A 55005-nucleotide genomic window follows, 5' to 3' on the forward strand; every position below is an offset into this window, starting at 1 on the left:
GCCAGGAACGCCGGCACGACCATGATGACCGGCGCCAGCAGGTAGAGCACCTTGTCCACGGTCCGCGGGAAGATGTCCTCCTTCAGGCCCATCTTGATCGCATCCGCCACGGACTGCAGCAGACCGAACTTGCCGGCCTGGTTGGGGCCGTAGCGGTGCTGCATCCGCGAGATCAGCTTGCGCTCGAACCAGACGCCGAAGACCACGCTCAGGGCCAGGAAGACGAACAGCATCACGGCCTTGACGATCGTGATCCACAAAGGGTCCTTGCCGAAGTCGGCCAGGGTGGGGCCAGCCTGCACGGTGAACATCATGAGCGGCCATGCTAGGCGGAGAGACGATCCACGTCTTGAACAAGTGCGAACAGCTGTTTCGGCGTCAGCGCCGTCATCGCCCGCACCTCGCGGCTGAGATGCGACTGGTCGGCGTACCCGCACGCGACCGCCGCGCTCAGCGTGGCCCCGGGCCGCCGCAGGACCTCCATGGCCCGCTGGAACCGGGAGACGCGCGCGACGGTCTTGGGAGACAACCCCACCACCCGGCGGAACCCCAGCTCCAGATAGCGCCGGCTGACACCCAGCTCAGCGGCCAGGGACGTGACGGTGAGCCCTTCGGCCGGCGCCTGCAGCCGCCGCCAGGCGTACATGATCAGCGCGTCTTCGTCGGACGGACGTGCCCACGCCGTCAGCACCTCTTCCAGCACCGCGAAGCGCCCCTGCCAGGACGGGGCGGCGGCCAGCCGCTCGGCCAGCTCCTTCGCCCGCGCCCCGTCCAGGCGCACGGCCGTGTCGGCGAGCTCACGCATAGGGGCGCCCAGCAAGGCCGACATGCCGGCCGGCGTGAGCCCGACGGCCACCCCGTCGTACCAGCCCACCTCGCCCGCGGGGGACGCCACGCTGCGCGGGCCGGTGAGGACCGCGGGCAGGCCGGTGCAGTCGATGATCAGCGTGGCCGCGTTGAGCGGCAACATCCTGCTGGGTGGCGGCGCCGTCGCCGAGACGCGGTGGCTCGCCCAGCCCAGCACGTACGGCCGCAGGTGCGGCGGCGCCGTACGAGCGACCATCCGCCATCGCTTCGCCCCCGCACCCGCCCCCGCACCCACCCCCGCACCCGCCTCCGCCGGCAGCGAATGGACCGCCATCGAACCCCCGATCGCGAGAGGTTGACCTGTCGCGATCACTCTAAGCCGCGCGCCCACCTCCGGCACCTGGCAGGACCGGTACGGCGGAGGCGCCCGCGCATGTCGTCCCCCGTCCATGCGCCGGCGCCTCGTTCATGACCGGATGAGCCGGACCTGTCGCTAGTCGAAGCAGTCCTGCTTGTGGAGCGCGATGCCGTACTCGGTGACCTTGCCGCGCGAGACGGTGAAGCTGTAGTACGCCTTCTTGTTGCCCGGGACCGTGGCCACGTGGTAGCCGTGGAAGTTCTTCTTGATCCGCGGGTAGGCCGCCTTCAACTGCTCGGCCGTCGAGCCGATCGTGATGCCCTGCGGCGTCTTCATGCCCTTCGCGGCGAAAATGGCCGCCAGCCCCACGCGCGGCGAGATGTAGACGCCCACCGAGTTCTTCGGCGTCCTGAACCGCTTGAGATCCCAGCCGGAGCAGCCGGAGCCGCCCGACAGCTTCTTGACCACGCCCCCCGTCGCCTGAGCCTGCTTGGCCGTCATCCCCAGCTTGACGGCACCGTACCCGTGCGGGCCCAGCGTCGGCGCCTTCACCTCCGCCACCGCCGCGGTGGCGCCGGAGACCAGCAGCGAACCGGCGAGGAGCGAAGCCCCGATCATCATCTTCGTCATGTCTGCTTTGATGCCGCCACATCAGCGAAGGTTCTCCGCGCGATCAACTTTCTGAAAGTCAGCTTTCACGGGCGGGCGGCCTTGAGGAAGAGGTCCACGAGGGCGTCGGCGTAGTCGGGGGTCAGGGGGCCTGAGCGGTGGATCCAGCGCTGGAAGAGGGGGGCGTACAGGAGTTCGAGCGCCACATCCAGGTCGAGGTCGGCGGCGAGCTGGCCGGCCTGCTGGGCGCTGCGCAGCCGGGCCTTCTTGGCTTCGTCCACCGGGGCGGCCAGGCGTTCGCGGTACTGCGCCGCGAGGCCCGGGTCGTTGATGACCTCCGTGGTGAGGGCCCTGATCGGGCCTTCGAACGCCGGGTCGGCGAACTCCGCCGCCGTGGCCCGCATCACCGTCTTCAAGTCGGCCTCGATGTCGCCGGTGTCGGGCAGCGCCATGTCGCCCTCGTCCGCCTCGCTCAGAGCAAGGAACGCGTCGAAGATCACCGCGCCCTTGGAGCGCCACCAGCGGTAGATCGTCTGCTTGCCGACGCCGGCCCGGGCTGCGATGGCCTCGATGGAGACCTTGGCGTAACCCACCTCGGAGACCAGCTCGCGGGCGGCGTCGAGGATCGCCTGGCGGGAGCGCTCGCTGCGGCGTCCAGGGTCGGGGTGCTTCGGCATGCGAGGCAGCATAGCACTCGAACGAGACGAGACGGTCCGTCTTGACAGCGATGCGTACGCGCCCCATAGTGGAGGCATCTCGAAGCGAGACGGGCCGTCTCGTCTCGCCTTATAAGTGCTGATCAAGGAGTGTATCTTGACCCGAGTATGGTTCATCACCGGTGCGTCGCGGGGCCTCGGACGGGCGTTCACCGAGGCGGCGCTGGCCGCCGGAGACCGTGTCGTCGCCGCCGCACGGAACCTGGAGCCGCTGGCGGAGCTGGCCGACAAGCACCCCGGCGCTCTCGTCCGGCTGCCGCTCGACGTGACCGACCGCGCGGCCGTGTTCAAGGGCGTGGAACAAGCCGTGGCCGCCTTCGGCCGGCTCGACGTCGTGCTCAACAACGCGGGCGGGCTGCTGCTCGGAATGGTGGAGGAGGCCACGGAAGAGCAGCTCAGAGCCCATTTCGATGTCAACTTCTTCGGCGCCGTCTGGGTCGCCCAGGCCGTCGTGCCGCACCTGCGCGCCCAGGGGTCCGGCCACCTGCTCCAGGTCACCTCGATGGGCGCGAGCGGCGGCTTCGCCTCGACCGGCATGTACGCGGCGGGCAAGGCCGCGCTCAACTCGGTGAGCGAGGCGCTCGCCATGGAGGTCGAGCCGTTCGGCATCAAGGTCACCATCCTGCAGATGGGCGGCTACGACACCGGCCTGTTCACGGTGGGCACCACCATGACCGAGCCCGACCCGCTCTATGCGGAGCTGCGCGCCAAGCTCGCCGAGATGTGGGGCGACGACGCCGGCCCCGACCCGAGCACCGCCGTGCCCGCCGTCATGGAGCTGCTCGACCTGCCCGAGCCGCCGGTGCGGCTCATCGTCGGCGGCGCCTCCTACGACATGGTGCTGCAAATGGAGCAGGCGCGGACCGAGCAATACCGGGCCTGGGAACGACTCAGCCGCCTCGCGCCCGGATGAAACCATTCGGCGGGCCCGTACGTCCGAATAAATAAGTGGCACGGCCATCGGGCCCGCCGTTAGTGTCATTCACAACGCAAGAGGGGTCGCCCCCTCCGTCGATCAGCGACAAGGAAAGGCCAGCCATGCTTCTCGCAGCCGCCGCACTCGGGCAGGAACGGCGCCGTTGTCGCCGGCTTGCCGCGCTGGGCTGCGCCCTGCTGCGCGAGGCTTCCGGATAAACCTCGAAGAGGAGCATTCCGGAGGCCGCCAGGTGACCACCAGGCGGCCTTTCCTTTTGCCGATTGACAATTCCACAGTGGAGCACCATGGGCTGATGGTGAAAAGGCATCACACCTGCCTTGCAAGCAGGAGTTCGGGTTTCGAGATCCCGTCGGTCCACGTCGCCGCAGAGGCCGAACAGGTAAGGCAGCTGGCTTCCAACCAGCAGGACGGGGTTCGAGTCCCCGCTGCGGCTCCACGCGTCCGTGGCCCAACGGGAGAGGCGCCGGTTTCAGGAACCGGATGGTGCGGGTTCGAATCCCGCCGGACGTACGAGGCCCCGTTCGTCCAGTGGTCAGGACACCCGGCTTTCACCCGGGAGATCGCCGGTTCGAATCCGGTACGGGGTACGGCCCCATAGCTCAATGGATCAGAGCGCCGGCCTACGAAGCCGGGTCCGTTGCGGGTTCGAGTCCTGCTGGGGCCACAGTCATGCGCGAGCTGGGCACGTGGTGAGCCCACCCGGCTGTAAACCGGACGCTTCGGCTGTGGCGGTTCGACTCCGTCCTCGCGCACCGCCTCTTGAAGAGGCTTGGCGCAGTTCGCCGGTGCGGAGGTCGGCCTGCAAAGCCGACTCGTGCGAGTTCGACTCTCGCCTGCGTCTCGAAGAGCACCTCCCCAGAAATGCCTCTCGGCGATATCGTAAGTCCCACTATCGCGACGGCGGCACCGGATACTCGGGCGGCTCGCGTGAGGGAGGCTTCGGCGGTGGAGATGGCGGAGGCGGCGGAGACTGAGGGTCCTTCCTCGCAGGGGCGCAAGCCCGTATCGACGGTGGTGCGCGTGGTTCTGGCGGTCGGCCTCTACGCGCTTTTCATCCTGGTGCCGTTCGCCTTGTACAAGGCTGTGGCGCAGGCCAGGGGAGATGCGGAGATGACGGTGCTCTCCGATGTGGTCGGATTCTCTCTGTGCCCGGGCTTGAGCATGCTCGCCCTGGCTTTCGTGGTCGAGCGCGTCTCCTATCGGCTCCGTGATGTCTTCATGCTGCTCATTCCCGGATACGGCCTGATCTGGGTCGGGGTCATCATGTGGCGGCTCGCCTATCTGCCGCATCGCGACTGGCCGGAGAGGCCGCCTCAGCCGAGGCGGTCCGCCCGCGCGAGCAGATAGCGCTGCTCCACCTGGTTTCCGGTCAAGGCGGCGGCCTCGCGATACAGCCGCGCCGCGCCCGCCGGATCGCCGGTCAGCTGGAGCAGGTGCGCGCGCACCGCGCGTTCGCGCTGCCGGGTCAGCGGGTCCTCGTCCAGCCGGTGCCGGCGGTTGAGGTCGTCGAGCAGCGCCAGCCCGCGCACCGGCCCGTACGCCTGCGCCACCGACACCACCCGGCTCAGCCGCACCGGCGCGGTCGGGCTGAGCCGTTCGAGCCACAGGTACAGCGCCGCGATCTGCGGCCAGTCCGTCTGCTCCGGCGTCGCGGCAGCGGCGTGCACGGCCGCGATGGCGGCCTGCAACTGGTACGGGCCCACCTCCCGCCGAGACCAGACGGCGTCGATCAGCTCGGTGCCCTCGCGGATCAACCCCGGATCCCACCGCGCCCTGTCCTGCTCCTCCAGCGGCACCAGCTCGCCATCAGAGCCTGTACGCGCGGCCCGCCGCGACTCGGTCAGCAGCATCAACGCGAGCAGCCCGGTCACCTCGGCATCATCCGGCAGGGAGTCACGGAGCATGCGAGCCAGCCGGATCGCCTCGCCCGTGAGATCGACCCGGGCGAGCCGATCACCCGCGGAGACCGTGTAGCCCTCGTTGAAGATCAGATAGAGCACCTGCATCACGGCGGCCACCCGACCGGCGCGGTCGGCGCCGCTCGGCGGGGTGAACCGGGCGCCGGCGCGCGCCAGCTGCTGCTTGGCGCGGCTGATCCGCGTACCCATCGTGGCCTCCGTCATGCCGAAGGCGTGCGCGATCTCGGCGGTGCTCAACCCGCCCACCGCCCGCAGCGTGAGCGCCACCTGGGAGGTGGCGCTCAGCGCGGGATGGCAGCAGAGCAGCAGCAACGCGAGGCTGTCGTCCGCCGCCTGCGGCGGGTCGGAGCGCCGGGACGGCTCCTGCATGGCCAGCTCGGCGACGCCCGCCTCGTGCTCGCGGCGGCGCCTGGCCTGCTCCGAGCGGAGCAGGTCGACCATCCGCCGGTAGCCGATGCGGATGAGCCAGCTCCGCGGATTCTCCGGTACGCCGTCGGCCGCCCAGGTACGGCTCGCGACCAGAAGCGCCTCCTGCACCGCGTCCTCGGCGACGTCGAAGTGACCGAAACGGCGTACCAGCGCACCCAGGACCTGCGGCGCCTCCGTACGCAGCAGCTGCTCCACCTCGGTCATGCCGCGAAGTCGTCGCCCATGATCGGGCGGATCTCGATCGGCTCGCCCAGCACCTCGACGATCCGCGAGGCGATCTCGACGGCACGCTCCCGGCCCGCGACGTCGATCACGGCGAAGCTCGCGAGCACCTCCTTGAGCTCGGCGAACGGCCCGTCGGTCGCCACCACGCCGTCCGCGCCCTTCCGCACGGTGGTGCTGACCACCGGATGGCCGAGCCCCTCGCTGGTCACGAACTCGCCGGTCGCGATCAGCTCCTCCTCGAACTTCTGGTACGCGGCGAACGCGGCCAGCGCCTCCTCCGATGGCGTGCCGGCGGTCGCGGCGTCCCAGGCGGCGGCCGGGGTGTAGCTGAGCAGCAGATATTTCACGATGGTCCTCTGATCGACGGTTCTTTTCGCTACCTCGTCACCGTTACCAGGATTTCGACGTGCTCCCGATGTGATCCACATCACAGCGGCAAGACGTCGAAGACCGGCGACCGCCTCCGAGGTACCGGCAAGCACTCACCAAGGAGGACAAGATGACCAACCAGCCGACCCCCGCGATGAAGGCCCTGGACCGCCTCGTCGGCACCTGGACCATCACCGGCGGCGCCGAGGGGACCGTACGGTACGAGTGGATGCCCGGCGGCTTCTTCCTGCTCCAGCACGTCGAGCTCACCCAGTACGGCCGGCAGGTCACCGGCATGGAGGTGATCGGCCACCTGCGCCCGTTCGGCGAGCCCGCCGGCGAGGACCTCGTGTCGCGCTTCTACGACGCGGAAGGCAACACCCTCGACTACGTGTACGAGCTGACCGGCGACAAGCTGACCATCTGGGGCGGCGCGAAGGGCAGCCCGGCGTACTTCGAGGGCACGTTCAGCGCCGACGGCACCTCCCTCACCGGCGAATGGGTCTACCCGGGCGGAGGCGGCTACGCCTCGACCATGACCAGACAGTAGCCGGACGGGTGCGGAGTTCCGCGCGAGGGCGCGGAACTCCGGCCGAGCCCGGCCCGGCCCGGCCCGGCTCAGTTCAGTTCAGTTCAGCTCAACCGGGCGGCGGCGTAGGCGGTCATGGCGTCGCGCACGTACGCGGCCAGCCCCTCGGCGATCTGTTCATAGTTCGCCGCGAACCGCTCGTCGTCGGCCTGCATCCGCCCCAGATGCGCGTACTGCTCGGCGGTGGGCGTCCAGAACCGGCTCATCAGCCGGAAGGGGACGTCCAGCTCGGCGAGCACCGCGGGGTCGTCGGCCGGGGTGCCGGCGGACATGAGCGTTGTCGCCGACACGGGCCGGGATCAGCAGCCCGATCGCGTGGTAGTGACGCAACGTCCTGGACGTCACGCCCGACATCCGCGCCACCTGTGCGATCGACCACGCCATGGCCCGCCCACCGTCCCGTCCCGTTCACCAAGCCGGATCTTCCGGCTCCCGCACGACGCTAGACATTGACGTAACGGCAGAGTCAAGCACGCCGCCGGCTTGCGGCTCCATCAGAGGGAGCTGGCAGGGTGGCGGCATGGAGCGGTACTTCACGATCGGCGGCCTGGCGCGCCGTACGGGGCTGACGGTCAAGACCATCCGGTTCTACGCCGACCGCGGCATCGTGCCGCCCACCTGCCGCAACGCGGTCGGCCACCGCCTGTACGACGACGTCGCCCTGGCCCGCCTGGAGCTCGTGCGCACGCTGCGCGAGCTCGGCATCGACCTGCCCGCGATCCGCAAGGTCGTGACCCGGGAGGTGCCGCTGCCCGAGGTGGCCGCGGCGCACGCCGAGGCGGTGGCGGTGCAGATCCGGATCCTGCGGCTGCGTGTTGCCGCAGTGCACGGCGGTCAGGTCGTACGGTGTTCGTCCGGGTCTGAGTCGTCGTGGCCGTGGAGCAAGGTCCAGCTCTCGTCGAACTTGCCCTGCAACTCCAGCACGTCCGCGAGCCGCCCCCGCTGCGCGCGGGTCTCGGGGTGACCAGGGCCGAGGGACAGCTCGTAGCCGTCGAACGCCTCGCGGTGCTCGGCCTCGGCCTCCTCCAGCAGCCCGAGCATCTGGAGGCTTTCGGCGAGGCTGACGCGGATCTCCGAAGCCGCCGTGTAGTCGGAGGCGGCGGCGAGGGCCGCGCGGTACTCGCGCACGGCCTCTTCGAGGTCGCCGTTCATGTGCAGGGCGTGCGCGTAGTTCCGGCGGTCGGCCAAGGACGGTTGATCGACTGCCAGGCGGGTCCGGTAGTAGGCGATGGCGGCGGGGAAGTCGCCGGACTCCAGCAGGGCGCTCCCGCGGTCGAGCGTCGAGGTGATCTCGACGGCCAGGCCGTCGTGCAGTTTGTCGCCCGCCAGCCGGTACGCCTTCTCGCTGCAGGCCAGCGTCACGGGCAGGGCCGGGTAGGCGCTGCGGAACTCGTTCAGGTACGCCTTGAAGCGGCGCCGGCGTTTGGCCGGCAGGTCGTCGAACCCCCGCAGCAGGAGGGACAGCCGTCCGGAGGCGAGCCGGCGCAGCGTCGCGATCGGGTCGTCGCCGTGGGCGTCGCGGAGGCTGCACAGGACCCACCGGGTGATGGGCCGGTGGGGGCGGGCGGCGTCGAGGCCGAGGCGGATCTCGTAGCCGGGCTGCCAGGTCGAGGCGTCGAGGATGACGGGCAGACGCTCGTCGTCCCGTTCGGCGGCGGCCAGTTCGCTGAGGACGTCGGCCGCCTGGTCCGTCCCCGCGCCATCGACGATCACCAGCCGGCCGTGGGCCGAGCGGGAAAGCTCGGCCAGGTCACGGGCGTTCCGCAGGGTGCGCTCGCCGTCTTTGAGCGGGTGTTGCAGCAGGTCCGCGCGCAGGCGGAGGAAGGTGTGGGGCACCCGGTGCCTGCCCGATCGGGGCGGCGCCGCACGCAACGCCTCCATCGGCGGCTCCTCGAGCGGGGCGGGCGTGTGGACGCTGTCGTATGGGTCCAGCCCGGCGAGGTGGTCGAGCATCAGCACGTGCATGAACTGCCAGCGTCCTTGGACCCGGTTGACCAGGCCGTTGTGCTCCAGTTCGCGCAGGAAGGGGCGCAGGCGTACGGGGAGGATGCCGAGCCAGGCCAGGAGGAGCCGGTTCAGTGACGGGCGCAGGAGGTAGCGGAGGCCGAGGCCGGCGAGAGCGGCGGGGACGCACACGAGGACCGCTGCCCCGAACGCCCCCAGCAGGAAGGACGGCAACGTCCGCAGCACGGGCGCGCCCGAAAGCGCGGCCGTGACCAGGACGGCGAGGAAACCGCCCGCGTAGATCCAGACCGCGGGTTTGACGGCGAGGTTGTCGGCCGCGTTGTTCGTGCCACTCGCCGACTCCGAGAGGGGAGGGGCCAGGCAATAGAGCACCACCAGCACGGCGACGACCAGTCCGGTGTGGGCGGAGGCGGCGGCGAACTCGGCGCGCGGCACCGGGAAGAGCAGGACGCCGCCCGCGCCGGCGGCGCCGAGCAGGCCGAAGGCCGCGCAGCGCATGGACCGGGTCCTGGCCGCGTAGTAGGCGACGGGGCAGATCACCACGAGAACGGACAGGACGATGTAGAGCCGATTCCAGCCGGCCAGTTCCGCGGCCAGTGCCGCGCCCGCGCGCGTGAGCACCACGCCGAGCAGCACGCCGACCGCGACGGCGGCCGTCAGGGAGAGCATCCTGCGTGCCGGCCTGGCGCCGAGAACCTGCGGCGGCAGGCCGATCGAAGCTCCGGCGAGCATGCCGGGCATCACGGCGAGGAGCGCCGTGGCGCCGAACAGCACCGCGAGCACCCCGGTGGGCAGCAGGCCGAGCGGGCGCGCCAGCGGCAGCACGAGGCCGGTGACGAGCACGGCCGCCACCAGCGGCCCCATCACCAGGGACATCAAGGGAAAAACCACCGCGGGGTCGTTCGCCGCCGTCCGGTGCATGCGGCCGAGATCCCCGACGAACGTGCCGTCGGCACCTTTGGAGAAACGGGCCAGGTGGATGATCGCCCGCAAGGTGGCCGTCGGGTCGCGCCGGGCGCTGGACCGCCGTCGCTCCAGCACGTCGCAGACGTAGGCGTCCAGCAGCAGCCCTCTTCTCCGTGCCGGGCTGCCGACCAGCGCCGGGCCGGCTCCCGGCGCGTCCCGGTACACGCGGTACGCGATCTGCAGCCACAGTGGAGAGTCGAGGAGGTCCCACAGACCAGGGTCGTTCTCCAGCGCCGTGCGCAGGCCGGGCGCCTGTGTGCCGAGGCCCTCGTGGACTTGTTCCCGGGTCAGCGGGGCGATGGTCACGGCGGCGCGCAGGCGTACCGGCTCGGGGAGGTCGCCGTAGTGCTCCTGGCGGCAGGTGACGACCATCGGTGCGCGTTCGCCGTGACGCGCCACGGCGTCGAGGTGCTTGGCGCACTTGGCCCTGATGTCGGGACGCACCTCGTCCAGCCCGTCGAACAGCAGGGCGAGCCGGCCCAGGGCGATCCAGGCGCGCAGCCGGGAAGGGGGGAGGCCGTACTGTTTGTGCAGGTACCACACCAGCCAGGAGCCGAGGTGGACGGGCTCGTCCTCGCGCTTGGAGCGGCGCCGGCGCAGCGCGTCCCGCCAGCGCCGGCGGCGGCCCCACTCCGCCAGAGGCACCAGGACCGGGATGGGTTTGTCCTCTCCGCCGGTTCTGGCGCGATGCAGGAGGTCTTCGGCCAGTTCGCCGAGCAGGGTCGACTTGCCCGCGCCGGGAGCGCCCAGCACCAGCAGCGACCGCCTGCCGTCGTCGTAGGCCCGCAACGCCGTGCGCGGGCCTGACGCGTCCGCCGCGTCGCCGCCGACCGACTCGGGCGAATCTCGCAAGGTGAACGGCAGCGCGGGCAGGCCGCTGAGCCGCCGTACGTGCTCCTCGCGCAGCGCCTCCTCGACCTGGGCGATCAGGGCGGCGCGGTCGGCGGTGTAGGGGTTGGCGCGGAGTTCGTCCGCGTCCATGATGTCGACGAGGTCGCGGTACGAGCGCCCGCCCCAGTCGTACGTGAGGGCCGTGCAGCCGGCCGAGAGCAGGACGCAGAGCACCAGGATCGGCCACAACCACGGCGTCAGCGGCTCCAGGGCGCCCGGCAGGGGGTCCCCTGTGACGAGGTTGACCACGATGCTGAGAGCCGCACTCGCCGCCGCCCCGGCCACGATGACGAGAAGCCTCTTCCGAGCGGGCATGCCCTCATCGTAAAGTTCGGGCCTCAGGATGTTCTTGGAACGCTGCAGAAGCGCTCGGTCACTCCAGATCCGCCCAGCTCCAGACGGCGGCAGGGCTGCCGTCGGGTTCCCGCCCGAACGCGAACCGCCGCCCATGATCATCGATGGTCAGGAACGCGTCGAATCGCCCGCCGGCGGGAAGCCGCGCCGCCAGCGTGATGATCTGGTCGTGCGCCCCGGCTTCCCGTAATTGCTCCAGCAAGAAGCTGATCGCGCTCGGGTCGTGCAGGGGCATGTACGCGGTGGCGCGTCCGGCCAGGGTCATGGCCTGGGTGGCGAGGTCCCCCGCCCACAGGTGGCTCAGGAGGTTGGCCACCGTGGTGGGGTCGTCGAGAGGCGCGGACGCGGCGACGCGGTCGGCCAGGGCGGCGATCTGGGCGTCGGCTCCCAGCCGCCGCAGCGCGCCCAGGAGCTGGGTGACGAAGATGAAGAGCCGGTGATCCCGATAGTCGAGGAGGGCGTGCGTGGCGGCGCGTTCCGCCAGGGTGATGGCCTGGGAGTCGAGATGGGCCTCCCGCAGACCGTCGAGGAGGCCGGCCACCCTGATGAGGTCGTCCAGGGGAGCGGTCGCGGCGATGCGGTCGGCCATAGCGGCGACCCGGGCTTCGGCCCCTGGTCGCCGCAGGCTGTCGAGCAGGGTGAGCACCGTTGACGAGCGGAGGGACGTTCGTACGGCGACGCGCTCAGCCAGCGCGGTCACCTGTTCAGCGCTGCTCAGCCGCCGCAGGCTGTCCAGGAGACTCGCCGGGTTGTCGAGATCTGCGTGCGCCTCCATCCGCACCTGCTGGAGTGCGTGCAGCAGGACGATCACCGCGTCCGGGTCGTCGCGGGCGGCAGGATCTCGGGTCAGCAGCGCGGCGATGTGATCGTACGTCCCTGCCGATCGCGGCATGATCCACTGCTCCGCCGGCACGTCGGGGGCGTCGGGAGGGAGATGGGTGGTGCGTGCGGCCAGGACGGTCGCTTGCGTGTCACGCCCGATCCGGCGGAGGCAGTGCAGCAGGCCGGTCACCGCTTTCGGGTCGTCCAGGGACACGTGGGCGGCGGCGCGTTCTGCCAGAACGGTCGTCTCGGCCTCGTGGCCCGCTCGCCGCAGGCGGCTCAGCAGGCGGGCCACCGCCTTCGGGCTCTCCAGCGAGACATGGGCCGCGGCGCGCGCGGCCAGGACGCCGACCTGAGCGCCCGCCCGCACCCCCAGCAACATGTCCAGCAGATACGCCGCCGCGTTCGGGTTGTCGAGCACGGCGTGGGTGGCGGGGTCCCGGGCCAGTAGCGCGGTGACCGAGTCCTTGGCCTTCAACCGGCGCAGGGTGCTCAGAAGGCGGGCCACCGCGTTCGGGTTGTGGAGGGGAGCGTGGGCGGCGGCGCGTCCGGCCAGGACGGCGGTCTGGGTGTCGGCCCCCGCCTGCTGCATGGCGTCCAGCAGCTCGGCCACCGCGTTCGGATCATGGACGGAGACGTGAGCGGCGGCGCGGCTGGCCAGGACGACACTTTCGTCGTCGGCCCTCACCCCGCGCAGATCGCCCAGCAGTGCGGTCACCGCCTTCGGGTCGTCGAGGGCGGCGTGAGCGACGGCCCAGCTCGCCGGACGGTGGTCCCCAGGATGCAGCGCGTGCATGCGCCTGATCAACAAGGCTGCGGCGTCGCGGGCGCTGTGGGCGGTGGCGTGCTTGAACAGCTGGGCGGCGTCGCGGTAGAGGCCCCTGGCTTGGGCGGCGTAGCCGAGTCTGGTCAGATCCTCGGGGCGGGCGTGGTGGGCGGCGGCCGACCAGAAGTCGATGGGCGGGATCTCCGTGGCGCGGTGTTGCCGGCCGTGCTGGTCCAGGTAGTCGGCGAGCCGGTAGAGCGGTGGACCTGACACACGGGTGGCGGGGGTGCGCTGGTTACGCGGGGGGCCGGTTCTGACGGGGGTGAGGATGCCGGGGATGCCGTTGCACGGGGTGGCGGCGTACTCGAGGGCCTGGCGCAGCCAGTCGTCGTCGGTCTGATCCCATTGGGTGTCGGTGAGATAGCCGGGGGCGGCGTCGGCGAGCCACGGCAGGGGCAGGTGCGAGCCGGCGCCGAGGCGGGCTGCGTCCATCGCGGCCCAGATCAGCGCCTTCGTGGCGGGCGGGGCCTGCTCGTAGCGGTCCAGCAGGACGGGCACTCCCGCCAGGTACTGGGTGATCTGGCGGTCCGTGGCCCGCTCGGCGGCCTCGCCCAGGCGGGGGTCGTCGCCGGCGTGGCCGGCCAGTGCCTGAAGGTCCGCGTCGGTGAACGCGTCGGGCACGTGGATGTTGCGGCCCTTCAGCAGTTCTCTGGCCTGCGCGTGCGGGTCCTGCCCGGCGGCCGGGCGGGTGGTCAGGGCGTTCCAGTGCTCCGGCCACAAGGTGGCGAACACCAGCAGCGGGGCCCGCCCCGGGTCGCGCAGCAGCTCGCGCAGTCCGGCGGCGACCTCCTCGCCGGCACCCGCGGGTGAGAGGTAGAACTGGGCCTCGTTGAGCCACACCACCGTGTACGGCGCCAGGTCGTGCAGCTCGGCCAGGGCGGCGTCGGGGCGGGTCGGGTCGATGGGATGCCACAGCCTCCATGGCCGATCCCCGTCCCTGAGCGGGGCGAGGGCCTCCCAGCAGGCCCGGGTCTTGCCGGTCGACGACCCGCCCACCAGCACCGCGACGCGACTCTCCCCGCCGGCGGCCCGCGCGACCACCTCGCGCAGCCGCCGGTCGTGGTCGCGCGGCACGTACGCCGGCAGCGGCGGCGCGCCGGGCACCGGCGAGTCGATCGCGTGGTGGACTTCGAGCCCGAACCTGAACGGGTCGGTCACCTCACCGAGCGGCCAGCCAGGCCGCATCGCCTCCAGCGCCGCCCTGCCCTGGCCGGCGCGCACCGCCTCGCTGATCCCGTCAGCGCGGCGACGGGCCTCTTCCTGGTAGGCGCGCCGCCACCGCTGCTCGTCCAGCAGAACGGCGGGAGCCGGGTCGCCGGCGAGAGCGGCCTGGTTCCGTACGGCGTGGACCAGGCGCAAGAGCGGATCGAGCTGCTGGGGGAACTGCTCGCCGCGCAGCCAGTTGCCGATCGTGGTCGGCTGCACGCCCGCGGCCCTGGCCAGCGCACGATCCGACGGCAGGCGGCCCAGCCGGTGGACGCGATAGTCGGCCAGCTCGGCGATCAGCTCGCCGAAGTCGCCGGTCGCACCCGTCATGTGTCCCGTCCTCGCCCATCGACGACCGCGTGTCCAACGGACCCTTGGACACCCGGCCGGAACGGCCGATCCCCTTGCCTCAACTGTAGGCCGGTGAGCAGCGCGTCCCGGCCGGGCGTGACCAATCTGCGACGTGACAGGTGCTGGACGGCCGGTTGGACGGCCAGCCTCGGTGGCAGTCACCGAGGGGAGCCTTCCGATGAACCTGGCGCAGCTTCTGTCCCTGCTGCTGGCGCTGTCCGTCTCGATCAACGTCGCCGTCACCGCGTACCTGGTCGCTCGCGCGGCCGGCCTGAGCAGCGCGCAGGCGGTCCTCACCGGCGCGGGCGCCGCGGCCACCGGCCTGGGGCTCTACTTCGCGGCCCTCGCGGCGTACGGCTGAAACTTTCGGACAAGTTGTTAAAGTTTCCCTCTGTTGTGGATCGCGTGGATTGCCTATTCTTCCGACCATACGGATTTCGGGGTGGCCGTATATGGCGTGATCTGCGTGGGATACGAGTCAAGGAAGTAGGCCATGGTAACGAAACGTTTCTGTCACTTACCGTGGTGAAGGGTGACGCTGGGCTGCTGGTGCCGGATCTGCTCGCGCGCCGCGCCCAAGAGCAGCCCGAGAGCCCGGCGCTCGTGGTGGCCGAGGTAGGGACGCTCACGTTCGGCGCGTGGGACCGGCGCTCCAACGCGGTCGCCCACGCGCTGATCGAACGCGGCCTGGCGGACGGGCAGCGGGTCGGGCTGGTGTTCGACGAGCGGGACTGGATCGACCTCGCCGTCGCCTGGTGCGGGGTGATGCGAGCGGGCTGCGTCGCCGTCCCGCTGTCCGCGCGGCTGGCCCCCGCCGAGGTACGCCACGCGCTGACCGACTGCTCCGTGAGCGCCGTCCTGCAGGCCAAAGGAGTCGGCGCCACCCACGCCAACCTCGCCCACGGCCTCTCCGCCGACCCCAAGCGCCGCAGCCTCCTGCATTCCCGGCACTTCCTGCACGCCTTCCCCATCGGCGGCAACGCCGGCCAGACCATGCTCGTCAACTCCCTGGGCGCCCGCCCGGCCGCGCTCACCATGCCGCGCTTCACGCCCGCCCGCTTCGCCCGGCTGATCGAGTCGTACCGGGTGGGGACGGTCTTCGTGGTGCCCGCCATGGCCATCGAACTGCTCAACGCCGGCGTCCATGAGCGGCACGACCTAAGGGAGCGCGCGGTGAGCGGCGACGTGGAACGCAGGCTCGCGAACCTGGTGGCCGCCGTGTCCGACGGCGAGATCAGCGCCGAGCAGGCGCTCGCCGGCGACCACTCACTGTCGGCGCTGGGCCTGACCTCGCTGGCGTGGATCAGGCTCATCGACGCGATCGAGGACGTCTTCGGCGTGGACGTCGACCTCGGCGGCGACCTGTCCGCCTTCGACCGCGTGGACGCGCTCGCCGCCCACGTGTCGGGCCTGCTGGACGCCCGATGACCACCCCGCCCATGGCGACCGCCTCGGTCCGGTTCAGCGGGACCAGGGACGGCGAGGCGCCGCTGACCTGGGGGCAGCGGCTGATGTGGCGGGCCGTGCACCTGATGGGTCCCAGCCAGTCGTTCCTCAACTGCCCCTGGGTGCTGCCGGTGCACGGCAGGCGCGACCTCGCGACCGTGCTGGGCGCGCTGCGCCGGATGCTCGAACGTCACGAGAGTCTGCGCACCACGTTCGTCGACACGCCGGACGGCCCGGTGCAGCGGGTGGCGCGCAGCGGCGAGCTGACCGTCGAGCTGGTGCGGACGGGCCCGGAGGGGCCGCTGGGCACCGCGGGGCGGATCGCCGCCGAGCTCGGCACCACGATCTTCGACCACGGCGGCGGCCTGCCGCTGCGCTGCGCCATCGTGCTCGCCGAGGGCCGGCCGCGCGCCCTGGCGTTCGCCTTCTCGCACCTGGCGGTGGACTACCAGGCGCTGAGCCTGCTGTCGGCCGAGTGGCGGGCGCTGCTGCGCGGCGACGACCTGCCGGCGCCGCCGTGGCAGCCGATGGAGCAGGCGGCGCTGGAACGCGAGGAGCCGTCCCTGGCCCGGTCGCGGCGGTCGATCCGCTACTGGCGCAAGGTGCTGGAAACCGTCCCGCTCGAGGTGTTCGACCATCCGCCGGGGGAGCCGGAGGAGCCCAGGTTCATCGAGGTCGGCATGGAGTCGGTGGCGCTCGCCACGGCGGCCGTGCGGCTGGCCGAGCGGCTGACGATCAGTACGACGAGCGTGCTCATCGCCGCCTGCGCCACCGTCCTCGCCGTCGCGAGCGGCCGGCCGCGGGCGGTCATGCAGCTCGTCCACAGCAACCGGCGCGACCCGCGCACCCGTCCGCTGGTCGCCACCGTGGGCCAGGACGCCCTGCTCGTGCTCGACCTGCCGGAGACCGGCTTCACCGACACCTGCCTGGCCGCCCACCACAGCGCCCTCATGGCCTATCGCAACGCCCACTACGACCCGTTCGAGATGCGGGCCATGCGCGAGGAGATCGGCCGCATCAGGGGCAGCGAGCCCGACCTCGACGCCTTCTTCAACGACCGGCGCGGCGACGGGACCTGGCCGAACCTGCCCCGCGTGACCGGCGAGGACCTGACCCCGCTCACGGCGAAGACCCGGACGTACGTCACGAACGCCTGGCCGGGCGTCCGGTTCAAGGCGTTCTTCACCCTCGGCACCGCCCCCGACACCGGCCGGCTCAGCCTCATCGTCGACACCGCGTACCTGACCAGGCAGACGGCGACGGCCATGCTGCGCGCCGTGGAGACCGTGCTGGTCCGCACCTGCACCGAGGACGTCCCGATCGCCGCCGTCAAGGACCTCGTCCGCCCGGCCAAACCGGACATTGCTCTACGATCACGTACTTAGCGGAGCTGAGGAGTGACGTGATCGAGTGGCGTAGCGAGGACGTGCCGCCCGCCGAACGGTTCGACTGGTGGTGCGGGCTCATCGGGCGGCACATGATGCCCCTGCGGATCAGCAGCGAGCACGAGGACGACTATCGGGCCTCGCTGAAGGTGCTGAGCCTGGGGCAGGCCACCGTGTCGGCGCCCCGCTACCCCGACCTGCACACGTTGCGCACCGCCCGGTTCGTCCGCCAGGGGGATCCCGACCAGTGGTGGATGACGCTGACCTGCTCCGGGTCGATGTCGTTCGAGCAGGGCGGCCGGCGCGCCGACCTCGCGGCGGGCGACCTGATGCTGATGGACACCTCGCAGCCGTACGGCAGCCGGGCGCACTGCCGCGACGGCGGCCTGGCCGGGATCATCTCGCTGCAGGTGCCGCGCGCCGCGCTGCCCGTCCCCGAGCAGAAGCTGCGCCGGCACGTCGCCAGGCCGCTGCCGTCCGCCCGGGGCTCGGGGGCGCTGCTGGCCCAGTTCCTGCGCGGCCTGGTGCGGGAGGGCCGCGCGCTGGGCGACGCCGAGAGCGACGCGCTGGGCAGGGCGGCGATCGAGCTGACCGCCGCGTTCCTCGCCGAGCAGGCGGACGTGACCCGCCTGCTGCCCGAGGAGACCCGCAGGCAGACGCTCGCGCGGCAGATCAAGGCGTACGTCCGCGAGCACCTCGGCGACGTCACGCTGAGCCCCGCGCGGATCGCCGCCGTGCACAACATCTCCGTGCGCTACCTGCACAACGTCTTCGAGGACGAGCAGCAGACCGTCAGCGAGTACGTCAGGACGCAACGCCTGGAACGCTGCCGCGCCGACCTGGCCGACCCCCGCCTCGACCGGCGCGGCGTCGCCGAGATCGCGCGGCGCTGGGGCATGCCCGACGCCGCCGCCTTCAGCCGCGCCTTCAGGCGGGCGTACGGCATGCCGCCCGGCGAGTACCGCCGGCACCTGGATCGCGCCCAGTGACAAGCACTGTGCACTCACCGCCAATGACCGCCGTCCGCAGCCTCGTTAGATTCTCATCCCGCACAAGGGGGATGCGGAAATGCCGGAGGCAAAGGGGATGTGGTCGAGGCGGTCGGTGCTGGTGGCCGGAGGGCTGCTGGTCGCCGGGTGCGGGGGGTCGCCGCGGCCGTTCATCCAGAGCGAGGACTACGACACCGGCGCCTCGGGCAAGCAGCGCCTGCGCAAGATCCTGGAGCGCCGGGCCGCGGCCCTGATGAGCGGCGACGAGAGCGCGTACCTGGCGAATCTGGACGACTCCAACGACGAGCTGATGCGGTACGAGAAGCTGGTCTTCGCGAACCTGCGGCAGTTCGAGCTGGCCGAGGTCAGGCACAGCACCGCGTACACCACCGAGCGGCCCGGTTCCGGCGGCGAGATCAGCCTCGGGCCGATCGTCCGGGTGGTGAAGCTGACCGCGGACGCCGGTCCCGGTGACATCGCGCCCGCCGAGTCGTTCGTCTACCGGATGAAGGACGACGTGATCACCGGCATCACCCGGGTCACGCTCAAGAACCGGCCGGCGCAGAGCGGCAGCGCGCCGGCGGCCGAGGCGCCCTGGCACACCGACCGGCTCAAGGTGGTGCAGGCGGGGGAGAAGGTGTGGCTGGCGGGCGACCGCAGCGTCACCGACCTCGACCGCTACGCCGCCGTCACCGAGCGGGAGCTGGGCACGGTCGAGCGGCTGTGGGGCGACCGGCTCACGTACCCGGGTCACGTCCTGTTCTTCACCCGCGACGCGGGCAACTTCCGCCAGTGGTTCGGCAGCCCGAGCATCGCCAACGCCCTGGGCGTGCAGTACCGGGAGCTCGGCGTGGGCAGGAACGGCAAGCTCCACCAGGGCGAGTACGCCGCCTCGCGCATCGTGGTCAACCTGAGCGGCCACGGTGACGCCGGCCCGGCGAGCACGATCCGCCACGAGCTGACGCACGCGGTCACCGCGCGGGCCACCATGACCAACGAGGGCGAGCTGGGCCCGCCCACCTGGGCGATCGAGGGCTTCGCCCGCTACACCGAGACGGTCGGCGACGCGGCGCGGGCCGCCGAGATCAGGACACAGGTGGCCGCCGGGGTGCGAGGCGGTCTGTTCCGCGGCACGCCACCGTCCAACGAGGACTTCTACGGCGACGACGACATCCACTTCAGCTACTCCCTCGGCTCGACCGTGTTCAGCCTGGCCGAGCGGCTCAAGGGCCGGGAGGCGGCGGTCGAGCTGTACGCGCGGGTGATCGAGCGCGTCAGCACCGGCGCCTCCTTCTTCGAGCTGCCGATCTTCGACAGGATGGCGCGGGACGTGCTCGGCCTGTCGGCCGCCGCGTTCCGCAGCCGGTGGAACCAGTACGTACGGAACGGTGCATGAGGTGACCGGACGCTCCCGCTGGCTCGTGATCCTCGCGGCCGGCCTGGTCGCCTTCCTCGCGGCGGGCACGGGCTCGTACCTGTACGCCCACGACCTGCGCGCCGGCCAGGTGACGCAGTCGTGCGGCGCACGCGCCTGCATCCCCGGGGTCAAGGCGCCCGCGCTGCTCGACGCGCTCAAGGGCCGCGGCCACGAGTGCGAGGACACCTCGGGCTCCTGGCTGTGCGAGATGGTGGTCGGCTCGATCGGCTTCCAGGCGCGGGTGAACGTCTCCGACGGCGGCGTGCACCGGCTGACCGGCACCGTCTTCCACGCCGACGGCGACCCGCTGACCGAGGCGGGGCTGGCGTACCTGAGCTGGTTCGCGGTCCTGCCGTACCGTGACGACCCGGCGGCAACGGCCCAGATCCGCGACTGGCTGACCAAGATGATCGAGGCCGACAAGGACACCCAGGCCACGATCCTCGACTACACGTACGTGCTGGTGACGTCCAAGGGCGACGCCGTGCAGCTCGACATCAGGATTCCGACATGACCGCAGGCCAGCGCTCTCCCGACGGCCGCTTCTGGTGGGACGGCTCCGCCTGGCGGCCCGTCCAGACCGCCCCGCCGCCCCCGTACCCCTACCGTCCCCCGGCACCTCAGCCTCCGGCGAAGAAGGGTCTCGTCCTTCCGCTCGCCGCCGTGACGGTCGCGGCCCTGGTGCTGGGCATCGTCCTGGGCGGCGGCGCCGGCCGGCTGACCACCGAGCCCAGGGCGGGCGCCGCTGCGCTCACCTTCGGCGACGACTTCCCCGACGTGGACGACCAGTACCTGCCCGGCGTCACCCTCACCTTGATCGTCGACGAGTGGATGAAGAAGGCCAACTCCTACACCTGCACCAACCAGCCCGGCGACCCGGACACGTGGAGCAAGGCCAAGCAGTGGATGCGCTGCCTGCCACCGGACGGCCAGGAGAACAGGTACGTCGACATCGAATACGACGCCGCCCGCAAGATCAGAGTGCTGAAAGCCACCTGCCGCCTGGGAGTCCGCGCGGAAGCCTGCACGACACTGTTCGCCACCATGGCCGACACCGCGCTGGTTCCGCAGCCGGAGCTGCGCAAACGCGCGATGGACTGGGCCACGAAGAACGCCGCCGGCGACCGCGGCACGATCATCGGCGGCATCCGCCTCCAGGTCGACCTCTCCCCCCACAGCCTCCGCCTCACCCCGGAGACCTGACCACCTCGACCGCCGCCGCGATGAGGTCGTCGACGACGGGGCAGGGAGGAGTGTCGCCCCAGGCCCGCTCCGTGGCTCGGCCATCGCCGGTGCGGACCAGGATCGGGCGGACGCCGGCGGCCAGGGCGGCGGCGATGTCCGATGGCCGGTCGCCGATCAGATGGCTCCTGGACAGGTCGAGGTTCAGCTCGGCGGCGGCGCGTTCGATCATGGCGGGGCTCGGCTTGGGCGCGTCGCCCACGTTGTACCGATCGGAGATCGCGGCCTCCCCGGCCACCGGGGTGCTGTAGACCGCATCGACGGTGACGCCCTCGTCGTGCAGCAGCTCGGACATGCGATCGTGCACCTCGTCCAGGGTGCCTGGCTCCGCGTAGCCGAGGCCGACGCAGGACTGGTTGGTCACGACGATCAGCGCGTAACCGTGATCGCGCAGCAGCCGCAGCGCCGGTGCCGCGGCCGGCAGCAGGTGCATCGCCTCCGGGCCGTGCCGGTAGGTGGGCAGGGTGTTGATGCAGCCATCCCGGTCGAGGAACACCGCCTTGCGCGCGGGCGCACCGGATGCGAGCTCGACCTGCGTGTGGTGGACGGCGCCTGCTCGGTCGCCGTCGAGCTCGACGTCGAAGATCCGGTACGGGTGGGGATGCTCGACCAGCGCCGGCGTGACGCTGAAGGTGGTCGCTTCGATCGTGTCCGGCTCGGCCCCCGGGTGGTAGTGCCCCGACAGGGACAGGACAACCCGGCCTGACTCGCTGATGCGCCGCCGGAGCTCCTCGCCTTCGGCGTAGGTGTGCGGATAGCCGTCGTCCAGCCGTGGCGTGATGACGAAGTGCTGCAGGTGGACCTGCGGGCGCGGGCCCGGGTCGAGCAGCGACGAGTCGAACCTCTCCCGTTCGATCAGCGTGCGGCGGGGGACGTTACCGGTCGACTCGCGATCCCAGAAACTGACGAAACGCAGCCCCCCGACGTCACGGACGAAGGGCCCCGCTCCCAGCTCCTCGGCGTGGACGCGGTAGCTGTCGTGGTTGCCGGGGACCGCGATCCACTCGATGCCGCACTCGTCCAGCATCCGCCGCACGAGGCGGTAGTCCGCGCGTACCCGCTGCCAGAGCAGCCGGTCCGCGGCCGGGTCGCGCTCGTGATCGAACAGGTAGCCGGGCACGTCCACCAGATCACCGGTGATCACGATCAGCTCGGCGCCGCGGCGGCGGGCATCGGCGAGCGCGGCCGCCAGCAGGTCGGGAGCGGTACGGCTGCGCCGGACCGGCAGCGCGGAGTGTCCAGGGATATGGCTTCGGAGGTGTATGTCGGTGATGTGGGCGATGCGCATCGAGGATGCTTCTCCTATCGTGCCGGCGCGTGGCATGGACGGCCCGCGCCGGTTGATCGAATGAGGAGCACGCGGGACGTGCCGCTGCCTCCTGCAGGAAGGAACCAGGTCGAGCCGGTGGGATCACTCAGCCGGCTGGGCGGTTGACTGCCGGACCTTGAGCTCGACGGGGAGCTCCCGGTGAGGTCGTTCGATCTCGTCCCCGTTCAGGGCCGCGATCAGCATCGTCGCCGCCTGCCGACCGATCTCGAAGCGATCGACCGCGATCGTCGTCAGCGCCGGGCCGAGCAGGTGCGAGGTCGGAAGGTCGTCGTGACCGACCACGCTGAGGTCGTGGGGGATCCGGAGCCCGGCTTCGGCCGCGGCGTCGTAGACGTGGTGCGCCAGCAGGTCGCTGTCGGTGATGACGGCGGTCGGACGATCGTCCCTGGACAGGGCGCGAACCGTCAGCTTGACCGTCTCGCCGGCGGAGCCACCGGAGATGACCCGGGAGCGAAGCCCCGCGGCCCGCATCATCCTGCGGAACAACGACACCCGCTCCGACGCCGACGACAGCCCAGGGTTGGTGACCAGGCCGATCCTGCGGTGACCGAGGCCGACGAGGTGGTCGACGGCCAGGCGGACGGCCTGGGAGGCGTCACCGCGGATGCTCATCACGCTCGACGACTTCGTGCTGCGCGCCGAGTTGACCAGCACCACCGGACGATCGGACTCGGCCCTCCAGGTCGCCAGGGCGGCCTCGCCCTCGATCGGCGCGATCGCCAGCCCGTCGAGCTGCCGGTTCGTCATGGCCCTGATCATGCTCGCCTCTCGGGAGCTGTCGAGATCGGAGGTGCCGATGAGGATCTGATAGCCGTGCTCCTCGGCGGCGCCGCTGAAACCGTCGATCAGGCGCAGGTAGCCGGGGTTGCTCAGGTTGCGGCTGATCAGGCCGAGCATGTTGGAGCGCTCGACCCGGAGTGCGCGTGCGGCGAAGTTCGGCAAGTAGCCGTGCTCCGCGGCCACCGCGCGTACGCGTTCGCGCAGCTCGTCGCTCACCCCAGGGCGGCCGTTGAGCGCCATGCTGACCGCGCTCGGGCTGATGCCCATGATCGCCGCCAGTCCCTTGAGCGTCGGACCGTTGGACGCTCGCCGCATCAGGAGTCCCGGCTCGCCATCGGCGCGCCGCTTCCGACAGGCGACTGTGGCGCGTTGGGTCCCAGCACGGCGTCTATTGTGCCAGTCCGCTCGATGATCGGCAGCGCCGGCGAGCTGAACGAGTTGCCGCTGACGACGGTCCCCACGATCCGTCCGCCGACTCCGGCGTCCAGGTGGACCGCGGGTCCGCCGGTGCAGCTCACCACGTTGCCGGTGATCGCGACGCCGGCCACCTCGCGGTCGCCGCCGGTCCTGATCCTGATCCCGGCGGCCGTACGGGTGAAGGCGTTCCCGGTGATCGACACGGCGCTGGTGTTCGTCAGGTTGACCGCCCAGCACGACAGGTCGGTGGCGGTGTTGTTCGCGATCACGACCGAACTGTGCTGCAGGCGGGGGTGCCCCGTGTGACAGCCGACGAAGGTCGGGTAGCCCGAGCAGAAGTTGTCGATCACGCGGACGTGGCTGGTGTGCGTGTCGTCCTCGGCGCCCCAGGCCGTCAGGCCCGGTGCGGCCAGGTCGAGACTGACCGCCTCCGTCTGGTACGCGTGCGGTTCGCGGGCGATGCCGGTGACGAAGCGGCAGCCGGAGATCGTCACGTTGTACGTCGAGTTCGTCTCGATGGCGTGCCATTCGGGCATGTTCCTGATCTCGAGGTCGCGTACCTGGACGTTCCTCGCGTGGTTGAACACCATGCCGAAGGCCGGTCGCGGGTTGGCGAAGCCGTGGACGTCCCACAGGCCGCCTTCGACCACGATGTCTCCCGGCCCGTCGTGGGCGCCGACCGTCCGGCGGCCGCCGTACGGGCCGTTGATCAGCATCGTCTCGATCGGCCCTGTGCGCACGATGCGCGTCGCGGGCGTGAGCGTCAGGCGCGTGCCGGCGTGCACCCGCAGCGGCGCGTCGCGGAGCTCCCATTCACCAGGGCCGACGATCACCCGCCCGCCGCCGGAACCGGCCACTTCGTCCAGCGCCCGCTGTATGGCGCGCTCATTCTGTGCCCCGTTCTGGTGCACGACTTCGACCACAGCCCGCTCTGTCACGTACGCCTCCGCCTTGCCCGAAATGTTATTTACGGCTCGTTCGCCCGGTGTTACCGTGCCAACTGTAACGTTGTAGTTGATGTTGGTCGAGACAGAGGATGATGCCGTGACGTCCCTTCAGGGGAGGAGCAGGATGGACCGCGAGGTCCTCGCCACTCGTCCCGGCGCGCCGGTGGCCTCCTCCGCCGGCCGCGTCCGGCGGCTCGGGCAGGCGTTACGGCAGCACAAGGTGATCTATCTCCTGCTGCTGCCGGGCATGCTGTACTTCCTGGCCTTTCACTACCTGCCCTTGGCCGGCGTCTCGATCGCCTTCATGGACTACTCGCCGTTCCTGGGGCTGAGCGGCTCGACGTGGACCGGACTGGACAACTTCGCCAAGCTCTTCGGCGACCCGGAGTTCGCCGGCACCGTCCGCAACACGCTGATCATCTCGTTCCTGCAGATCGCGTTCGCGTTCCCCGCTCCGATCCTGCTGGCACTGCTGCTCAACTCGCTGCTCAGCGAGCGTGTGAAGCGCATGGTGCAGACCGTCGTCTACCTGCCCCACTTCCTGTCCTGGGTGATCGTGATCGCCGTCTGGCAGCAGGTGCTCGGAGGCGCGGGAGCCGTGGCCGACCTGTTCCAGCAGCTCGGGCTCGGCAGCGTCAACATCATGGCCAACGCCGACACGTTCAAGATCCTGCTCACCTCACAGGTGATCTGGAAGGACGTGGGCTGGGGAACGATCATCTTCTTCGCCGCGATCTCCGCGATCCCCGTCCACCTGTACGAGTCGGCCGCCGTGGACGGCGCGGGGCCCCTGCGGCGCATCTGGCACATCACCCTTCCCGGGCTCCTGCCCGTGATCGTGCTGCTGCTCATACTCAAACTGGGCGACGTCCTGTCCGTCGGTTTCGAGCAGATCCTGCTGCAGCAGCCCTCCGTCGGAGCCGAAGCGGCGCAGGTGCTGGACACATTCGTCTACTTCCGCGGCGTGCTCGGCGGCGATTGGGGCGTCGGCGCGGCCGCCGGCCTGCTCAAGGGCGCCATCGGCACCCTCATGATCGTCGCCGCGAACCGGATCGCGCGCCGCGCCGGCAGCGAAGGACTCTTCTGATGACGTCAACCTCACGGCCGGCCTGGATCGAACCGCCGAACCCGCTGGTGACGGCGGTCAAGGGGATCCTGATCGGGCTGATCCTGCTCGTCATGATCTACCCCTTGGCGTACGTCATCCTCAACTCGTTCGCCGCCCCCGAGGCCACCACGTCGGCCGGGCTGATCCCGAGCGAGTGGAGCTTCTCCGCCTACACCACGATCTTCGAGGGCGGGGTCGTGCTGCGCTCGATGATCGTCTCGACCGTGATCACGCTGGTCGGCACCGCGTTGTCGCTGGCCGTCACCGCGACCCTCGCCTACGGGCTCACCAAGACCCGGCAGCTTCCCGGAGTCCGGGCGGCGCTCTATCTGGTCCTGCTGACCATGATCTTCAGCGCCGGCATCATCCCGAACTATCTGGTGGTGAAGGCGTTCGGGCTGCTCGACTCCTACTGGGCGCTGATCGTTCCGGTGCTGGCCTCGGCCTTCAACGTGGTGGTGATGCGGAACTTCTTCATGCAGCTGCCACGGGAGCTCTTCGAGGCCGCGCGGATGGACGGCGCGGGGGAGCTGAGCATCTTCCTGAAGATCGTGCTACCGCTGTCGAAGGCGGTGCTGGCGGTGATCGGCCTGTTCTACGCGGTGTCCTACTGGAACTCGTTCTTCAACGCCATGCTCTACCTCAACGACTCGTCCAAGTGGCCGATTCAGCTGGTGCTGAACTCGTACGTCCTCCAGGGCAGTGCGATGAGTTCGATGAACAACACCGACATGTACAACCTGCCCTCCAGCCAGGCCGTGCAGATGGCCGTGGTGGTGATGGCCACGGTCCCGATCCTGATCGTCTACCCGTTCCTGCAGAAGTACTTCACCAAGGGTGTGCTCACCGGCGCCATCAAGGGCTGATCACCCGCCGCGTCGCCGCCACCCTTCGTTTCTCCCGTGTCCCCTGAGGAGTTCAGCATGCCCTCGAACCTTCCCTACCGCCGCTCCGGAGCGGGTGTCCCCAGCATGAGCCGGCGCGCCGTACTCGGGCTCGGGCTCGGCGCCGCCGGGGCGGCCCTGGCCGGCTGCGGATCCGGCGGCGCGAAGCCGTCCGGAACGAAGAAGGCCGCGGTGCCGCCGCCGACGTACGTCGCACCGCCGGTCTACCCGGGGGCCATCGTGCCCGAGGTGCCCGGTGTCCCCACGGCCTATCCGTCGATGCCGAAAAAGCTGACCAAGACCGTCGCCGGCACGCCGGGCCGTGGCGGCACCGTCCGGCACTTCCACCTGACCTGGGGTCCACCGGCGACCCCGCTCGCCGACAACCCGTGGTGGCGAGGACTCAACGAACGTCTCGGCGTCGAGTTCAAGGTGACGGAGGTGTCGGCCGGCAACTACGACGCGAAGTTCGCGACCATGCTGGCCGGGGGCGACCTTCCTGAAGTCGTCCAGCTGACCTTCACCGCGGGCTGTCTGAAGGCCATCAAACAGGGCGCGTTCGCCGATCTGAGCGAAACCCTGTCCGGCGACAAGGTGCTGGAGTACCCCAACCTGGCCAATGTCCGCACCGAGCAGTGGCGGGCCTGCACCATCAACGGCCGTCTCGTCGGCGTCCCCATCGACGTGCCCGCCGAGCTGCTCGAATTCCGCTACCGCAAGGACTGGGCGGAGAAACTCGGCTTCGCCGAGCCGCCGGCCGACGCCGACGAGACGGCCGAACTGCTGGTCGCCATGACCAAGGGGAAACCCGAAGGGTCCAAGAAGACCTGGGGGCTGACCGCGTTCCCCGGAATGGCACTCGACCTGGCCTACGCCATGTTCGGCGTGCCGAACACCTGGACGTACGAAGGCGGCAAGCTCACCCACGCCATCGAGACCCCGCAGTTCGAGGCCGCGATCGCCTGGCTGGTCAAGCTGTGGAAGAGCGGCGGCATGCATCCCGACGCGCTGGCGCTGGGCAGCCAGACCGACCGTTACCGGGCCTTCGTGGTGCAGGGTCAGGTCGGCATGGCGGTGGACTCGGCGGCGAACTTCCACCGCCCGAACTCCCAGTACGGCAAGGTCGTCGCCGAGCTGGACGGCGCCTTCGCCGCGTTCATCCCGCCAGGCCATGACGGGACGAGCAAGGCGGTCTTCAAGAAGACGGCGGGCGTCTACGGCATCAACGCGATCTCGGCCGCGGCAGCCAAGGACAAGGAACGGCTGGCCGAGATCCTCCGGCTGTTCAACTGGCGGCGCGGGCCCGTGGGCAGCGAGGAGTGGTACTACCAGGGCTGGGGCGCCGACGGCGAGTACTTCACCCGCGGCTCCGACGGCGAGCCGGTCCAGGTCGAGGGCACCAACCTCGACGCGGACAAGGGCGCCATCGCCTACGGGCTCACGCCGCAGAGCTGGATCTTCCCGACCGCGAAGGACTGCGTGGAGACCAACTCCCAGATGGTCCGGCAGGCGGTCGCCAGCCCGGTCGAAGGGCTGCAATCGGACACCAACGACGCGCGCGGCGCCCAGCTCGACCAGCTCTTCGCCACCTACATCAACCAGATCGTGGTCGGCTCCCGGCCGCTGAGCGACATCGAGAAGTACCGCCAGGCCTGGCGCGGCCAGGGCGGAGATCAGATCCGACGAGAGTTCCAGGAGCAGCTGAAGGGGAGCTGACCTCCCCTCTCAGAGAAGGAGACGACATGACCATGAGCCGCAGAGCCGCCATCGCGGCCGGATTAATCGGCGGCGCCGCGGTGGCGACGACCACCGGCACCGCGCAAGCCGCGACGAGTGCGCGCGGACCGAACCCGCCGGCCACGGGCGAGTCGGCCGCCGTCCGCGAACTGCGCCGGCTCCTCGACCTCGCCGCACGCGGCGACCAGAGCCTGCAACGCGACGCCGGCGGGCGCTGCGTCGTGGTGGCCCCGCAGGGCGTCCACGTGCTGAAGCGGCCCCTGGTGATCGGCGGGAACACCACCCTCCGGGCGGACGGGGCGACCTTCACCTCCGACATCGCGGTCAAGCCTCAGACGTACCGCAAGGACGCCAACCAGCACTCGCCGGAGCCGGTCTACCCCGACGAGTTCGTCAGCGTCGCGGCGGTGAACTCGCGCGAGGCGACGTTGCTGCTCAATCACGTGCCCGCCGACTGCACCGGCCACCAGGCGCCCGGCAACATCCGGATCGAGGGCGGCATCTGGGACCCGACGGCGCACTTCATCCGGAACGCGACCGGGGATGATCGCGCCAAGGCGACGGCCGCGCCGCCGATGAACGCGATCACCTTCGAGCACACCCACCACGTCGAACTGTCCGGAGTCACCGTACGCAACGTCAAGTGGTGGCACGGAGTCGAGCTGAACGCCGTCCGTACGGCGACCGTCAGCGAGTGCCGGTTCGAAGGCTGGATCGAGGCGCCGACGGCCGGGCTGTGGCACGGTGAGGCGGTCCAGCTCGACCTGCCGACCGCCGGCACCACCTGGGGCGGGGTCGCCGACAACACACCGACCACCGACACCCGGATCATCGGCAACTACTGCGGTCCATCGCCGGACTTTCCCGGATGGGGCAAGCTCACCGGCTCGCACACCGGCGCCCCCGGCGCCGTGCACAGCGACGTGTGGATCGAACGCAACCTGATCGAGCACGCCAAGTGGGACGCGATCGGGCCGATGAACACCTCCCGGGTCGTCATCCGGGAGAACACGATCAGACAGTGCTGGGGCGGCGTCTACGTGAAGTCGATCAGCCCGAATCCGAACGAGACGATCGACATCATGGGCAACGACATCACGCTGGTCGACGGGTCGACCAGGCCCGCGGTCGGCGTGAACGCCACCAACGCCCAGCTGCCGGTCAGCGACGTCGCCGTCTACGCCAACACCGTCAGGGGCGGCGGGTTCGGCTACAGCGCGAACGTCACCTTCCGACGGGAGCCACAGAGGTGACATCACCCGCGGGCCTGGGCGCATGACCGTCCCGTAGCGCCGGCGGCCTTCTACAGGGAGACGACGGTGCCGGTGAGGCGGGATTCCTCCGCCGCCCACGCGATCTCGTGGCTGTGCAGGCTCTCCCTCGGGTCCGAGAGGATCGCGGCCGGGTCGTTCCGGTCGAGGGCGTCCAGGAAGGCGGCGATCAGGCCCTGGTCGCCGCCGCCGTGGCCGTCGGCGGGCGGGTTCGTGTCGATGACCTCGACCTGTCCCGTCACGAAGTCGGTCACGGTGAGCCGGGCGCCGTCGCCCTCCAGGTAGCCGTGCGTGCCGAAGATGCGGGTCTTGCGCAAGGCCGCCGGTGAGAAGGCGGTCATGGTGAACGAGGCCGTCGCTCCGCCGTCGAAGTCCAGGTTCACCACCTGGTGGTCCACCACGTCGTTGTCGCAGGCGTACACGCACCTGCCGTACGGGCCCTCGCGCAGCGCGCGCAGCAGGCCCGCCTCCGACGTGTCCTCGGTCAGCACGGACAACGGCCAGCGCTGCTCGCCCACGTACGGCGAGTAGATGCGTTCGGCGTCGTAGGGGCATGTGGCCGCGACGGCGCAGTCGAGGCAGCGGTCGGCGGCGCCCGCAGGCCGGTTTCCGGCCGTGAAGTGCTTCAGGCCGCCGAACGACGACACCCGCATGACGCGGCGGCCCATCACGTACGTCAGCCAGTCGAGGTCGTGGCACGACTTGGCGAGCAGCATGAACGTGGCCTCGTCCGTACGGCGCCAGTTGCCCCGCACGTAGGAGTGGGCGTGGTGCCACCAGCCGACGGGCTCCAGGTGCTCGATGGTGACGATCTCCCCGAGCCGCCCGCTGTCGAGCACGTCCTTCACCTGCCGCGTGTAGGTGGTGTAGCGCAGCACGTGACAGACCGCGAACATCACGCCGGAACGCTCGGCCGCCGCGACGATCCGCCGGCAGTCCTCCAGGTCGATGGCCATCGGCTTCTCCAGCAGGACGTGGTAGCCCAGCTCGGCGAAGCGCACCGCCGGCTCCACGTGGTCGGCGTCCAGCGTCGCGATCACCACGGCGTCCGCGAGCCTGGGCCGCCCGGCGAGCTCCCGCCAGTCGCCGAACGACAGGGCGTCCGGGTGCTCGGCGAGCAGCGCGTCCCTGCGCCGCGGATCGGGCTCCGCCACGGCGGTGAGCCTGGCACGGCCGTCCATCGTCGCGTACCTCGTGTACTTCGTCCCCCGGTCGCCCGCCCCGACCAGGGCCAGCTCAATGTGCGGCATGCTCTCAGCTCCAGTTATGTAAAGACGCGACATAAAGCTAGAGTTGCCCCAGTCCTATCGTCAAGGGGCCTTATGACAACTCATGACACTGCTCTGCTGCGCCGCCTCAACACCCGCGCCACCCTGCACGCCCTGCGCAGGGGCGGGCCGCAGACACTGACCCGGCTCGCGCGGGCCGCCGGGCTGTCGCGGCAGACCGCCGAGGTGGCGCTCGCCGACCTGACCGCGCGCGGGCTCGCGCGGGAGGTCGCGCCGGCCGAGGGCGGCACGGGACGGCCGGCCCGGCGCTTCGCGTTCAGGGCGGAGGCAGGTCACGTCGTCGGCCTCGACGTGGGGCCGCGCCGCATACTCGCCATGCTGGCCGACCTCAACGGCGACGTGATCGGCGAACACCGGCTCGACACCGACGAACACCTGCCCGCCGCCGAACGCCTCGCACGGGCCGAGCGCGCCGCCACCGCCTGCGTCGAGGCCGCCGGGCTGGCGCGCGGGGACGTGTGGGCGGCCACGGCGGGCACCTCGGGCGTCGTGGACCGGTCGGGCCGGGTGTCGGTCTCGACCCTCATCCCCGGCTGGACGGGGCTCGACCTCGCCGGGCAGGTGGGGCGATGGTTCGGCTGCCCCGGCTTCGCGGCGAACGACGCCAACCTCGCCGCCGTCGCCGAGCACTGGCGGGGCAGCGCCCGCCACGTCGACGACGTCGTCTACGTGCTCACCGGCTACCGGTCCGGCCACGGGCTGCTGCTCGACGGCCGCCTGCGCACGGGCCGCACCGGCAGCGCCGGCGAGCTGGGCAAGGTGCCGCTCACCGGCTCGGAGGACGCGTCCGCCGTGCTCGCCGGGACCGGTCGGGACGCGGACGAGCTCTTCGAGGCGGCGCGGGCGGGTGACGCGCAGGCCCTCGCGCTGGTGGACAGGCTCGCCCGCGGGCTCGCGCGCGGCGCGTCCGTGCTCGTGGTCGCCGTGGACCCCGAACTGGTCGTCGTGGGCGGCGGGCTCGCCCGCGGCGGCGAGGTCCTGCTGGGACGCATGCGCGCGCACCTGGCCGACATGTGCCTCAACCCGCCCGAGGTCGCGCCGTCCACGTTCGGCGAGGAGAGCATCGCGTACGGCGCCGTACGCATGGCGCTCGACCACGTCGATCAGGAACTCATGGACCCTTACGAAGGAACCGCGTCCCAGCCTCGTACACGATGAGCGCTCGTCGGAGACCGCGCGCGAGCCGGACCCGTTGAGCCGGCGCACGAACTCCTCGAACACCTGAAGCCGCGCCACGTGCTGCACGGTAACCCGCTGGTTCCGCTGTGCGCGAAGCAGGCGGGACGCCGGCCCGTCGTCTCCCTATCGTGTGGGGTATGGCCTTCTCTTTCCAGCAGTCAGCCTCCGTCACGCCGCTGCGTCCCGCCGCCGAGCGCCCCGCGCTCAAGCCCGCCCCGGCTGCTCGCGAGCCGCTGTGGCGGGAGGCGCTCGGCGAGTGCCTGCGGAGCATGCGGCAGGAGCGGGGCGAGAAGCTGAGCGACACGGCGGGGCGCGCCGGGGTCTCGCCGCAATATCTCTCCGAGATGGAACGAGGCGTCAAGGAGCCGTCGAGTGAGATGATCGCGGCGGTCGCCGGCGCGCTCGATGTGACCCTGGTCGATCTGACGCTCGCCGTCGCCGATCGCGTGCGGTCCGCTCAGCCCGGCACGTCGCAGGGCGCCGTCTGCCTGGCCGCGTAGCGCGGGCCTAGCGGTGCTCCTCGATGATCTGGTCGATGAGCCCATATTCCATGGCCGCGGCCGCGGTGAACACGCGGTCGTGGTCGGTGTCGGCGCGCAGGGTCTCGATGCTCTGGCCGGTGTGCCGTGACAGGATGCGCTCGATGTCGGCCCGCACCCGTACGACCTCGTCGGCCTGCAGGATGAGGTCGGGGATCGTGCCGCGGCCCTGAGCGGCCGGCTGGTGCAGGATCACGCGGGCGTGGGGGAGAGCGGCGCGTTTCCCCTCGGCCCCCGCGGCGAGCAGGACGGCGCCGACCGCGACCGCCTGCCCGACGCAGGTCGTCGAGACCCGCGGCCGGATGTGGCGCATGGTGTCGTAGATCGCGAGCATCGCGCTCGGATCCCCGCCCTCGCAGTTGATGTAGAACTGGATTTCTCCGTCGGGGTTGTCCGACTCCAGGAAAATCAGCTGCGCGATGAGGGCATTGGCGACGCCCGCGTCGATCGCGGTGCCGAGATAAACAATGCGCTCGGTGAGCAGATGCGAATAGACGTCCATGATCCGCTCGCCACGGGGATTCTGCGCGATGACGTTCGGAATCGTGTAGGAACTCACTTGGCGTCTCCTTCTGCCACGCCGAATCCGGGTCGCGGACGAGCGTGCGGGGCTATTTCGTCAAAGGACTGCACGATCGCGTCGATGAACCCGTATTCGCGCGCCTCCTGCGCGGTGTACCAACGGTCGTGCAGCGAATCCTCGAAGATGCGTTCGACGGGCTGGCCGGTGTCATCGGCGATGAGCCCGAGCACCGTGTCGCGGGTGTGCCGCAGGTCGTTGGCCTGCAGCTCGATGTCGACGGCGGTGCCCCCGATGCCCGCCGAGCCCTGGTGCATCAGGACGCGGGAGTGCGGCAGGGCACGGCGCTTGCCCTTGGTCCCCGACGACAGCAGGAACTGACCGGCGCTGTAGGCGATGCCGAGCACGAGGGTCGAAACGTCACAGGGAATGAGACGCATGACGTCGCGAATGGCCAGCATCGCGGGCACCGAGCCGCCCGGGGAATGAATCCACAAGGCGATGTCGGCCGACGGCTCCTGAGTGGCGAGTGCCATCAGCTGCGTCGCCAGCAAAGTGCCGTTGTCGTCGTCGAGCGGGCCATCGAGAACGAGAATGCGCCGCTCGTAAAGCTCACGTCGCATTCGCCGGTCGAACAGCGGAACTTTCTCTTCTTCGCTCATGCGTCCATCATGTGCGGCCCTTCGGAGCGGAGTCGCCTGGATCTGCCTGCGGCAGCTCTGCTGTGAGCAGCGTGGCCGCGCCGGCGACCGCCGCGGGCGCGAACGGCTGCTGCTGCCGGGGCTGCTGATGTCCGCCTTCGGGCTGGCCGCCGTGTCGCTGACCTCGTCGAGCGTGAGCGTCCTGGTCGGAGCGGCGGTGTTCGGCGCCGGATTCGGCGTCCTGCAGAACGCCACCATGACCGTCATGTACGCCCGCGTACGCCCCGAGATGTTCAGCACCGTCAGCGCCCTGTGGAACGCCGCCTACGACAGCGGCATGGCCGCGGGCGCCTTCGCCGTCGGCCTCCTGGCCCCGCTCACCGGCTACCCGCCGGCACTGCTGCTCACCGCCGTCCTCATGGCGGCCACCCTGCCCCTCATCCCCGCGCCCGAAGAAGCCCATGAAGACCGGCCCTCCCGTGGGTGCCCTGTGGCATGCTCGGCCCTGCGAGGCGCCGGTCGAGGTCGCCGCCGTCACGCGGAACCACGGCGTGCCCGGCTGCGGGCGAGGAGGTCGTGGTGCCGGGTTCTCACGGGTGGACGCTGATGATGGTCTTGCCCTTGACGTGCTCGGTCGGGTTGAGGGCGGCGACGGCGTCGTTCAGCGTTGCGACGTTGCCGATGGCCATGCGCAGCCGTCCGTCGCGTACGCGCTGGGCGAGCTCGCTCAGCTGGGCAGGGTCGGACACGACGACGAAGTCGATCGCCAGGCCGTCGGCGGGCGGCGAGCAACACCAGCAAGTCACAGCTCTACAACCACTTCCCCGACAAGGAGGCGCTGGTCCGCGCCGTCGTCGAGGCGCGCGCCGCGCAGGTCCTGGAGCGGGAGCGCGGAAATTTGGAGCGGCTGAGGTCGTTCAACGGCCTGGTCCGCTGGCGTAACGCGCTGGTGCAGCGTAACGCGCTGCAGAACGGCGCCTACGGCTGCGCGCTCGGCTCACTGGCGAGCGAGCTGGCCGACCAGGACGACCAGGCCCGCACCACACTGGCCGCCTCGTTCGCGGAATGGGAAGGGCTGCTCGCCGCCGGCCTGCGGCGGATGCGCGACAACGGCGTGCTCAGGCCCGAGGCCGACCCGGAGAAACTCGCCACGGGTCTGCTGGCCGCCCTCCAGGGCGGCTATCTGCTGGCCGAGACCGCGCACGACATCAAGCCCATGGAGGTCGCCCTCGACATGGCGCTCGACCACGTGAAGTCGTTCCTCGCCGGGTGACGGCGAGGGCAGGGCTCCGGTGCGCGGAGCGAGGTCCGCGCACCGATGAGGTCAGGCCGACGCCCGCTTCGGCAGCTTCCACCCGGGACGGGGGAAGTGGCAGGTGTAGCCGTTGGGGTACTTCTGCAGGTAGTCCTGGTGCTCCGGCTCGGCCTCCCAGAAGTCGCCCGCAGGGGTGACCTCGGTGACGACCTTGCCCGGCCACAGGCCCGAGGCGTCGACGTCGGCGATCGTGTCCTCGGCGATCCGCTTCTGCTCGTCGTTGGTGTAGAAGATCGCCGAGCGGTAGCTGAGGCCGATGTCGTTGCCCTGGCGGTTCTTCGTCGTGGGGTCGTGGATCTGGAAGAAGAACTCGAGCAGCGTGCGGAAGTCGGTCTTGTCGGTGTCGTAGACGACCTCGATGGACTCCGCGTGGGTGCCGTGGTTGCGGTAGGTGGCGTGGGGAACGTCGCCGCCGCTGTAGCCGACGCGCGTCGACACGACGCCGGGCTGGTGGCGGAACAACTCCTCCATGCCCCAGAAGCAGCCGCCGGCGAGAATCGCCTTTTCGGTGGTCATGTCGTCTCCTAAGAGTCGTCGGTGTCGCCGGAGAACAGGGTCCCTGATCGGCCGGCCCGGTCGTCCCCATGCAGCGAGCGGACGTCCCGGTCTATTCCCGCTGCCCGCGAGCGGCAGTCGCATGACGAACCTGCCCCGGTGTGGCGCTCAGGAACTGGACTATATAGTCCCGTTTCGAGTTAGCCGGACCGTCCCCTTCGAACGCTCGGGCGACCTCATCTACGCGGCCACCTCACTTGAGTAGGGGGTACTCATGCGTTCCCCCGCGCCGGCGAGCGATCCTTCGATCGGGAGCAGTAGGCGACGTTCACTGGGGGAGCCATGGCGTCATCGCGAGTGCGCGTGCTCATCATGGTCGGCGTGCTCGGCCTCTTAGCGGCGGCCGGGGTCGTCTGGCTGGTCGGCGTCGCCACCGGCGGCCCTGGAGGGTCGCCGGCCGGTGCCGGGGTGAGCATGCCGGTGGACGACGAGGTCGGACCTGACGAGGTCGGACCTGATGAGGACGTACCTGATGAAGTCGTACCTGACGAGGCCGGACCTGGCGAGGTGCAGTCACCCGTCGGCGAGCCGACGTCCCAGGAGAAGTCACAGGGCAACAACCGCAGGAGCGTCCGCTGGAACGGCGTGCGCCTGGACGGCTCCACCGGTGACGACGGCTGCGTCACCATCATCAACAAGACCTCGACCGTCGCGACGATCGAGTCGGTCTCCTTCGAGGTGCGGTCGGGCCCCGGCCGGGCCACCGCCCGCTCGGCTCCCGGCCACTGCGAACCCACCGGCGACCCGCTGTGCCAGGGCGTCACGCTGCGGGCCGGCTCCCAGTGCCTCGCCGGCGCGGTCATCACGGGCGAGCCGTCCGACAGCCCGTACGTCATCCAGGCCGTCGTCCACTTCCGGTACAGGTGCGTCAACGTCGAGGATGCGCCCTGCGACGAGGTCCAGGACTGGGCCGGCCCGCCGCCGACAGAGCAGCGGCCGGTGGAGATCAGGGGCGCGACCGCGAACAACGTCCCGCAGTTCGACTACTACATCGGCGACGACACCGACACGACCGCCTCCCCGGAACCGTCCCCGGAGATCACGGAGACCCCGGACCCGACGGGTGTGGCCACGCCCAGCGAAACCGCGGGTTTCCACGGAGATATCTGATGACGAGCGACGTCGAACAGGCGGACGCACGGAAACCGCAGCCGACAGGCGAAGAACCGGCCTCCCACCGGCCGGCGCGGGCGACGGAGCCCGGGCCCGAACAGCCGGCCGAGGAGACCGCGCCTCGGCGGCCGGCCGCGCAGACCGCGTCCGAGCAGCCGGCGGACGGCGGGCAGGAACCGATCTCGACGAGAATGCGGCAGTTCGCCGAAGCCGTGGGCCCCACGACGCTGGCCACCGCGGTGCTCGTCTACTTCGGCTATGTGGCGACCCGCGCCCGCTTCGACTACTTCGGCGTCTCCCTGGAGATGGCGGACCTGTCCAACCAGAGCCTGCTCCTCTACGGCCTCGAGGTCGTGTACGTGCCGGCGGCCCTGATGTGCCTCGGCGTGCTCCTGGTCATCGCCGTCCACGCCGCCGTATCGAGGCAACTGGCCCGCCGCCCGGGCGACCCGCTCAACACCTTCATGGCGGCCGTCATCGCGCTGATCGGGGTGCTGCTGGTCGCTCGCGCGCTGATCGGCATGTTCCTCCAGGACGCCCAGACCAGCGTCGTCATCGGTACGACACCCCTGGCGCTGGCGTTCGGCCCGGCCGCGCTGGCGTACGGGATCCACGTCCACGGCAGGAACCGCGGCCGCCCGCTCCTGTCACCCCGGCCGGCGAGGAACGGCGTGCTGAGCGTGGCGGGCCTGGCCGTCGCCGGCCTGTTCTGGGCCTCCACCACGGTCGCCTGGGCGTACGGCATCGGCCTCGGCGAGCAGGACGCCGCCGAGCTGCCCCAGCGCGCCGAGGTGATCATCGACGTGAAGCAGGACCTGCACGACGTGCCTCCGGGCATCACCCACACCCGGCTCCGCACGACCGGCAAGGACCCCGGCCACGAGCACCGCTACCGCGGCTTCCGCCTCCTCCTCGCCTCCGGCGGCCGGCTCTTCCTGGTCAACCCGCAGTGGAGACTGGGCCGCGACCAGACGATCGTCATCCCGTACGACAACGGCGTCCGCATCCGGCTGATCTCCCAGCCCTGACCGACGCGGGATCAGTAGGCGAGCTCGCCGATGCCGCCGTCGACGCGGAGGACGGTGCCGGCGGTGTAGGCGGACTCGTCGGAGGCGAGGTAGACGGCGGCCTTGGCCAGCTCGGTGGTGGTGCCGATGCGGTGGAGGGGGACGACGCGGCGGAACTCGTCGTAGATGGCGGCCTGCCGTTCCGGCCCGAGCGAGGCGAAGGTGTCCGTGAGGGTGGGGCCGGGGCTCAGGCCGTTGACCCGGACGCCGCGTTCCTTCAGCTCGTACGTCAGCCCGCGCGCGAAGGACAGCAGGCCCGCCTTCGCGGCGCCGTAGACGGCCGCGTTCTCGTGCCCGACGAAGGCGGAGACCGAGCCGACCAGGATGATCGAAGCCTGCCGTGACAGGAGCGGCAGCAGCGCCTTGATCAGGAAGAACGGGCCCTTGAGGTCGGTGGCGACGAGCCTGTCGAAGGCGTCTTCCGTCCACTCCTCGATCGGCAGATGGGTGACGTCGGCGGCGTTGCTCATCACGATGTCGAGCCGCGGCCACTCCTCGCGCAGCCGCGCCGCGAGCGCCGCCTGGGCGGGCACGTCGCCGGCGTCGCTGACGACGGTCAGCAGCGGGCCGTCCAACTGTCGGGCGGCCTCCTCCAGCCGCTTCTGTGAGCGGCCCGTGATCGCGACGGCCGCTCCTTCGGCGAGGAACTGGCGGGCCGTCTCCAGCCCGATGCCGCTCGTCCCTCCCGTGATCAGTGCGTACTTCCCGGCAAGGCGACCCATGAAGATCACTCTCCTCAACACTTCCGTGCATTCGTTCAAAAAGTCGGACAGACGTCACCGTACGGCATTTTGTGCAAGCGGTCAAAAAGTCATAGCCTGTGCTCATGGCACGTACCGGGCGCCCCCGCGCATTCGACGAGAGCCAGGCCCTGGAGCGCGCGCTCATGCTCTTCTGGTCCCGCGGCTACGGAGCGACCTCCGTGCAGGACCTCGTCGAGGCACTCTCCCTGGAGCGGGGCAGCCTGTACGGCGCCTTCGGCGACAAGCGGAGCTTCTACCTGGCCGCGGTCCGGCTCTACTGGGACACCTACGAGCGCGGGCTGATCGCGGCACTGCAGGAGGGGCCGGTGCTGCCGGCGCTGCGCGAGGTGCTCGTGACCCCGGCCGGCGCGCCGGAGGACACGCCCGACGCCCCCCATGGATGCATGATCGGCAACACCACCGCCGAACTCGTCCCGCAGGACGACGAGGCGCGCGAGGTCGTGGCCCGCGCGCACGCGCGGTTCATCGAGATCGTCGCCGGCGCCCTGCGGCGCGCTCAGGCCGAGGGCGAGGTCACCACGGCAGCCACCCCGGAAGCCCAGGCGCAGCTCCTGCTCTTCACCGTCCAGGGCCTCTCCCTGGTCTCCCGCGCGGGGGTCGACCAGGCCGCGGCACTCGCCGCCGCCGACGCCCTGATCGGCGCGCTCCGCGCCTGACCCCGTGCGTCAGCGGGGTTGCAGCTGCTTGCGGAAATATCAGCGTTCCTCAGTTCGCAGGTGCGATGATCAACATGTGAAGCTCTCCGAATGGGCCCGGCGGAATGGCGTCCATTACCAGACCGCCTGGAAGTGGGCACGAGATGGGACCATGCCGGTCCCGGTCGTCAAGACCGCGACCGGCCGGTACCTGGTGCTCGAGCAGCCCGCCGGCAGGGACGGGCGGGCCGTGGCGTACCGCCGGGTCTCGAGCGCTGAGCAGAAGGCGGACCTCGAGCGGCAGGCGGGGCGCGTCGTCACCGCCGCGACCGGGATGGGGCTGACCATCACCGCAGTCGTCACCGAGGTCGGATCCGGCCTGAACGGCGAACGGCCGAACTCGCCCGGCAGGTCGGCTTGCCCGGCTGGCGCAAGCGCAAGCACGGCTCGAGGGTTCCGCTACGACGCCGACCGCGCCCGGCCGTTGTCTGCTCGAGTCGTCACCCTGCCCGGCTCGGGTTCGGCGAGTTCTTCCGCCAGCTGAACGCCTGTGGAGGCGACGTAAGAAGGTGTTCTCATCCTCGTCGTGATCTTGCTGTGGAGGGGCACAGATGCACGTCCGTGCCTGTGGGCACGTAGCATGTCCGACAGAATGATCACATGACAGTGAAGAACGGCAGGCGGTGGAATCACAACATCCACTACCACCCCCGCATTCTGGGCGCGGTTCCCGATGGCGCCAAGTACGCCCTCGATGTCGGCTGCGGCGAGGGCATGCTCGCCCGCGAGCTCCGGCAGGCCGTGCCGCACGTCACCGGCATCGACCTCCACGCACCCAGCATCGACCAAGCCCGCGAGTACCCGGACGACGTCGACTACATCGTCGGCGATTTCCTCACTCATCCCTTCGAACCCGCCTCATTCGACCTCATCGCATCCGTGGCCACTTTGCACCACATGGACGCTGCGACCGGGTTGGCCCGCATGCGGGATCTCCTGCGCCCCGGCGGTGTCCTGGCCATCGTCGGACTCGCACGTAGCACCATGCCCAACGATCTGCCACGCGACCTTGCCGGCGTCGTCGTCGGTTCCGTCCACCGCGCTGTGAGGGGCAACTGGAAGCATTCGTCCCCCACGGTGTGGCCGCCGCCGGTGACATACGCGCAGATGCGCGCGTTGGCCGCCGAGATCCTGCCCGGCTCCCAGTACCGCCGCCACCTTCTGTTGCGCTACAGCGTCATCTGGCGCAAGCCGCAGGATTAAAACAGGAGAAGTCTCCCGGTTTGTCGAGTCATGCGGCTTGTGGCGATACCTCGCGGGCTTGATCCCACGACGCCGTGTTCTTCGTTGTTCGAACGCCTGGTCATAAGCGTGATCGCGGCCCAGGTCTGGTGGGCTTCGCTGTGCTGCGGCAACCGCTCGTAGTCGATCACATTGCGCCGGGCGTTCATCGGCCACCGAGCGGCGGCTTGGCGATGCGCGCCCACCGCTCCTCATCGTCGTGGATGGAGGCCAGGTCTTGTGAATGTCGTACGGGACTCCGCCTGGCGGCGCGTGACCGGCCAGCGGGAGGCAACCCAGCGGCAGGTCTCCAAGGTCTTGACTGGGATGGCCAGGTCGTCGGCCCAGGCAGAGGATCATTGAGATTCTCCGAACGGTGTGTAGACGGTCAGGCGGAGGCCGGGGTCCTCGTTGGTCTGGAAGGTCGCGTAGTCGAAGGCGCGGCCGTGCAGCACCTTGCCGCCCGCGCCGCCCCGCGCGACGTCGTGCCGCGTCCACCAGCGGCCGAACTCCGGGCAGCCGCGCCGCAGGCGGTCGGCCAGGGCGATGAAGGCGGCGTCGGGCGCCCACACATCGTAGGCGGCGCGGAACTGGGCGGTGGTGTGCCGCGCCTGCGCGGCCCATCCGGCGCCGAACACGTCGCGGGCCATCGGGGTGAGCAGCAGGTAGACCAGCACGTTGCGGTCGCCGGGCGGCAGCCGGTCGAGGCCGGTGAACAGCTCCTCGGCGGCGTCGTTGGCGGCCAGGACGTCCCAGCGGCGGCCGGTCAGGTAGGCGGGCCGGTCGAGGCTGTGCAGCAGGCGGAGCGAGCCCTCAGGGGCACGCTCCCTGGTGAACGCCGGCAGCGCGGGCCGGTGGGCCAGCGTGCGCAGGTGGGCGTGCTCGGTCTCGTCGAGGCAGAGCGCGCCGGCCAGGGCGTCGATGGTGGCGGGGGAGGGGCTGACGGCACGGCCCTGTTCGAGGCGTACGTACCAGTCGATGCCGATGCCCGCGCGCTCGGCGACGTCCTCGCGGCGCAGGCCGGGCGCGCGGCGGCGGCGACGCGGCGGCAGCCCGACCGCCTCAGGGGTCAGGCGCTCCCGACGCGAACGCAGGAAGTCGCCGAGCGCGCGGCCGGTGGGCTCGGGCATGATCGCCGCCTTTCCGCAGGGTGGTATCGGGCAATCCCAGGACGATACCGGTCCTGGTCACGACTCTGGCCGGGCGGCCAGGATGTGGTCGGTTCTGCGGAAAGGAGCATGATCATGAAGGCTGCCGTGCTGAAGGAGTTCGGGTCACCGCTGGCGGTGGAGCAGGTGGCGGATCCGGTGCTGGGCACCGGCGAGGTGGTGGTGGACGTCGTGGCGGCGCCGGTGCTGCCGTACGCGACGGAGGTGTTCAGCGGCGAGCGGCAGTACGCGCTGACGCTGCCGGTGACGCCCGGCGCGGGGGCGATCGGCCGGGTACGCGCGTGCGGCCCCGACGCCACCCGGCTCGCCCCGGGCGACTGGGTGCTGTGCGACCCGGCCATCCGCTCCCGCGACGACGTCCTGACCCCCGACATGACGTTGCAGGGGCTGAGCGCGCGCGGCGAGGGCGGGTTGTTCCTGCAGCGGCACTTCGGTCAGGGCTCGTTCGCCGAGCGCCTGCTGATCCCTACCGAGAACGCGGTGCCGCTCGGCCCCGTCGAGCCGGCCGACGCCGGGGTGTGGAGCGCGCTGACGCTGGCTCTCGTCCCGTACGGCGGGTTTCTCGCGGGCGGGCTGGAGCCGGGGGAGACGGTGCTGGTCAGCGGGGCGACCGGCAACTTCGGCGGCGCAGCGGTCGCCGTCGCGCTGGCCATGGGGGCCGCCCGCGTCGTCGCGCCAGGACGCGACGAGGGCGCGCTGGCCGAGCTGGTACGCCGCTTCGGCGACCGCGTCACCCCCGTACGGCTCACCGGGGAGGACGACACCGAGCGCATAATCACGGCGGCGGACGGCCCCGTGGACCTGGTGCTCGACATCCTGCCGCCCGCGGCGGGGCCGGCTCCCGTACGGGCCGCCGCCATGACCGTGCGCGAGGGCGGCAGGATCGTGCTCATGGGCGGCGTCGGCATGCTGGACGGCGCGGAGCTGGCGCTGCCGTACCGGTGGCTGATGCGCAACAACGTGACGGTGCGCGGGCAGTGGATGTACCGGCGCGACGCCCCGCTGCGGCTGGTCGCCCTGGCCCGCTCCGGCCTGCTCGACCTGCGTCAGTGGGAGGTCACCGCGTTCGCGCTCGACGACGCCGTGGAGGCGGTGACCCACGCCGCCGACGAGGCCGCACCCTTCCGGCTCACCGTGCTCCATCCCTGACCCGAAGGGCGCGGGCGCACGACGTGAGCGTCTCCGCGAGCGTCGCCCGGTCCTTGACGTCGATGTCGGCGAGCATGACCGCCTCGATCGCGTCCAGGGAGCGGTCGCAGCGGCGCAGCACGCGCAGGCCCTCGGGGGTGAGGCGGGTGCGCAACGCGCGGCCGCCCCGGGGATGCGGGTCGCGGCGGATCAGGCCGCGTTGTTCGAGGTCGCGGATGACCAGGTTCATCGCCTGCGGGGTGACGAAGGCGATGCGGGCCAGGTCGGCCGAGGACGGGGCGTCGCGCAGGCGCAGCTCACTGAGCGCCATGTACGCGGTCGTCGTCACGCCGTGCCGGGCCAGCGCCTCGTCCAGGCAGGCGCGGACGAGGCGCTCCAAGCGGAACACCAGATAGCTCACATGGGGCGGCGGCGGGTCCGGCGCGGCGGCCGAGGGGGTACCCGGATCGGTCACCAGGAGACGATATCGCGCTATGTCCGGCATGTAAGTTTCACGCCGTTATCAAGGTCCTTGATAACAAGCTACTTGATAACCAGCGGAAACGACCCATGGCCTGATGATCTTGAACGGGCCCGCATTGACGCTGCACCGCGGCCCTTTTACGGTCCAGCGAACGACACCATCGAGAGGAGGAACCGCGCATGACACGATTAACGAAGATGCTGGCCGGTGCCTGCGCGGCGGCGCTCTTCGCCGTCATGACCGTGGTGCTCGGCTCACCGGCCACCGCCGCCGCCCTGGTCGAGGTGACCGGCTTCGGCAGCAACCCGGGCAACATGCGCATGCACGTCTACGTACCGGACTCGCGCCCCGCCGCGCCGGCCGTCGTGGTCGCCATGCACGGCTGTGGCGGCTCAGGCCCCGGCTTCCACCAGAGCAGCGAGTTCGCCTCGCTGGCCGACCGCTACGGCTTCATCGTCATCTACCCGACCGCCACGCAGTCGGCGGGGTTCGGCAACTGCTTCGACACCTGGTCGGACGCGGCCAAGCGGCGCGGCGGCGGCAGCGACCCCGACTCGATCCTGTCGATGATCGGCTACGTCGAGCGGACCTACGGCGGAGACCGGAACCGCGTCTACGCCACCGGCAGCTCGTCCGGCGGCATGATGACCCAGCACATGCTCGCCGTCCACCCGGACGTGTTCAAGGCCGGCGCCTCCTTCATGGGCGTGCCGTTCAACTGCTTCGCCGGCGCCTCCGACTACCCGCCGGGCAGCAGCAGGTGCACCGGCGGCAGCATGGACCGCACGCCGCAGCAGTGGGGCGACGCGGTCCGCCAGGCGTACGCCGGCTTCTCCGGCGTCCGCCCGCGCATGCAGCTCTGGCACGGCACCGCCGACACCCTCGTGCCGTACTCGCTGCTGCGCGAGTCGGTCGAGCAGTGGACCAACGTGTTCGGGCTGAGCCAGACCCCGACCAGCACCGACACCCCGCAGGCAGGCTGGAACCGCAGCCGGTACGCCGGCTCGTCCGGCACCGTGCAGGTGGAGGCGTACAGCATCCAGGGCGCCGGCCACGCGCTGCCGCAAGGCGGCATGGCCCTGTACGCCATCCAGTTCTTCGGCCTGACCAGCGCGGCCGACACCACGCCGCCGACCACGCCGGGCACCCCCGTCGCGTCCGGCGTGACCGCCACCGGCGCCACGCTGACCTGGACGGCCTCCACCGACCAGGGCGGCTCCGGCCTGGCCGGTTACACCGTCTACCGCGAGCAGGGCGCCACCGACCAGCAGCTCGGCCAGTCCACCACGAACTCGATCACCCTCACCGGGCTGAGCGCCGGCACCCAGTATCAGGTGTACGTACGGGCGCGTGACGGCGCGGGCAACCTGTCGGGCAACTCCGCGACGGTCACCTTCACCACGACCTCCACGGGAGGCGACACGACGCCGCCGACCGCCCCGTCCGGTCTGGCCGCGTCGGGCACCACCGCGACCGGCACCACCCTGACCTGGACGGCCGCCACCGACGACACCGGCGTGACCGGCTACCGCGTCCTGCGCGCTCCCGGCGCGTCGGGCGGCACGTTCACCCAGGTCGGCACCTCGGCCGCCACCTCGTTCACCGACTCGGGCCTGACCGCGAACACCACGTACCGCTACCAGGTCCGCGCGTACGACGCCGCGGGCAACGTCTCCGAGGTCTCGAACACCGTCGAGATCACCACCGCTCAGGGCGGCACGAGCGGCGCGTGCTCGGCCGTCCCTGCCGTGCAGTCCCAATGGGGCACCGGGTACGTGATCCAGCCCCTGACCGTCACGAACACCGGCACCTCCACCATGACCGGCTGGACCGTCACGTTCACCCTGCCGGCCGGCCACACCCTGACCGGCTCGTGGAACGGCACCGTCTCCACCAGCGGCAGGACCGTCACCGTGCGGAACGTCGGACACAACGGCACGCTCGCGCCGGGAGCGAGCACCGGGAGCTTCGGCTTCCAGGCGACCCGGCCGAACGGCGACACCGCCCTGCCCTCCGGCTACACCTGCGCCTGACCACCGGCGGACACGCGCGCCGCTGAGCCCTCGGATCGGGGGCTCAGCACCGCCTGCCCGTCACGCGGCAGACCTCAGAACCTCCGCCGTGGCGACGAGCAGGGCCAGCAGCAGGACGATCGCCAGGAAAACCTGCCCGTGCAGGCCGAGAACGAAAACGGTCCGGCCGGCGAACTCCGGGTCGTACGTGGCGGTGCCGGGGAACAGCAGCGCGCCGACCATGCCCAGCCACGGCGTGGCCAGCACGGCGGCGGCCGGCACCAGCGTGGCCCGCCTTGGCCGCAGCGCGAGGACCAGCCCGATGAGACCGAGGAGCACGGTCATCACCATGTACTGGGCGTCGTGGAACTTGGCGTGCGGCGGCCAGGCCGGGTTGAAGGCGTGCTGCGCCGCCAGGTCGGGGATGACCAGGTCGGCCAGCACCGCGCCGGCCATGGTGACCACCGCGACGGCGATGATCAGAATCCGGGGGAGTCGCATCAGATCGTCCAGGTGTAGGCGGGGGTGAGCGAGCGGTCGAAGAGCGCGTACGGAAGGAGCGGAAGGACCGCGTCCCGCAGCGTGGTCAGCGGTGTGGAGGTCCAGTGCGCGGCGGCGCCGGCCTGGCGGGAACGCCTGGCGATCTGCTGGGTGCGGGGTCTGCGGGCGCTGTCGTAGGCCGCCAGCCCCGGCCGTACGCCGAGCGTGTCCACCGCGCGCGCCAGCGTGACCGCGTCCTCGAGCGCCTGGCAGGCGCCCTGCCCCAGGTTGGGGGTCATGGCGTGGGCCGCGTCGCCGAGCACGGCGACGTTCCCGCGCACGTAGGCGGGCAGGGCGGGCAGCTCGTACGTGTCGTGCTGCAGCACCGCCTCCTCCCGCGCGGAGCCGAGCAGCGCAGGGATGGGGTCGTGCCAGCCGGCGAAGCGCCCGCGCAGCTCGTCCAGGCCGATGCGGGAGCCGGCCGGGGCGTTGGCCATCGCGTAGCAGTAGACGCGGCCGTCGGGCATCCGCACGTACCCGAACCGCTCGCCGCTGCCCCACGTCTCGGCGCTCCCCTTGACGGGTTGCGGCGGCGCCAGGAAACGCCAGGTGGTGTAGCCGACGTAGCGCGGGCCGGGATGATCCGGCCAGAGCGAGCGCCGGGTCACGCTGTGCACGCCGTCGGCGCCGACCACGAGATCCGCGGTGGACGTGCCCTCGCTGTGGTGAACCGTGCCGTCGGGGTGCACGTGCCGTACGTCGATGCCGGGCCGCAGCGCCTCCGGCGGAACGGCGGCGCGCAGCAGGTCCACCAGGGCCGCCCGGTGCACGGTCACCCACGCGCCGAAGCGGCGCTTCAGGTCCTCGGCGTCGTTGCGTACCAGCCAGTCCCCGCGCCTACCGCGGATGCCGGCGGGCGGATCGGCGAGACCGCCCGCGCGCAGCCGCTCGCCCAGGCCGACGGCGTCCAGGGCGCGAAGACCGTTGGGCTGGATGGTCAGTCCGGCGCCCACCTCGGTGAACGCGGCGGCCCGTTCGAGCACCTCCACCTGCCGGCCGCGCCGGTGGAAGGCGACGGCCGTGGCGAGCCCGCCGATGCCGCCGCCCACGATGATCACTTTCATGGTGTCTCCTTGGCTAGTGCAGGCCGCGCTTGCCCGGGGCCCAGAAGGGTTTGACCTTGATGGACGTCCGTGGCCAGTTGCGTTCGCGGACGAGGAAGTCGCGGACGAGCTGGCACGTTCGCGCCTCGCCCGCCACATAGGCGGCGCCGGTGTTGCCCGGCAGGTCCAGCTCGGCGACGGCGTCGAGCAGCACCCGCGAGGCGACGGCCGGGGCGCCATGACGGTGGACGCGCCGCAACGGCCTCCCCGGCAGGGGCAAATCGTGCTCGGGGGCCTCGGCCTCCACGACGCCGTGCACCTCGGCCGCGTCTCCCAGCGCCCTGATCATCGGCCCGAAGGCGGCGCCGGCCGTCTCCTCGCCGATGAACAGGTGGAAGTCGGCCTCGCGGGTGAAGAAGTCGCCCTGCGGCCACCAGAACGTCACCCGGTCGCCCGGCCTGGCGTCCCTGGCCCACGCGAGGCCGATGCCGTCGCCCTCGTACAGGTGGACGCGCAGCTCGATCGCCCTCCTGCCGGGGGCGAGCTCCCAGATCGTGTACGTGCGCAGCGTCTCGCCGGGGCGCAGGATGCCCGACACCGACAGCGGGTCCTTGAGCTGGATCCTGATGTGCTGGCCGGGGGTGTAGGAGAAGGCGACGGGCTGGTCGGTCTCCAGCCTGATGCGCCGGATGGCCGGGTTGACCTGCTCGGCGACGGTGATCGTCGCGTCCATGGCGTACTTGCCGAACAGCCGGTCGCGCACCGTGCGAGCCATATCAGGACCCCTTCCGCCGCCGCAGGTGCGCGGACCTCGACATCCGCCACCACACGGCCGTGACAAGCACCGGCACCGCGAGAAGAACCCACCCCATCGAACGACTCCTTACTAGCTCTAAGTTTGTTTAGAGCCATTAAGGAAACATAGATGCCCTAAGATGTCAACGGCGACGACGAGAGAGGTGCTGATGTCCGCACAGACCGGCAGGCGCGAACGGTTGCGCAGGGCCACGCTGGAGGAGATTCACGCGGCGGCCCGCAAGCTCCTGGTCGAACAGGGATCGGCCGCGGTGACCATCAACGCCGTCGCCCGGCAGGTCGGCATGAGCGGCCCGGCCCTCTACCACTACTACGCGGGCCACGACGAGCTGATCGGAGCGGTGACCGCCGGCTTCTACCGCGAGCTGGCCGCCACCATGGAGCAGGCCCGCGACGCCCGCGTCGACGCGCCTGTCGGCGAGCGCCTGCTGGCCGTCTGCCGCGCCATGCGGACCTGGGCCGTCGCGCATCCCGCCGAGTTCGGCTGGATTTTCGCCAGCCCCATCGCCCCGCCGAACCGCCGCCCCGACTCAATGCGGTACGAGGCCGCCGTACGCTTCGAGCAGGTCTTCCTTGACCTGGTGGTCGAGCTGTGGGAGACCCGCCCGTTCCCGGTGCCCGACCCCGGCAGCCTGCCCGCCTCCCTGCGCGAGCAGCTCTCCGCGTACTCGGCCACCATCGAAGGACGCCTGCCCCTGGAGGCCGCCCACGTCTTCCTGTCCTGCTGGATCAGGCTGTACGGGCTGCTCTGCATGGAGGTCCTGCACCAGCTCGACTTCGCCTTCACCGACGCCGCGCCCCTCTACGAGGAATGCCTGCGCGACCTGGCCACCGCCCTCGCCATCGACTACCCGACCTGACATCCAGGACAGGGCAAGATCCGCGCCATGGACGATCCCACCGCCCAGACCACCGCCGGCCGCCATGGCCGCGCTGCCGCCGCCCGGGGTGTCCCGGTGGCCCTGGGCGACCTGCGTCACCCGCCGCTGGCCGCCGGCTCACTGGCCGGGCTGTGGTCGGCGTCCGCTGGTTCTTTCACCGCGACCCACAGCCCCTGCTCGCCGCCCTCGGAGATCCCTTCGGAGCTCCGATCAGGACGACGACGTCGCTCGACGTCCCACGTCCCGGGAGGAAGGTGACCGGTCTCACAGCGGGAGGTTGTCACGCGGGGAGCCGCTCGGCACGTCCGTGTGGCGGAGGTGCATGAGAATGACACGAGAAATCCCGACCATTGTCGTGCTCGGTGGCGGCTACACCGGCGTCATGAGCGCGGTCCGGCTGGCCCGCAGGAGCGCTGCCAAGGTGATCCTGGTCAATCCGATTGACCGTTTCACGGAGCGGCTGCGGTTGCATCAGCAGGCGGCCGGGCAGGAGCCGGCGGAGTATCGGATTCCGGAGCTGGTGAAGGGCAGTGGTGTCGAGTTCGTCCGCGGACGGGCCGTCCGCCTCGATCCGGAACGGCGTACGGTCCGCGTCGCGGGCCCAGGTGGTGAGCGGCAGCTGCGCTACGACTTCCTGGTGTACGCCCTCGGCGGCGTCACCGCCACCACCGTGCCGGGAGTCGACGCGCACGCCTGCACGCTGGACAGCGCGGCCACCGCGGCCGGGCTCGCCGCGCGGCTGTCCGAGCTGAGCCGCGGGGGTGGCGGCACGGTCGCGGTGGCCGGGTCCGGGCTCACCGGTGTCGAGGCGGCGGCCGAGATCGCGGAAAGCCACCCTGACCTGCGGGTGGTGCTGCTCGGCCGCGATGAGCCCGGCTCCATGATGGGGCCGAAGGCGCGCCGTCATCTGCGCCGTGCGCTGGACCGGCTCGGCGTGGACGTGCGCGCCGGGGTCCGGGTGACCAAGGTGCTGCCGGACGCGGTGGAGCTGGACGCAGGCGAGCTGATGCCGGTGGACGCGCTGCTGTGGACCGCCGGGGTGGTGGGCAACCCGCTGGCGCGGGAGGCGGGCCTGGAGGTGGACGGCGCCGGCCGGGTCGTGGTGGACGCGAGCCTCGCGTCGGTCTCGCACCCGACGGTGTACGCCGTGGGCGACGCCGCGGCCGTCCGGCAGCCCTGGGGGGAGATCCACGGCACGTGCCAGAGCGGCATCCCGACCGGCGTGCACGCCGCCGACGCCATCGCCCGCCGGCTGCGCGGCAGGAGGCCCAGGCCGTTCCGGTTCGGGTACCTGCATCAGCCCGTCAGCCTGGGCCGCCGCGACGCGGTCATCCAGTTCACCCGGCCCGACGACACGCCGGGCAGGTGGTTCCTCACGGGACGGGCGGCGGTGGCCTACAAGGAGGCGGTGACGTCGAGCCCGGCCAAGATCTACCGGGTGTCGCGGTGGCTGACCATCCCGGCCAGGATGCTGTCACGCACCGGCGCGCGGGCCGGCCGTCCGGTCGCAACCGGATGACCGGCCCGCTCGCCGCCCCAGATGGCGCCCCCAGATGGCGCCCCTAGATGCGGGACCAGCGCTGGTTGGCGCCGCCCGTGCAGGACCAGATCTGCAGCCGGCTGCCGTTCGCCGTGGCGTTGCCGGCGACGTCCAGGCACTTGTTCGCGCCGACGGCGGTGATGCTGCCGTCGGTGTTGAAGCGCCACCGCTGGTTGCTCTGGCCGTTGCAGTCCCAGATGATGACGCCGGTGCCGTCGGCGGTGCCGGCGTTGTCGACGTCCAGGCACTTGCTGCCGTAGACGCGCAGCTCACCGCTGGGGCTGGCGGTCCACTGCTGGTTGGGCTGCTGGTGGCAGTCCCAGATGATCACTGAGGTGCCGTTGGCCTGCGAGCCACCGTTCACGTCGAGGCAGCGGCCGGAGCCCACGCCCTGGATGCGGTTGGCGGGCAGGGCCGTGCCGCCGCTGACGCGGAAGACGGCGGTGCCGTGGGCGGGGACGCTCGCCGAGATGGTGCCGGTCGTCGTGGTGACGGCGTTCGTCCAGGCGTCACGCAGGGTGAACGGGCCGCCGGTCAGGCCGAGGGCGGCGGCGGTGGTGCTGACCGTGGTGGTGCCGCCGCCCTGGTTGAACAGCGCGACCGCGACGTCGCCGTTGCTGAGCCGCTTGGCCAGGACGCGGCGGGTGCCGTCGTTGCTCACCTGGGTGGCCTGGAGGCCGAGTGGGTCCTGGTTGATGGCGATGAGGTTCGCGTTCTTGAGGATCGTGGAGGTCGCCGCGTTCATGTTCCTGACGTCGTTCCCGGCGATCAGCGGGGCGGCCATGATCGCCCACAGGGCGAAGTGGCTGCGCATCTCGGTGTCGTTCATGCCGCCCCGGCCGACGACCATCATGTCGGGGTCGTTGAACTGGCCGGGCCGGGCGTAGCCCGCGAGCGGCACGTTCACGTTGACGATGTTCTGAATGCCCATCGGGTAGCCGTTGGTCTGCCCCGTGTTCCAGGCGTTGGTGATGTCCTCGGTGGTGCGCCAGATGTTGGCGACGTCGCCCCAGTTGCGCTGCGGGCCGGTCTTCTCGTGGATGCTGTTGGGGTTGATGCTGTAGAGGATCGGCCGGCCGGTGGCGGCCAGCGCGTCGCGCATCTTCGCGAACGTGCGCACCTGGTCGTCGATGCTGCCGGTGGGGGAGCACCAGTCGTACTTGAGGTAGTCGACGCCCCAGGCGGCGAACTGCCGGGCGTCCTGCTCCTCGTGGCCGAGGCTGCCGGTCGCGCCCGGGTAGCTGCCGAAGTACTGGGCGCAGGTCTTGTCCAGCGGCGCCTGGTAGAGGCCGAACTTGAGGTTCCTGGCGTGCAGGTAGTCGCCGAGCGCCTTCATGCCGCTGGGGAAGCGGGACAGGTTCGCCTGGAGGTTGCCCGCGGAGTCGCGGTTGGGGTCGAACCAGCAGTCGTCGACCACGACGTACTCGTAGCCGAGGTCGCGCATGCCGTTGCTGACCATCGCGTCGGCCGTCTGCTTGATCAGCGTCTCGTTGATGTTGCAGCCGAAGGTGTTCCAGGTGTTCCAGCCCATCGGCGGGGTGCGGCCGACGCCGTTGTCCAGCGCCTGCGCGGGCCCGGACGCGACGGCGCCCGCCGTCAGGCTCAGTAGCAGGGTCACGACGAGGGATAAGGACGTTCTTCGCATGTCACTCCTCACGAAACGTGTCACGTGAACCGCCACCAGTCGACGTTGAGCAGGTAGCCGCTGCCGCCGGTGAAGCGGAGGTAGAGGTCGCGCGTGCCGGTCGCCCCGGAGACCGGGCAGGTGACCGAGGTCCAGGCCTGCCAGCCGCCGGTGCCGCCGACTGTGCAGGTGCCGGCCAGGGCGCCGGTCGGGCTGCCCAGCCGCAGCTCGATGCGGCCGCCGCTGGTCGCCGATGCCACGCGGGCGGTGAAGGAGGAGGCGCCGCCGCCGAAGGTGACGCCTTTGACCTTGAGGTGGTCGCCGTTCTCGATGTAGCCGACGTTCATGCCGCCCGCGCTGGACGGCTCGGTCTCGACGCCGGACGCCCAGGCGATCGTCTCGGCCTCCTGGCGGACGTACGGGTCGAGCGTGCCGACCTGGGGCGGCCCCGCGGCGGTCATGTTGATCGTGGGGAACGTGCCGTCGCCGTTGTAGGTGAACTTCTCCACGGCCACCGACCTGGTGAAACCGCCCCCGCCCGGCAGAGCGCCATTGTGGTAGAAGAAGTACGAACCGCCCTTGTAGTCGATGATCCCGGCGTGGTTGGTGAAGCTGCCGCCCTGGCGCGGCATGATCGTTCCCCGGTACGTCCACGGGCCGGTGGGTCCCGGAGCCGTCGAATAGCCGATGAACTCCGAGCAGCACTCCGCGGCGAAGACGTTGTAGTACAGGCCGTTGCGCTTGAAGACCCAGGGGCCCTCCTCGTACAGGGTCGGGCGGCCGGCATTGCCCGTGCGGGTGCCGAAGCCCGCGGTGGTGAGCGGGATCTGGGTGGGGCCGCCGGAGTAGGAGATCATGTCCTGGTTCAGCCGGACGTACCAGAGGCGAGGGTTGCCCCAGTACAGGTAGGCCTGGCCGTCGTCGTCGATGAAGACGTTCGGGTCGATCTCGTTGTTGTTGACCAGCGGGCGGCCGATCGCGTCACGGAAGGGCCCGGTCGGGCTGTCGGCGACCGCGACGCCGATGGCCATCGAGCCGGTGGCGCGGTGGCGGACCGGGACGTACCAGTAGAAGCGGCCGTTGCGGTACGCGACGTGCCCGGCCCAGGCGTTGGCGTCGGCCCAGGCGAAGGTGGCCAGGCTCATGGGGGAGCCGTGGTCGGTCCAGTTGGCCATGTCCGTGGTGGAGTAGACGCGCCAGTCGCGCATGGTGAAGTACGTGGAGCCGTCCTCGTCGTGGCCGGTGTAGAGGTAGAGGCGGCCGTTGTGGACGAGGGGCGCGGGGTCGGCCGTGTAGATGGTCTGGACGATCGGGTTGTCGGCGCGGGCCGCCGACGGGACCACCACGGCCGCGAGCAGCAGGCTCACGACGCATAAGACGGTACGCAGGACGGATCTCACCAGAGGTCTCCTTCGGGGAACGCGGTTCACAGGAATCTCCAGAGGGTGCCGGACGCGCCGTCGTCGGCGAGCACGACCTGCGCGCCCTGCGCGGTGCCGGCGAGGCCGAGGACGCGTCCGCCGTTGGCGCACTGGATGCGGAAGGTGGCGCCCGACCCGTGGCGCAGCCGCCAGCGGTGGTCGGCGGTGCCGTTGTCGGCCCACTGCACGATCCGCGACCCGGCGGCGGTGCCCATGTTCTCCACGCCCAGCACCTTCTGGCTGTGGGAGTTGCGCAGCCGTAGCCAGCCGCCGCTGTCGATGATCGCCGTCCACAGGTGGTCGGCGGTGCCCGTGTCGCCCCACTGCAGGACGAGTGCGCCGTCGGCGGTGGACATGCCGGTGACGCCGAGCACCATCCCGGTGCTGACGTTCTGGATGCGCCGCGCCCCGTTCGGCACGAACCGCCACTGGTTGTCCCGGCTGCCGTTGTCGGAGTCCTGCACCGCCTGCGCGCCGTTGGCCGTCGAGCCGTTCCTGATCCCGAGCAGCTTGCCGCTGTGCGCGTTGCGGATCGTGACGGACCCGTCGCCGGCGTCGGTGATCGTCCAGCGGTGGTCGGCGGTGCCGTTGTCGCTCCACTGCAGCACCCGGGCGTCGTCGGCGGTGGACATGTTCTCGACGCCGAGCACCTTGCCGCTGTGCACGTTGCGCAAGCGCAGGGCGGCGCCGTCCACGATCGGGACCCAGTCGTGGTCGGCGGTGCCGCTGTCGGTCCACTGCAGCGCCAGGCCGCCGTCGGCGGTGGACATGTTCTGGATGCCGAGCACCAGCCCGCTGGCCGCGTTGACCAGCCGGAAACTCGCGCCGCCGCCTGCGCCGCCGCCGGTGTTCCAGTACACGACGTAGTTGTGGCCGTGGGCGTCGTGGAACGGCCCCAGCCGCACCGTCGCCCCGCCGGCCGAGGCGGTGAACGCCAGGGCGGAGGTGCTGGTCCGGGTGATCGAGGAGGGGTCCAGGACCGGCGCGGCCGTCAGGCTCGTGCTGCCGTAGTCGCCCGACAGCACGACCGGCCCGTAGGTGACGGCCTGCAGGCCGGGGTCGTCGTTGGCGGCCTTCATGACCACCCGCATGGGCAGCCGCACGGTCACGGTGTCGCCGGACGTCCATGACCGGGTGAGGTCGGCGTAGGAGCCCGGGGTGGTGGTGACGTCCTGCCGGGCGCCGTTGAGGCTGATCGTCGCGTCCTGGGTCCAAGCCGGGATGCGGATGCGCATCGTCCACGTGCCCGCCACCTCGCCGGTGACCCGTAACGACGTGGTGTCGCCCGCCGGGTACGAGGTCGTCTGGGTGACCGTGATGCCGCGCCGGCTCCAGTCGAGCGTGGAGGGGACGAACAGGTTCACGTACAGGGTGCTGCCGTCGTGGAAGTAGATCGAGTCCATCAGCTTGGTGTTGGTCTCGATCCCGGTGCCCTGGCAGCACCAGAACGAGGCGTAGTCCGTGCTCCAGGTGCCGCCGCCCCAGGCCGGGCCGACCCCGCGCCGCCCGCCGGGGTTGAGCGGGGTGAAGTAGGTGACGTGCCCGTGCGCGTCGGCCGGGTTCTGCTGCCCGATCAAATGGTTGAGCAGGGCGTTCTCGTAGTAGTCGAAGTAGTCGGCCCGGGACGGCGACAGCAGCCACAGCTCCCGCGTGAGCTTGAGCATGTTGTAGGTGTTGCACGCCTCGCCGGTGTCCCTGGTCAGGTGGGCGGCGATCGCGTTGGGCGCGCGGAAGTGCTCGGCCTGGCTGTTGGAGCCGTTCACGTACGTGTGCGCGGCGACCGTGAAGGTCCAGGCGTTGGCGGCGATGTCGCGGTAGCGGGTCGTGCCCGTCGCCTTGTACGCGCGGGCCGCCCCGACCCACTTGGGCACCTGGGTGTTGGCGTGCAGCCCGTTGAGCCGGTCCTGGCCCGCGGCCAGCGGGTCGAAGACGGCCGCGTGGTCGAAGCGCTGGGCCGTGGCCAGCCAGCGGGCCTCGCCGGTGAGCTGGTACAGGTCCGTCAGCACGGCGTTCATGCCGCCGAACTCGGTGCCGAGCATGGCCTGCGTCTGCGCGTACGACAGCCGCGACGTCCGTGCGTCCACCCACCCGGCCAGCGCCAGCAGCACGGTCCTGGCCTGGGTGTTCCCGGTCAGCCGCCAGACGTCGAGCAGCCCG

53 protein-coding genes, 7 tRNA genes and 3 pseudogenes (1 of these 63 only partly in view) are annotated in these 55005 nt (G+C 70.9%); 35 read left to right on the forward strand and 28 right to left on the reverse strand.

The features are described from left to right. From ABZW11_RS31745 to ABZW11_RS31760, 4 genes are all read right to left on the reverse strand, one after another. Window positions 1–314, reverse strand: a 314-nt coding sequence (locus tag ABZW11_RS31745) for an NADH-quinone oxidoreductase subunit H (RefSeq protein WP_355425067.1), incomplete at its 3' end; no start/stop codon positions are given. An 11-nt stretch (window positions 315–325) separates the two neighbouring features. Continuing rightward, complete coding sequence (locus ABZW11_RS31750) at window positions 326–1141, reverse strand: helix-turn-helix transcriptional regulator (protein ID WP_355425070.1); 816 nt, start codon at window positions 1139–1141, stop codon at window positions 326–328. A 159-nt stretch (window positions 1142–1300) separates the two neighbouring features. Further along, window positions 1301–1795 carry a hypothetical protein gene (locus ABZW11_RS31755; RefSeq protein WP_355425074.1) on the reverse strand — a complete coding sequence of 165 codons (495 nt, stop codon included), beginning with the start codon at window positions 1793–1795 and terminating at the stop codon, window positions 1301–1303. A 65-nt stretch (window positions 1796–1860) separates the two neighbouring features. After that, window positions 1861–2451, reverse strand: coding sequence for a TetR/AcrR family transcriptional regulator (locus ABZW11_RS31760; protein ID WP_355425077.1), 591 nt, complete (start codon window positions 2449–2451; stop codon window positions 1861–1863). 136 nt (window positions 2452–2587) lie between these two features. Between ABZW11_RS31760 and ABZW11_RS31765 the strand changes: the two genes are divergently transcribed. The 9 genes from ABZW11_RS31765 (at window position 2588) to ABZW11_RS31805 (ending at window position 4774) form a co-directional block, all read left to right on the forward strand. Continuing rightward, window positions 2588–3403 carry an SDR family NAD(P)-dependent oxidoreductase gene (locus ABZW11_RS31765; protein ID WP_355425083.1) on the forward strand — a complete coding sequence of 272 codons (816 nt, stop codon included), beginning with the start codon at window positions 2588–2590 and terminating at the stop codon, window positions 3401–3403. A 310-nt stretch (window positions 3404–3713) separates the two neighbouring features. Continuing rightward, window positions 3714–3784, forward strand: a tRNA-Ala gene (locus ABZW11_RS31770). 4 nt (window positions 3785–3788) lie between these two features. Continuing rightward, a tRNA-Gly gene (locus tag ABZW11_RS31775) sits at window positions 3789–3863 on the forward strand. A gap of 1 nt (window position 3864) precedes the next feature. Beyond that, a tRNA-Leu gene (locus tag ABZW11_RS31780) sits at window positions 3865–3937 on the forward strand. Window positions 3938–3941: 4 nt separating this feature from the next. Next, window positions 3942–4014, forward strand: a tRNA-Glu gene (locus ABZW11_RS31785). A gap of 1 nt (window position 4015) precedes the next feature. After that, a tRNA-Arg gene (locus ABZW11_RS31790) sits at window positions 4016–4091 on the forward strand. Between the two features lie 7 nt (window positions 4092–4098). Then, window positions 4099–4179: transfer RNA gene (locus ABZW11_RS31795), tRNA-Tyr, on the forward strand. 19 nt (window positions 4180–4198) lie between these two features. Then, window positions 4199–4268 (forward strand) — tRNA-Cys (locus ABZW11_RS31800). 104 nt (window positions 4269–4372) lie between these two features. Beyond that, window positions 4373–4774: a hypothetical protein gene (locus ABZW11_RS31805; protein WP_355425086.1), complete on the forward strand. Its 402-nt coding sequence runs from the start codon at window positions 4373–4375 to the stop codon at window positions 4772–4774. Here the strand turns inward: ABZW11_RS31805 and ABZW11_RS31810 are convergent. Then, the gene (locus ABZW11_RS31810; RefSeq protein ID WP_355425088.1) at window positions 4741–5979 is read right to left on the reverse strand and encodes a sigma-70 family RNA polymerase sigma factor; all 1239 of its coding nucleotides are present in this window, start codon (window positions 5977–5979) and stop codon (window positions 4741–4743) included. The two genes, ABZW11_RS31805 and ABZW11_RS31810, sit on opposite strands and share 34 nt — an antisense overlap. Then, entirely contained in the window at window positions 5976–6347 is a 372-nt protein-coding gene (locus ABZW11_RS31815; protein WP_355425091.1) for a YciI family protein, read from the reverse strand. The genes ABZW11_RS31810 and ABZW11_RS31815 overlap by 4 nt, the downstream gene beginning before the upstream one ends. A 152-nt stretch (window positions 6348–6499) precedes the next feature. On the opposite strand from ABZW11_RS31815, the gene ABZW11_RS31820 reads away from it, so the two are divergent. Then, entirely contained in the window at window positions 6500–6919 is a 420-nt protein-coding gene (locus ABZW11_RS31820) for a hypothetical protein (protein WP_355425094.1), read from the forward strand. An 83-nt stretch (window positions 6920–7002) separates the two neighbouring features. Here ABZW11_RS31820 and ABZW11_RS31825 read toward each other — a convergent pair whose 3' ends face one another. Together ABZW11_RS31825 and ABZW11_RS31830 are read right to left on the reverse strand one after the other, a co-directional pair. Beyond that, window positions 7003–7248 carry a TipAS antibiotic-recognition domain-containing protein gene (locus tag ABZW11_RS31825; RefSeq protein WP_355425097.1) on the reverse strand — a complete coding sequence of 82 codons (246 nt, stop codon included), beginning with the start codon at window positions 7246–7248 and terminating at the stop codon, window positions 7003–7005. 22 nt (window positions 7249–7270) lie between these two features. Next, window positions 7271–7342 (reverse strand): annotated as a pseudogene (locus tag ABZW11_RS31830) (MerR family DNA-binding transcriptional regulator); the annotation flags it as partial. A 136-nt stretch (window positions 7343–7478) separates the two neighbouring features. Between ABZW11_RS31830 and ABZW11_RS31835 the strand changes: the two are divergent. Continuing rightward, a pseudogene (locus tag ABZW11_RS31835) lies at window positions 7479–7682 on the forward strand (MerR family transcriptional regulator); the annotation flags it as partial. A 110-nt stretch (window positions 7683–7792) separates the two neighbouring features. Here the strand turns inward: ABZW11_RS31835 and ABZW11_RS31840 are convergent. Together ABZW11_RS31840 and ABZW11_RS31845 are read right to left on the reverse strand one after the other, a co-directional pair. Then, on the reverse strand, window positions 7793–11095 hold the full coding sequence (locus ABZW11_RS31840) for a tetratricopeptide repeat protein (RefSeq protein ID WP_355425100.1): 3303 nt from the start codon (window positions 11093–11095) through the stop codon (window positions 7793–7795). Window positions 11096–11153: 58 nt separating this feature from the next. Continuing rightward, window positions 11154–14318, reverse strand: coding sequence for a hypothetical protein (locus ABZW11_RS31845; RefSeq protein WP_355425103.1), 3165 nt, complete (start codon window positions 14316–14318; stop codon window positions 11154–11156). Between the two features lie 199 nt (window positions 14319–14517). Here ABZW11_RS31845 and ABZW11_RS31850 point away from each other — a divergent pair, with 199 nt between their 5' ends. The 7 genes from ABZW11_RS31850 (at window position 14518) to ABZW11_RS31880 (ending at window position 20779) form a co-directional block, all read left to right on the forward strand. Further along, on the forward strand, window positions 14518–14700 hold the full coding sequence (locus ABZW11_RS31850; protein WP_355425106.1) for a hypothetical protein: 183 nt from the start codon (window positions 14518–14520) through the stop codon (window positions 14698–14700). A 164-nt stretch (window positions 14701–14864) separates the two neighbouring features. Next, on the forward strand, window positions 14865–15767 hold the full coding sequence (locus tag ABZW11_RS31855; RefSeq protein WP_355425108.1) for a non-ribosomal peptide synthetase: 903 nt from the start codon (window positions 14865–14867) through the stop codon (window positions 15765–15767). Next, a complete protein-coding gene (locus ABZW11_RS31860; RefSeq protein WP_355425110.1) occupies window positions 15764–17170 on the forward strand; it encodes a condensation domain-containing protein in 1407 nt (468 codons plus the stop codon). Before ABZW11_RS31855 ends, ABZW11_RS31860 begins: the two co-directional genes overlap by 4 nt. A 17-nt stretch (window positions 17171–17187) precedes the next feature. Then, complete coding sequence (locus ABZW11_RS31865; RefSeq protein ID WP_355425113.1) at window positions 17188–18159, forward strand: helix-turn-helix domain-containing protein; 972 nt, start codon at window positions 17188–17190, stop codon at window positions 18157–18159. 79 nt (window positions 18160–18238) lie between these two features. Then, on the forward strand, window positions 18239–19555 hold the full coding sequence (locus ABZW11_RS31870) for a hypothetical protein (RefSeq protein WP_355425115.1): 1317 nt from the start codon (window positions 18239–18241) through the stop codon (window positions 19553–19555). Window position 19556: 1 nt separating this feature from the next. Continuing rightward, window positions 19557–20090, forward strand: a complete 534-nt coding sequence (locus ABZW11_RS31875) for a hypothetical protein (protein WP_355425118.1) — start codon at window positions 19557–19559, stop codon at window positions 20088–20090. Next, window positions 20087–20779 carry a hypothetical protein gene (locus ABZW11_RS31880; protein WP_355425121.1) on the forward strand — a complete coding sequence of 231 codons (693 nt, stop codon included), beginning with the start codon at window positions 20087–20089 and terminating at the stop codon, window positions 20777–20779. The genes ABZW11_RS31875 and ABZW11_RS31880 overlap by 4 nt, the downstream gene beginning before the upstream one ends. Here ABZW11_RS31880 and ABZW11_RS31885 read toward each other — a convergent pair. The 3 genes from ABZW11_RS31885 to ABZW11_RS31895 all read right to left on the reverse strand — a co-directional run bounded on the left by ABZW11_RS31885 (window position 20763) and on the right by ABZW11_RS31895 (window position 24283). Beyond that, entirely contained in the window at window positions 20763–22106 is a 1344-nt protein-coding gene (locus ABZW11_RS31885; protein ID WP_355425124.1) for an HAD-IIIA family hydrolase, read from the reverse strand. The two genes, ABZW11_RS31880 and ABZW11_RS31885, sit on opposite strands and share 17 nt — an antisense overlap. Before the next feature lie 123 nt (window positions 22107–22229). Continuing rightward, entirely contained in the window at window positions 22230–23243 is a 1014-nt protein-coding gene (locus ABZW11_RS31890; RefSeq protein ID WP_355425127.1) for a LacI family DNA-binding transcriptional regulator, read from the reverse strand. Beyond that, complete coding sequence (locus ABZW11_RS31895; RefSeq protein ID WP_355425130.1) at window positions 23243–24283, reverse strand: right-handed parallel beta-helix repeat-containing protein; 1041 nt, start codon at window positions 24281–24283, stop codon at window positions 23243–23245. Before ABZW11_RS31895 ends, ABZW11_RS31890 begins: the two co-directional genes overlap by 1 nt. Window positions 24284–24416: 133 nt before the next feature. Between ABZW11_RS31895 and ABZW11_RS31900 the strand changes: the two genes are divergently transcribed. From ABZW11_RS31900 to ABZW11_RS31915, 4 genes are read left to right on the forward strand one after another with little or no spacing between them, the layout of a single operon-like run. Continuing rightward, the gene (locus ABZW11_RS31900) at window positions 24417–25379 is read left to right on the forward strand and encodes an ABC transporter permease subunit (RefSeq protein ID WP_355425133.1); all 963 of its coding nucleotides are present in this window, start codon (window positions 24417–24419) and stop codon (window positions 25377–25379) included. Next, window positions 25379–26266 carry a carbohydrate ABC transporter permease gene (locus ABZW11_RS31905; protein WP_355425136.1) on the forward strand — a complete coding sequence of 296 codons (888 nt, stop codon included), beginning with the start codon at window positions 25379–25381 and terminating at the stop codon, window positions 26264–26266. The genes ABZW11_RS31900 and ABZW11_RS31905 overlap by 1 nt, the downstream gene beginning before the upstream one ends. A gap of 57 nt (window positions 26267–26323) precedes the next feature. After that, complete coding sequence (locus tag ABZW11_RS31910) at window positions 26324–28000, forward strand: extracellular solute-binding protein (protein ID WP_355425139.1); 1677 nt, start codon at window positions 26324–26326, stop codon at window positions 27998–28000. A 26-nt stretch (window positions 28001–28026) separates the two neighbouring features. Further along, window positions 28027–29274 carry a hypothetical protein gene (locus ABZW11_RS31915; RefSeq protein ID WP_355425142.1) on the forward strand — a complete coding sequence of 416 codons (1248 nt, stop codon included), beginning with the start codon at window positions 28027–28029 and terminating at the stop codon, window positions 29272–29274. Between the two features lie 50 nt (window positions 29275–29324). Here the strand turns inward: ABZW11_RS31915 and ABZW11_RS31920 are convergent, their stop codons facing one another. Then, complete coding sequence (locus ABZW11_RS31920; RefSeq protein WP_355425145.1) at window positions 29325–30542, reverse strand: Gfo/Idh/MocA family oxidoreductase; 1218 nt, start codon at window positions 30540–30542, stop codon at window positions 29325–29327. A 72-nt stretch (window positions 30543–30614) separates the two neighbouring features. Between ABZW11_RS31920 and ABZW11_RS31925 the strand changes: the two genes are divergently transcribed. Both ABZW11_RS31925 and ABZW11_RS31930 read left to right on the forward strand, forming a co-directional pair. Then, window positions 30615–31739: an ROK family protein gene (locus ABZW11_RS31925; protein ID WP_355425148.1), complete on the forward strand. Its 1125-nt coding sequence runs from the start codon at window positions 30615–30617 to the stop codon at window positions 31737–31739. A 158-nt stretch (window positions 31740–31897) separates the two neighbouring features. Next, complete coding sequence (locus ABZW11_RS31930) at window positions 31898–32260, forward strand: helix-turn-helix transcriptional regulator (protein WP_355425151.1); 363 nt, start codon at window positions 31898–31900, stop codon at window positions 32258–32260. A gap of 7 nt (window positions 32261–32267) precedes the next feature. On the opposite strand, the gene ABZW11_RS31935 is transcribed toward ABZW11_RS31930, so the two are convergent. Further along, window positions 32268–32858: an ATP-dependent Clp protease proteolytic subunit gene (locus ABZW11_RS31935; protein ID WP_355425154.1), complete on the reverse strand. Its 591-nt coding sequence runs from the start codon at window positions 32856–32858 to the stop codon at window positions 32268–32270. Then, complete coding sequence (locus tag ABZW11_RS31940) at window positions 32855–33481, reverse strand: ATP-dependent Clp protease proteolytic subunit (RefSeq protein ID WP_355425157.1); 627 nt, start codon at window positions 33479–33481, stop codon at window positions 32855–32857. The genes ABZW11_RS31935 and ABZW11_RS31940 overlap by 4 nt, the downstream gene beginning before the upstream one ends. Here ABZW11_RS31940 and ABZW11_RS31945 point away from each other — a divergent pair. Then, window positions 33480–34067 (forward strand): MFS transporter, encoded by a 588-nt coding sequence (locus tag ABZW11_RS31945; protein ID WP_355425160.1) that lies wholly within the window; start codon window positions 33480–33482, stop codon window positions 34065–34067. The two genes, ABZW11_RS31940 and ABZW11_RS31945, sit on opposite strands and share 2 nt — an antisense overlap. Here ABZW11_RS31945 and ABZW11_RS31950 read toward each other — a convergent pair. Further along, the gene (locus tag ABZW11_RS31950) at window positions 34051–34266 is read right to left on the reverse strand and encodes a hypothetical protein (RefSeq protein WP_355425163.1); all 216 of its coding nucleotides are present in this window, start codon (window positions 34264–34266) and stop codon (window positions 34051–34053) included. The genes ABZW11_RS31945 and ABZW11_RS31950 overlap by 17 nt on opposite strands. 92 nt (window positions 34267–34358) lie before the next feature. Between ABZW11_RS31950 and ABZW11_RS31955 the strand changes: the two genes are divergently transcribed. Then, the gene (locus ABZW11_RS31955) at window positions 34359–34733 is read left to right on the forward strand and encodes a TetR family transcriptional regulator C-terminal domain-containing protein (protein ID WP_355425166.1); all 375 of its coding nucleotides are present in this window, start codon (window positions 34359–34361) and stop codon (window positions 34731–34733) included. Window positions 34734–34784: 51 nt separating this feature from the next. On the opposite strand, the gene msrA is transcribed toward ABZW11_RS31955, so the two are convergent. Further along, the gene (gene msrA, locus ABZW11_RS31960; protein ID WP_355425169.1) at window positions 34785–35291 is read right to left on the reverse strand and encodes a peptide-methionine (S)-S-oxide reductase MsrA; all 507 of its coding nucleotides are present in this window, start codon (window positions 35289–35291) and stop codon (window positions 34785–34787) included. A 321-nt stretch (window positions 35292–35612) separates the two neighbouring features. Between msrA and ABZW11_RS31965 the strand changes: the two genes are divergently transcribed. Both ABZW11_RS31965 and ABZW11_RS31970 read left to right on the forward strand, forming a co-directional pair. Then, window positions 35613–36440: a hypothetical protein gene (locus tag ABZW11_RS31965; RefSeq protein ID WP_355425171.1), complete on the forward strand. Its 828-nt coding sequence runs from the start codon at window positions 35613–35615 to the stop codon at window positions 36438–36440. Then, window positions 36440–37471: a hypothetical protein gene (locus ABZW11_RS31970; RefSeq protein WP_355425174.1), complete on the forward strand. Its 1032-nt coding sequence runs from the start codon at window positions 36440–36442 to the stop codon at window positions 37469–37471. The genes ABZW11_RS31965 and ABZW11_RS31970 overlap by 1 nt, the downstream gene beginning before the upstream one ends. Before the next feature lie 11 nt (window positions 37472–37482). Here the strand turns inward: ABZW11_RS31970 and ABZW11_RS31975 are convergent, their stop codons facing one another. Continuing rightward, window positions 37483–38232, reverse strand: coding sequence for an SDR family oxidoreductase (locus ABZW11_RS31975; RefSeq protein WP_355425177.1), 750 nt, complete (start codon window positions 38230–38232; stop codon window positions 37483–37485). Window positions 38233–38336: 104 nt separating this feature from the next. Here ABZW11_RS31975 and ABZW11_RS31980 point away from each other — a divergent pair, with 104 nt between their 5' ends. The 3 genes from ABZW11_RS31980 to ABZW11_RS31990 all read left to right on the forward strand — a co-directional run bounded on the left by ABZW11_RS31980 (window position 38337) and on the right by ABZW11_RS31990 (window position 40172). Further along, window positions 38337–38930, forward strand: coding sequence for a TetR/AcrR family transcriptional regulator (locus ABZW11_RS31980; RefSeq protein ID WP_355425180.1), 594 nt, complete (start codon window positions 38337–38339; stop codon window positions 38928–38930). Window positions 38931–39006: 76 nt separating this feature from the next. Continuing rightward, window positions 39007–39453 carry a recombinase family protein gene (locus ABZW11_RS31985; protein ID WP_355425183.1) on the forward strand — a complete coding sequence of 149 codons (447 nt, stop codon included), beginning with the start codon at window positions 39007–39009 and terminating at the stop codon, window positions 39451–39453. Between the two features lie 116 nt (window positions 39454–39569). Continuing rightward, complete coding sequence (locus ABZW11_RS31990; protein ID WP_355425186.1) at window positions 39570–40172, forward strand: methyltransferase domain-containing protein; 603 nt, start codon at window positions 39570–39572, stop codon at window positions 40170–40172. 92 nt (window positions 40173–40264) lie between these two features. Here ABZW11_RS31990 and ABZW11_RS31995 read toward each other — a convergent pair. Both ABZW11_RS31995 and ABZW11_RS32000 read right to left on the reverse strand, forming a co-directional pair. Continuing rightward, window positions 40265–40366: pseudogene (locus ABZW11_RS31995) on the reverse strand (IS5/IS1182 family transposase); the annotation flags it as partial. A 180-nt stretch (window positions 40367–40546) separates the two neighbouring features. Continuing rightward, on the reverse strand, window positions 40547–41320 hold the full coding sequence (locus ABZW11_RS32000) for a helix-turn-helix transcriptional regulator (protein ID WP_355425189.1): 774 nt from the start codon (window positions 41318–41320) through the stop codon (window positions 40547–40549). A 114-nt stretch (window positions 41321–41434) separates the two neighbouring features. Here ABZW11_RS32000 and ABZW11_RS32005 point away from each other — a divergent pair, with 114 nt between their 5' ends. Then, the gene (locus ABZW11_RS32005; RefSeq protein ID WP_355425192.1) at window positions 41435–42508 is read left to right on the forward strand and encodes a zinc-binding alcohol dehydrogenase family protein; all 1074 of its coding nucleotides are present in this window, start codon (window positions 41435–41437) and stop codon (window positions 42506–42508) included. On the opposite strand, the gene ABZW11_RS32010 is transcribed toward ABZW11_RS32005, so the two are convergent. Continuing rightward, the gene (locus ABZW11_RS32010; protein WP_355425195.1) at window positions 42489–42962 is read right to left on the reverse strand and encodes a MarR family transcriptional regulator; all 474 of its coding nucleotides are present in this window, start codon (window positions 42960–42962) and stop codon (window positions 42489–42491) included. The genes ABZW11_RS32005 and ABZW11_RS32010 overlap by 20 nt on opposite strands. A gap of 188 nt (window positions 42963–43150) precedes the next feature. Between ABZW11_RS32010 and ABZW11_RS32015 the strand changes: the two genes are divergently transcribed. Beyond that, window positions 43151–45004 (forward strand): PHB depolymerase family esterase, encoded by a 1854-nt coding sequence (locus tag ABZW11_RS32015; protein ID WP_355425198.1) that lies wholly within the window; start codon window positions 43151–43153, stop codon window positions 45002–45004. Between the two features lie 60 nt (window positions 45005–45064). Here the strand turns inward: ABZW11_RS32015 and ABZW11_RS32020 are convergent, their stop codons facing one another. The 3 genes from ABZW11_RS32020 to ABZW11_RS32030 are packed head-to-tail and all read right to left on the reverse strand — an operon-like array spanning window position 45065 to window position 47341. Further along, complete coding sequence (locus tag ABZW11_RS32020) at window positions 45065–45484, reverse strand: DUF6640 family protein (protein ID WP_355425201.1); 420 nt, start codon at window positions 45482–45484, stop codon at window positions 45065–45067. Further along, window positions 45484–46587, reverse strand: a complete 1104-nt coding sequence (locus ABZW11_RS32025; protein WP_355425203.1) for an FAD-dependent monooxygenase — start codon at window positions 46585–46587, stop codon at window positions 45484–45486. The genes ABZW11_RS32020 and ABZW11_RS32025 overlap by 1 nt, the downstream gene beginning before the upstream one ends. 13 nt (window positions 46588–46600) lie before the next feature. Then, window positions 46601–47341 carry a siderophore-interacting protein gene (locus ABZW11_RS32030; protein ID WP_355425205.1) on the reverse strand — a complete coding sequence of 247 codons (741 nt, stop codon included), beginning with the start codon at window positions 47339–47341 and terminating at the stop codon, window positions 46601–46603. 190 nt (window positions 47342–47531) lie between these two features. Between ABZW11_RS32030 and ABZW11_RS32035 the strand changes: the two genes are divergently transcribed. Together ABZW11_RS32035 and ABZW11_RS32040 are read left to right on the forward strand one after the other, a co-directional pair. Continuing rightward, the gene (locus tag ABZW11_RS32035) at window positions 47532–48242 is read left to right on the forward strand and encodes a TetR/AcrR family transcriptional regulator (RefSeq protein WP_355425208.1); all 711 of its coding nucleotides are present in this window, start codon (window positions 47532–47534) and stop codon (window positions 48240–48242) included. Between the two features lie 349 nt (window positions 48243–48591). Continuing rightward, a complete protein-coding gene (locus ABZW11_RS32040; protein WP_355425211.1) occupies window positions 48592–49782 on the forward strand; it encodes an FAD-dependent oxidoreductase in 1191 nt (396 codons plus the stop codon). A gap of 43 nt (window positions 49783–49825) precedes the next feature. On the opposite strand, the gene ABZW11_RS32045 is transcribed toward ABZW11_RS32040, so the two are convergent. The 3 genes in view from ABZW11_RS32045 to ABZW11_RS32055 are tightly spaced (at most 26 nt apart) and all read right to left on the reverse strand, a layout consistent with a single transcriptional unit that may run on beyond the window. After that, a complete protein-coding gene (locus tag ABZW11_RS32045) occupies window positions 49826–51448 on the reverse strand; it encodes a ricin-type beta-trefoil lectin domain protein (protein ID WP_355425214.1) in 1623 nt (540 codons plus the stop codon). A gap of 20 nt (window positions 51449–51468) precedes the next feature. After that, a complete protein-coding gene (locus ABZW11_RS32050) occupies window positions 51469–52827 on the reverse strand; it encodes a glycoside hydrolase family 43 protein (RefSeq protein ID WP_355425216.1) in 1359 nt (452 codons plus the stop codon). A gap of 26 nt (window positions 52828–52853) precedes the next feature. Continuing rightward, window positions 52854–55005, reverse strand: partial view of a beta-L-arabinofuranosidase domain-containing protein gene (locus ABZW11_RS32055; protein WP_355425219.1) — the 3' portion only. Its footprint extends 569 nt past the window's final position; 2152 of the gene's 2721 nt are visible here — the last part of the coding sequence; the start codon falls outside the window, past its right edge — the gene reads right to left on this strand; it ends in the stop codon at window positions 52854–52856.

It is taken from the genome of Nonomuraea sp. NPDC004580 (assembly GCF_040609855.1).
Lineage (GTDB): Bacteria > Actinomycetota > Actinomycetes > Streptosporangiales > Streptosporangiaceae > Nonomuraea > Nonomuraea salmonea.

Coding starts and splice junctions, on each gene's coding strand:
- ABZW11_RS31750 (WP_355425070.1), bottom strand. CDS start 1,141: ATGGCGGTCCATTCGCTGCCGGCGGAGGCGGGTGCGGGGGTGGGTGCG.
- ABZW11_RS31755 (WP_355425074.1), bottom strand. CDS start 1,795: ATGACGAAGATGATGATCGGGGCTTCGCTCCTCGCCGGTTCGCTGCTG.
- ABZW11_RS31760 (WP_355425077.1), bottom strand. CDS start 2,451: ATGCCGAAGCACCCCGACCCTGGACGCCGCAGCGAGCGCTCCCGCCAG.
- ABZW11_RS31810 (WP_355425088.1), bottom strand. CDS start 5,979: ATGACCGAGGTGGAGCAGCTGCTGCGTACGGAGGCGCCGCAGGTCCTG.
- ABZW11_RS31820 (WP_355425094.1), top strand. CDS start 6,500: ATGACCAACCAGCCGACCCCCGCGATGAAGGCCCTGGACCGCCTCGTC.
- ABZW11_RS31840 (WP_355425100.1), bottom strand. CDS start 11,095: ATGCCCGCTCGGAAGAGGCTTCTCGTCATCGTGGCCGGGGCGGCGGCG.
- ABZW11_RS31845 (WP_355425103.1), bottom strand. CDS start 14,318: ATGACGGGTGCGACCGGCGACTTCGGCGAGCTGATCGCCGAGCTGGCC.
- ABZW11_RS31850 (WP_355425106.1), top strand. CDS start 14,518: ATGAACCTGGCGCAGCTTCTGTCCCTGCTGCTGGCGCTGTCCGTCTCG.
- ABZW11_RS31860 (WP_355425110.1), top strand. CDS start 15,764: ATGACCACCCCGCCCATGGCGACCGCCTCGGTCCGGTTCAGCGGGACC.
- ABZW11_RS31870 (WP_355425115.1), top strand. CDS start 18,239: ATGCCGGAGGCAAAGGGGATGTGGTCGAGGCGGTCGGTGCTGGTGGCC.
- ABZW11_RS31880 (WP_355425121.1), top strand. CDS start 20,087: ATGACCGCAGGCCAGCGCTCTCCCGACGGCCGCTTCTGGTGGGACGGC.
- ABZW11_RS31885 (WP_355425124.1), bottom strand. CDS start 22,106: ATGCGCATCGCCCACATCACCGACATACACCTCCGAAGCCATATCCCT.
- ABZW11_RS31890 (WP_355425127.1), bottom strand. CDS start 23,243: ATGCGGCGAGCGTCCAACGGTCCGACGCTCAAGGGACTGGCGGCGATC.
- ABZW11_RS31900 (WP_355425133.1), top strand. CDS start 24,417: ATGGACCGCGAGGTCCTCGCCACTCGTCCCGGCGCGCCGGTGGCCTCC.
- ABZW11_RS31905 (WP_355425136.1), top strand. CDS start 25,379: ATGACGTCAACCTCACGGCCGGCCTGGATCGAACCGCCGAACCCGCTG.
- ABZW11_RS31910 (WP_355425139.1), top strand. CDS start 26,324: ATGCCCTCGAACCTTCCCTACCGCCGCTCCGGAGCGGGTGTCCCCAGC.
- ABZW11_RS31915 (WP_355425142.1), top strand. CDS start 28,027: ATGACCATGAGCCGCAGAGCCGCCATCGCGGCCGGATTAATCGGCGGC.
- ABZW11_RS31920 (WP_355425145.1), bottom strand. CDS start 30,542: ATGCCGCACATTGAGCTGGCCCTGGTCGGGGCGGGCGACCGGGGGACG.
- ABZW11_RS31925 (WP_355425148.1), top strand. CDS start 30,615: ATGACAACTCATGACACTGCTCTGCTGCGCCGCCTCAACACCCGCGCC.
- ABZW11_RS31930 (WP_355425151.1), top strand. CDS start 31,898: ATGGCCTTCTCTTTCCAGCAGTCAGCCTCCGTCACGCCGCTGCGTCCC.
- ABZW11_RS31945 (WP_355425160.1), top strand. CDS start 33,480: ATGCGTCCATCATGTGCGGCCCTTCGGAGCGGAGTCGCCTGGATCTGC.
- ABZW11_RS31940 (WP_355425157.1), bottom strand. CDS start 33,481: ATGAGCGAAGAAGAGAAAGTTCCGCTGTTCGACCGGCGAATGCGACGT.
- msrA (WP_355425169.1), bottom strand. CDS start 35,291: ATGACCACCGAAAAGGCGATTCTCGCCGGCGGCTGCTTCTGGGGCATG.
- ABZW11_RS31965 (WP_355425171.1), top strand. CDS start 35,613: ATGGCGTCATCGCGAGTGCGCGTGCTCATCATGGTCGGCGTGCTCGGC.
- ABZW11_RS31970 (WP_355425174.1), top strand. CDS start 36,440: ATGACGAGCGACGTCGAACAGGCGGACGCACGGAAACCGCAGCCGACA.
- ABZW11_RS31975 (WP_355425177.1), bottom strand. CDS start 38,232: ATGGGTCGCCTTGCCGGGAAGTACGCACTGATCACGGGAGGGACGAGC.
- ABZW11_RS31980 (WP_355425180.1), top strand. CDS start 38,337: ATGGCACGTACCGGGCGCCCCCGCGCATTCGACGAGAGCCAGGCCCTG.
- ABZW11_RS31990 (WP_355425186.1), top strand. CDS start 39,570: ATGACAGTGAAGAACGGCAGGCGGTGGAATCACAACATCCACTACCAC.
- ABZW11_RS32000 (WP_355425189.1), bottom strand. CDS start 41,320: ATGCCCGAGCCCACCGGCCGCGCGCTCGGCGACTTCCTGCGTTCGCGT.
- ABZW11_RS32005 (WP_355425192.1), top strand. CDS start 41,435: ATGAAGGCTGCCGTGCTGAAGGAGTTCGGGTCACCGCTGGCGGTGGAG.
- ABZW11_RS32015 (WP_355425198.1), top strand. CDS start 43,151: ATGACACGATTAACGAAGATGCTGGCCGGTGCCTGCGCGGCGGCGCTC.
- ABZW11_RS32020 (WP_355425201.1), bottom strand. CDS start 45,484: ATGCGACTCCCCCGGATTCTGATCATCGCCGTCGCGGTGGTCACCATG.
- ABZW11_RS32025 (WP_355425203.1), bottom strand. CDS start 46,587: ATGAAAGTGATCATCGTGGGCGGCGGCATCGGCGGGCTCGCCACGGCC.
- ABZW11_RS32030 (WP_355425205.1), bottom strand. CDS start 47,341: ATGGCTCGCACGGTGCGCGACCGGCTGTTCGGCAAGTACGCCATGGAC.
- ABZW11_RS32035 (WP_355425208.1), top strand. CDS start 47,532: ATGTCCGCACAGACCGGCAGGCGCGAACGGTTGCGCAGGGCCACGCTG.
- ABZW11_RS32040 (WP_355425211.1), top strand. CDS start 48,592: ATGACACGAGAAATCCCGACCATTGTCGTGCTCGGTGGCGGCTACACC.
- ABZW11_RS32045 (WP_355425214.1), bottom strand. CDS start 51,448: ATGCGAAGAACGTCCTTATCCCTCGTCGTGACCCTGCTACTGAGCCTG.